Source organism: Rickettsiales bacterium Ac37b, from assembly GCA_000746585.2.
Classification (GTDB): domain Bacteria; phylum Pseudomonadota; class Alphaproteobacteria; order Rickettsiales; family Arcanibacteraceae; genus Ac37b.
Genome location: CP009217.2, coordinates 634,386 through 692,056, shown reverse-complemented (window position 1 = coordinate 692,056; position 57,671 = coordinate 634,386). Strand labels below are relative to the sequence as shown.

62 protein-coding genes and 1 rRNA gene (2 of these 63 cut by a window edge) are annotated in these 57,671 nt (G+C 30.9%); 47 read left to right on the top strand and 16 right to left on the bottom strand.

Annotated features, from left to right (window positions below):
• Positions 1–449, top strand: the end of a protein-coding gene (gene yidC, locus NOVO_03435; GenBank protein AIL65075.1) for a membrane protein insertase, YidC/Oxa1 family. Its footprint begins 1,243 nt before the window's first position; only the last 449 of its 1,692 coding nucleotides appear in the window; its start codon lies beyond the left edge, outside the window; the stop codon is at positions 447–449.
• A 182-nt stretch (positions 450–631) separates the two neighbouring features.
• On the opposite strand, the gene NOVO_03430 is transcribed toward yidC, so the two are convergent.
• Both NOVO_03430 and NOVO_03425 read right to left on the bottom strand, forming a co-directional pair.
• A complete protein-coding gene (locus NOVO_03430) occupies positions 632–2,044 on the bottom strand; it encodes a Transposase (protein ID AIL65074.1) in 1,413 nt (470 codons plus the stop codon).
• On the bottom strand, positions 2,019–2,555 hold the full coding sequence (locus NOVO_03425) for a hypothetical protein (protein ID AIL65073.1): 537 nt from the start codon (positions 2,553–2,555) through the stop codon (positions 2,019–2,021). The genes NOVO_03430 and NOVO_03425 overlap by 26 nt, the downstream gene beginning before the upstream one ends.
• 344 nt (positions 2,556–2,899) lie before the next feature.
• Between NOVO_03425 and NOVO_03420 the strand changes: the two genes are divergently transcribed.
• The 10 genes from NOVO_03420 to NOVO_03375 all read left to right on the top strand — a co-directional run bounded on the left by NOVO_03420 (position 2,900) and on the right by NOVO_03375 (position 12,648).
• A complete protein-coding gene (locus NOVO_03420) occupies positions 2,900–3,541 on the top strand; it encodes a hypothetical protein (protein AIL65072.1) in 642 nt (213 codons plus the stop codon).
• A gap of 271 nt (positions 3,542–3,812) precedes the next feature.
• The gene (gene ybeZ, locus NOVO_03415) at positions 3,813–4,757 is read left to right on the top strand and encodes a PhoH-like protein (protein AIL65071.1); all 945 of its coding nucleotides are present in this window, start codon (positions 3,813–3,815) and stop codon (positions 4,755–4,757) included.
• Positions 4,754–5,287 (top strand): putative rRNA maturation factor, encoded by a 534-nt coding sequence (locus tag NOVO_03410; protein ID AIL65070.1) that lies wholly within the window; start codon positions 4,754–4,756, stop codon positions 5,285–5,287. Before ybeZ ends, NOVO_03410 begins: the two co-directional genes overlap by 4 nt.
• Positions 5,288–5,297: 10 nt before the next feature.
• Complete coding sequence (gene tlyC, locus NOVO_03405) at positions 5,298–6,203, top strand: Hemolysin C (protein AIL65069.1); 906 nt, start codon at positions 5,298–5,300, stop codon at positions 6,201–6,203.
• Between the two features lie 313 nt (positions 6,204–6,516).
• A complete protein-coding gene (virB8_1, locus tag NOVO_03400; GenBank protein AIL65068.1) occupies positions 6,517–7,224 on the top strand; it encodes a Type IV secretion system protein virB8 in 708 nt (235 codons plus the stop codon).
• A 28-nt stretch (positions 7,225–7,252) separates the two neighbouring features.
• Complete coding sequence (gene virB9_1, locus NOVO_03395) at positions 7,253–7,660, top strand: Type IV secretion system protein virB9 (GenBank protein AIL65067.1); 408 nt, start codon at positions 7,253–7,255, stop codon at positions 7,658–7,660.
• Positions 7,661–7,680: 20 nt separating this feature from the next.
• Positions 7,681–8,934: a Type IV secretion system protein virB10 gene (gene virB10, locus NOVO_03390; protein ID AIL65066.1), complete on the top strand. Its 1,254-nt coding sequence runs from the start codon at positions 7,681–7,683 to the stop codon at positions 8,932–8,934.
• A gap of 9 nt (positions 8,935–8,943) precedes the next feature.
• Positions 8,944–9,954 carry a Type IV secretion system protein virB11 gene (gene virB11 / locus NOVO_03385; GenBank protein AIL65065.1) on the top strand — a complete coding sequence of 337 codons (1,011 nt, stop codon included), beginning with the start codon at positions 8,944–8,946 and terminating at the stop codon, positions 9,952–9,954.
• 13 nt (positions 9,955–9,967) lie between these two features.
• Positions 9,968–11,725, top strand: a complete 1,758-nt coding sequence (gene virD4, locus NOVO_03380; protein AIL65064.1) for a Type IV secretion system protein virD4 — start codon at positions 9,968–9,970, stop codon at positions 11,723–11,725.
• Positions 11,726–11,769: 44 nt separating this feature from the next.
• Positions 11,770–12,648, top strand: coding sequence for a hypothetical protein (locus NOVO_03375; GenBank protein ID AIL65063.1), 879 nt, complete (start codon positions 11,770–11,772; stop codon positions 12,646–12,648).
• 310 nt (positions 12,649–12,958) lie between these two features.
• Here NOVO_03375 and osmY read toward each other — a convergent pair whose 3' ends face one another.
• Together osmY and ribA are read right to left on the bottom strand one after the other, a co-directional pair.
• Entirely contained in the window at positions 12,959–13,555 is a 597-nt protein-coding gene (gene osmY / locus NOVO_03370) for an Osmotically-inducible protein Y precursor (GenBank protein AIL65062.1), read from the bottom strand.
• Between the two features lie 155 nt (positions 13,556–13,710).
• Positions 13,711–14,829, bottom strand: a complete 1,119-nt coding sequence (ribA, locus tag NOVO_03365) for a GTP cyclohydrolase-2 (protein ID AIL65061.1) — start codon at positions 14,827–14,829, stop codon at positions 13,711–13,713.
• Positions 14,830–14,841: 12 nt separating this feature from the next.
• Between ribA and NOVO_03360 the strand changes: the two genes are divergently transcribed.
• Positions 14,842–15,519, top strand: coding sequence for a Transcriptional regulatory protein (locus tag NOVO_03360; protein AIL65060.1), 678 nt, complete (start codon positions 14,842–14,844; stop codon positions 15,517–15,519).
• 48 nt (positions 15,520–15,567) lie between these two features.
• The gene (locus NOVO_03355; GenBank protein ID AIL65059.1) at positions 15,568–16,002 is read left to right on the top strand and encodes a hypothetical protein; all 435 of its coding nucleotides are present in this window, start codon (positions 15,568–15,570) and stop codon (positions 16,000–16,002) included.
• 367 nt (positions 16,003–16,369) lie between these two features.
• Here NOVO_03355 and rsh read toward each other — a convergent pair whose 3' ends face one another.
• Positions 16,370–18,520 carry a GTP pyrophosphokinase rsh gene (rsh, locus tag NOVO_03350; GenBank protein AIL65058.1) on the bottom strand — a complete coding sequence of 717 codons (2,151 nt, stop codon included), beginning with the start codon at positions 18,518–18,520 and terminating at the stop codon, positions 16,370–16,372.
• A 113-nt stretch (positions 18,521–18,633) separates the two neighbouring features.
• On the opposite strand from rsh, the gene NOVO_03345 reads away from it, so the two are divergent.
• The 4 genes from NOVO_03345 to artM all read left to right on the top strand — a co-directional run bounded on the left by NOVO_03345 (position 18,634) and on the right by artM (position 21,458).
• Complete coding sequence (locus NOVO_03345) at positions 18,634–19,224, top strand: 5-formyltetrahydrofolate cyclo-ligase family protein (protein AIL65057.1); 591 nt, start codon at positions 18,634–18,636, stop codon at positions 19,222–19,224.
• A 140-nt stretch (positions 19,225–19,364) separates the two neighbouring features.
• Positions 19,365–20,114 carry an Arginine-binding extracellular protein ArtP precursor gene (gene artP, locus NOVO_03340; protein AIL65056.1) on the top strand — a complete coding sequence of 250 codons (750 nt, stop codon included), beginning with the start codon at positions 19,365–19,367 and terminating at the stop codon, positions 20,112–20,114.
• Entirely contained in the window at positions 20,114–20,764 is a 651-nt protein-coding gene (artQ, locus tag NOVO_03335) for an Arginine transport system permease protein ArtQ (GenBank protein ID AIL65055.1), read from the top strand. Before artP ends, artQ begins: the two co-directional genes overlap by 1 nt.
• Complete coding sequence (gene artM / locus NOVO_03330; GenBank protein ID AIL65054.1) at positions 20,751–21,458, top strand: Arginine transport ATP-binding protein ArtM; 708 nt, start codon at positions 20,751–20,753, stop codon at positions 21,456–21,458. The genes artQ and artM overlap by 14 nt, the downstream gene beginning before the upstream one ends.
• 63 nt (positions 21,459–21,521) lie before the next feature.
• Here the strand turns inward: artM and NOVO_03325 are convergent, their stop codons facing one another.
• The gene (locus NOVO_03325; protein AIL65053.1) at positions 21,522–22,277 is read right to left on the bottom strand and encodes an Outer membrane protein W; all 756 of its coding nucleotides are present in this window, start codon (positions 22,275–22,277) and stop codon (positions 21,522–21,524) included.
• Positions 22,278–22,633: 356 nt separating this feature from the next.
• Here NOVO_03325 and NOVO_03320 point away from each other — a divergent pair, with 356 nt between their 5' ends.
• The 15 genes from NOVO_03320 (at position 22,634) to folE (ending at position 34,640) form a co-directional block, all read left to right on the top strand.
• Positions 22,634–23,179, top strand: coding sequence for a hypothetical protein (locus NOVO_03320; GenBank protein ID AIL65052.1), 546 nt, complete (start codon positions 22,634–22,636; stop codon positions 23,177–23,179).
• Positions 23,180–23,322: 143 nt separating this feature from the next.
• Positions 23,323–24,390 (top strand): NAD(P) transhydrogenase subunit alpha part 1, encoded by a 1,068-nt coding sequence (pntAA, locus tag NOVO_03315; GenBank protein ID AIL65051.1) that lies wholly within the window; start codon positions 23,323–23,325, stop codon positions 24,388–24,390.
• Complete coding sequence (locus tag NOVO_03310) at positions 24,383–24,787, top strand: NAD(P) transhydrogenase subunit alpha (protein AIL65050.1); 405 nt, start codon at positions 24,383–24,385, stop codon at positions 24,785–24,787. Before pntAA ends, NOVO_03310 begins: the two co-directional genes overlap by 8 nt.
• Positions 24,777–26,180, top strand: a complete 1,404-nt coding sequence (pntB, locus tag NOVO_03305) for an NAD(P) transhydrogenase subunit beta (GenBank protein AIL65049.1) — start codon at positions 24,777–24,779, stop codon at positions 26,178–26,180. The genes NOVO_03310 and pntB overlap by 11 nt, the downstream gene beginning before the upstream one ends.
• 299 nt (positions 26,181–26,479) lie before the next feature.
• Positions 26,480–27,109, top strand: a complete 630-nt coding sequence (locus NOVO_03300) for a hypothetical protein (GenBank protein ID AIL65048.1) — start codon at positions 26,480–26,482, stop codon at positions 27,107–27,109.
• A gap of 122 nt (positions 27,110–27,231) precedes the next feature.
• Positions 27,232–27,387: a hypothetical protein gene (locus tag NOVO_03295; GenBank protein AIL65047.1), complete on the top strand. Its 156-nt coding sequence runs from the start codon at positions 27,232–27,234 to the stop codon at positions 27,385–27,387.
• Between the two features lie 29 nt (positions 27,388–27,416).
• Positions 27,417–27,860, top strand: coding sequence for a hypothetical protein (locus NOVO_03290; protein ID AIL65046.1), 444 nt, complete (start codon positions 27,417–27,419; stop codon positions 27,858–27,860).
• 49 nt (positions 27,861–27,909) lie between these two features.
• Complete coding sequence (locus NOVO_03285; GenBank protein AIL65045.1) at positions 27,910–28,530, top strand: hypothetical protein; 621 nt, start codon at positions 27,910–27,912, stop codon at positions 28,528–28,530.
• Positions 28,531–28,533: 3 nt separating this feature from the next.
• The gene (gene bioC / locus NOVO_03280) at positions 28,534–29,325 is read left to right on the top strand and encodes a Malonyl-CoA O-methyltransferase BioC (protein ID AIL65044.1); all 792 of its coding nucleotides are present in this window, start codon (positions 28,534–28,536) and stop codon (positions 29,323–29,325) included.
• 13 nt (positions 29,326–29,338) lie between these two features.
• Entirely contained in the window at positions 29,339–30,004 is a 666-nt protein-coding gene (gene bioD / locus NOVO_03275) for an ATP-dependent dethiobiotin synthetase BioD (protein ID AIL65043.1), read from the top strand.
• The gene (gene ctaA, locus NOVO_03270) at positions 29,971–31,056 is read left to right on the top strand and encodes a Heme A synthase (GenBank protein ID AIL65042.1); all 1,086 of its coding nucleotides are present in this window, start codon (positions 29,971–29,973) and stop codon (positions 31,054–31,056) included. The genes bioD and ctaA overlap by 34 nt, the downstream gene beginning before the upstream one ends.
• Entirely contained in the window at positions 31,053–32,267 is a 1,215-nt protein-coding gene (gene hemA, locus NOVO_03265) for a 5-aminolevulinate synthase (GenBank protein AIL65041.1), read from the top strand. The genes ctaA and hemA overlap by 4 nt, the downstream gene beginning before the upstream one ends.
• Positions 32,268–32,292: 25 nt before the next feature.
• Complete coding sequence (locus tag NOVO_03260) at positions 32,293–32,676, top strand: Ribosomal silencing factor RsfS (protein ID AIL65040.1); 384 nt, start codon at positions 32,293–32,295, stop codon at positions 32,674–32,676.
• Positions 32,677–32,737: 61 nt separating this feature from the next.
• A complete protein-coding gene (locus NOVO_03255) occupies positions 32,738–34,069 on the top strand; it encodes a Cytochrome C and Quinol oxidase polypeptide I (protein AIL65039.1) in 1,332 nt (443 codons plus the stop codon).
• On the top strand, positions 34,059–34,640 hold the full coding sequence (gene folE / locus NOVO_03250; protein ID AIL65038.1) for a GTP cyclohydrolase 1: 582 nt from the start codon (positions 34,059–34,061) through the stop codon (positions 34,638–34,640). Before NOVO_03255 ends, folE begins: the two co-directional genes overlap by 11 nt.
• 188 nt (positions 34,641–34,828) lie before the next feature.
• On the opposite strand, the gene NOVO_03245 is transcribed toward folE, so the two are convergent.
• From NOVO_03245 to NOVO_03230, 4 genes are all read right to left on the bottom strand, one after another.
• Positions 34,829–35,008 carry a hypothetical protein gene (locus tag NOVO_03245; GenBank protein ID AIL65037.1) on the bottom strand — a complete coding sequence of 60 codons (180 nt, stop codon included), beginning with the start codon at positions 35,006–35,008 and terminating at the stop codon, positions 34,829–34,831.
• A gap of 160 nt (positions 35,009–35,168) precedes the next feature.
• Positions 35,169–35,933: a putative ABC transporter ATP-binding protein gene (locus NOVO_03240; GenBank protein AIL65036.1), complete on the bottom strand. Its 765-nt coding sequence runs from the start codon at positions 35,931–35,933 to the stop codon at positions 35,169–35,171.
• 1 nt (position 35,934) lies between these two features.
• Positions 35,935–36,708, bottom strand: coding sequence for a putative phospholipid ABC transporter permease protein mlaE (gene mlaE / locus NOVO_03235; GenBank protein AIL65035.1), 774 nt, complete (start codon positions 36,706–36,708; stop codon positions 35,935–35,937).
• 15 nt (positions 36,709–36,723) lie between these two features.
• Positions 36,724–38,061, bottom strand: a complete 1,338-nt coding sequence (locus tag NOVO_03230; protein ID AIL65034.1) for a Glycyl-glycine endopeptidase ALE-1 precursor — start codon at positions 38,059–38,061, stop codon at positions 36,724–36,726.
• A gap of 399 nt (positions 38,062–38,460) precedes the next feature.
• Here NOVO_03230 and NOVO_03225 point away from each other — a divergent pair.
• Positions 38,461–39,999 (top strand): 16S ribosomal RNA (locus tag NOVO_03225).
• Positions 40,000–41,441: 1,442 nt separating this feature from the next.
• On the opposite strand, the gene NOVO_03220 is transcribed toward NOVO_03225, so the two are convergent.
• The 3 genes from NOVO_03220 to NOVO_03210 all read right to left on the bottom strand — a co-directional run bounded on the left by NOVO_03220 (position 41,442) and on the right by NOVO_03210 (position 44,038).
• Positions 41,442–43,172 (bottom strand): hypothetical protein, encoded by a 1,731-nt coding sequence (locus NOVO_03220; protein ID AIL65033.1) that lies wholly within the window; start codon positions 43,170–43,172, stop codon positions 41,442–41,444.
• 12 nt (positions 43,173–43,184) lie between these two features.
• Positions 43,185–43,493: a hypothetical protein gene (locus tag NOVO_03215; protein ID AIL65032.1), complete on the bottom strand. Its 309-nt coding sequence runs from the start codon at positions 43,491–43,493 to the stop codon at positions 43,185–43,187.
• A 152-nt stretch (positions 43,494–43,645) separates the two neighbouring features.
• Positions 43,646–44,038: a Transposase gene (locus tag NOVO_03210; protein AIL65031.2), complete on the bottom strand. Its 393-nt coding sequence runs from the start codon at positions 44,036–44,038 to the stop codon at positions 43,646–43,648.
• 149 nt (positions 44,039–44,187) lie between these two features.
• On the opposite strand from NOVO_03210, the gene NOVO_03205 reads away from it, so the two are divergent.
• The 4 genes from NOVO_03205 to NOVO_03190 all read left to right on the top strand — a co-directional run bounded on the left by NOVO_03205 (position 44,188) and on the right by NOVO_03190 (position 47,006).
• The gene (locus NOVO_03205; protein ID AIL65030.1) at positions 44,188–45,108 is read left to right on the top strand and encodes a potassium transport protein Kup; all 921 of its coding nucleotides are present in this window, start codon (positions 44,188–44,190) and stop codon (positions 45,106–45,108) included.
• 266 nt (positions 45,109–45,374) lie between these two features.
• On the top strand, positions 45,375–45,707 hold the full coding sequence (locus NOVO_03200; protein ID AIL65029.1) for a hypothetical protein: 333 nt from the start codon (positions 45,375–45,377) through the stop codon (positions 45,705–45,707).
• Positions 45,708–46,204: 497 nt separating this feature from the next.
• Positions 46,205–46,426 carry a hypothetical protein gene (locus NOVO_03195; protein AIL65028.1) on the top strand — a complete coding sequence of 74 codons (222 nt, stop codon included), beginning with the start codon at positions 46,205–46,207 and terminating at the stop codon, positions 46,424–46,426.
• Complete coding sequence (locus NOVO_03190) at positions 46,407–47,006, top strand: hypothetical protein (protein AIL65027.1); 600 nt, start codon at positions 46,407–46,409, stop codon at positions 47,004–47,006. Before NOVO_03195 ends, NOVO_03190 begins: the two co-directional genes overlap by 20 nt.
• Before the next feature lie 216 nt (positions 47,007–47,222).
• Here NOVO_03190 and ftsA read toward each other — a convergent pair whose 3' ends face one another.
• From ftsA to ddlB, 3 genes are read right to left on the bottom strand one after another with little or no spacing between them, the layout of a single operon-like run.
• A complete protein-coding gene (ftsA, locus tag NOVO_03185) occupies positions 47,223–48,440 on the bottom strand; it encodes a Cell division protein FtsA (protein AIL65026.1) in 1,218 nt (405 codons plus the stop codon).
• 28 nt (positions 48,441–48,468) lie between these two features.
• Positions 48,469–49,266: a Cell division protein FtsQ gene (locus NOVO_03180; protein AIL65025.1), complete on the bottom strand. Its 798-nt coding sequence runs from the start codon at positions 49,264–49,266 to the stop codon at positions 48,469–48,471.
• Complete coding sequence (gene ddlB / locus NOVO_03175) at positions 49,247–50,212, bottom strand: D-alanine--D-alanine ligase B (protein AIL65024.1); 966 nt, start codon at positions 50,210–50,212, stop codon at positions 49,247–49,249. The genes NOVO_03180 and ddlB overlap by 20 nt, the downstream gene beginning before the upstream one ends.
• Before the next feature lie 314 nt (positions 50,213–50,526).
• Between ddlB and rpsB the strand changes: the two genes are divergently transcribed.
• The 10 genes from rpsB to NOVO_03125 all read left to right on the top strand — a co-directional run.
• On the top strand, positions 50,527–51,381 hold the full coding sequence (gene rpsB, locus NOVO_03170) for a Ribosomal protein S2 (GenBank protein ID AIL65023.1): 855 nt from the start codon (positions 50,527–50,529) through the stop codon (positions 51,379–51,381).
• Between the two features lie 46 nt (positions 51,382–51,427).
• Positions 51,428–52,354, top strand: a complete 927-nt coding sequence (tsf, locus tag NOVO_03165; GenBank protein ID AIL65022.1) for an Elongation factor Ts — start codon at positions 51,428–51,430, stop codon at positions 52,352–52,354.
• An 8-nt stretch (positions 52,355–52,362) separates the two neighbouring features.
• A complete protein-coding gene (gene pyrH / locus NOVO_03160) occupies positions 52,363–53,085 on the top strand; it encodes a Uridylate kinase (protein ID AIL65021.1) in 723 nt (240 codons plus the stop codon).
• Positions 53,078–53,638, top strand: coding sequence for a Ribosome-recycling factor (frr, locus tag NOVO_03155; protein AIL65020.1), 561 nt, complete (start codon positions 53,078–53,080; stop codon positions 53,636–53,638). Before pyrH ends, frr begins: the two co-directional genes overlap by 8 nt.
• A gap of 1 nt (position 53,639) precedes the next feature.
• Positions 53,640–54,218: a hypothetical protein gene (locus tag NOVO_03150; GenBank protein AIL65019.1), complete on the top strand. Its 579-nt coding sequence runs from the start codon at positions 53,640–53,642 to the stop codon at positions 54,216–54,218.
• A gap of 200 nt (positions 54,219–54,418) precedes the next feature.
• On the top strand, positions 54,419–55,258 hold the full coding sequence (ribF, locus tag NOVO_03145; GenBank protein ID AIL65018.1) for a Riboflavin biosynthesis protein ribF: 840 nt from the start codon (positions 54,419–54,421) through the stop codon (positions 55,256–55,258).
• Positions 55,255–55,749, top strand: coding sequence for a Lipoprotein signal peptidase (gene lspA, locus NOVO_03140; protein ID AIL65017.1), 495 nt, complete (start codon positions 55,255–55,257; stop codon positions 55,747–55,749). The genes ribF and lspA overlap by 4 nt, the downstream gene beginning before the upstream one ends.
• Entirely contained in the window at positions 55,733–56,371 is a 639-nt protein-coding gene (locus NOVO_03135) for a hypothetical protein (GenBank protein ID AIL65016.1), read from the top strand. Before lspA ends, NOVO_03135 begins: the two co-directional genes overlap by 17 nt.
• 317 nt (positions 56,372–56,688) lie before the next feature.
• A complete protein-coding gene (gene rsmA / locus NOVO_03130) occupies positions 56,689–57,519 on the top strand; it encodes a Ribosomal RNA small subunit methyltransferase A (GenBank protein ID AIL65015.1) in 831 nt (276 codons plus the stop codon).
• 88 nt (positions 57,520–57,607) lie between these two features.
• Positions 57,608–57,671, top strand: partial view of a putative Chemoreceptor glutamine deamidase CheD gene (locus tag NOVO_03125; GenBank protein AIL65014.1) — the beginning only. It continues 956 nt past the right edge of the window; the window shows 64 of its 1,020 coding nt (coding positions 1–64); the start codon lies at positions 57,608–57,610; its stop codon lies beyond the right edge, outside the window.

The following is a 57,671-nucleotide window of genomic DNA, read 5'->3' as shown; positions in this document are numbered from 1 at the left end:
AGGAAGTAATGGATCTATACAAACGTGAGGGAGTAAATCCATTATCGGGTTGTTTGCCTATTTTGATTCAAATTCCAGTTTTCTTTTCATTATACAAGGTATTATTTGTGACTTTAGAAATGCGTCAAGCTCCTTTTTTTGGATGGATACACGATTTATCGATGCCAGATCCAACTTCATTCTTTAATTTATTTGGACTAATTCCATGGTCCCCTCCAGGTATATTACATGTAGGTATATGGCCTATTATTATGGGTATTACTATGTATTTACAACAAAGGATGAATCCTGAGCCAACTGATCCAGTACAAGCACGAGTTATGAAGTTTTTACCAGTGATATTTACGTTTATGTTTGGTTCGTTACCTGCGGGTTTAATTATATACTGGGCTTGGAATAATGTTTTATCAATAGTTCAGCAATTTGCTATTAATATTAAAAAGTCATGATAGTCTTAATATTATGCACTATATTTTTTCAGCTTCCTGAGTAGATAGGAATGATAAGCTATAGTAAATTAAGCTGTATTTGGGACGAGGGTAGATAGAGCAAAGCCTACAAATAGTAGGAGAGCTTTGAGTTAACTGCGTCTGCAAGTTCAAATCAATTTACTATATTTACATTCTGATCCTTATAACATCCTAATCTTAAATTTTGTTCCATTATAGATATGATTCTTAATATAGGATAAAAATTGGCTAATTGAATCAATTTGATCATCATAATTGGTAATAGGAAAAGATAATAATTCATACTCCAATTCTGTTAACCACTTGCTCTCGAGAGGTAAAAATACACGCCCTAACTCAAACATTATTGAGCATGATGCAAAGCGTGTGATCTTATCTCCTACAGGTCTGATAGCCATTAAAGGTAATTTTCCCTCCCTCTTAAAATCTTGCAATAATGACTGACCACTTGCTTTATCTTCAATTAAAATTAACTCAGCTTTCCATCTTCCTGCTAAAGCTTCTACCAACTTTTTTAAATCAGGATACTCAACTCTAACACGACATATATCTATTAAATAATAGTTATTCTTATCTAGCATCCATGTACTACATACTGTATAGTTATTATTTCTACCGGCTTTAATTGCTGTATCCCAGCTCTGAATTATTTTGCCACCTATAGGAATTTCCTTATAACGTTTAATCCATTCAGCCTTAATCATATTACCCATAGTATTTATAGGCATTTGCTGATATTGGGCAGCAAAACTATATTCTCCTAATTCATTTTTAATTATATTTAATTGGATTTTATCTTCTCTTTTGGTATGTAATATTGATCCTTCTTCTCTTATTATATTTAATTTACCTACTGAAATATAAGTTTTTTGATGCGTAATAGCTGGTATTTTTAGATAATACCGTGAACAAGAGTTTTTCTTCAATAAATAACCAGCTAAATCGTTCTCATGGAATCTTTGCATCACAAGTACGATAGAACCTGTATTTTTATCATCTAAGCGACTAATAAATCCTTGTTCAAACCATTCTATAACTTTGTTACGCTGCTTGATCGAATTTATATGCATAAAATTATGAGGATCATCCACAATTAAGACGTTTCCACCTTCTCCAGTATTTGTACCATTAATAGAGGTTGCAAAACGAAATCCTCCATGATTTGTAGCAAATTTATATTTAGTATTCTGGTCATATCTTAAAATTGTTTCTGGAAATAACTCTCTATACCATTTAGAAAGCATTACTATTCTACAATCTAAAGAATGTTTATTGCTAAGTAATTGAGAATAACTAGCCACCATAATACGCTGAGTAGGATTATGGCCTAATAACCATGCAGGCCATGCTACACTGACACATAATGACTTCAAATAACGAGGTGGCATATTAATAACTAAACGCTTTATCTTACCTTGAGCTACTTCCTGCAATATCTCGGATATTAGCTCAATATGCCAATTATATAAAAATTTTGTTCCTGGATTGACAGTTATAAAACTTTTACCAATAAAGCTTGTGAAATCAGCTTTTAGTAACTCATAATATTTATGCCTGAGAATTTTGGTTTGCATAATCTATATTAGCAATTATACCAAAAAATTCTGCCAATTTTCCTAATCCATATTTTAAGACTTCTATTTCATTATATCTTTCCTCTGCTATTACCTTCAATTCATTAAAAGGCTGCTTAAGCGCATAAGAAAAACTGCGCGGAAATTGATTAAATAAACACAAATTAGTAACTACGCTAAATGCTTTACAGCTACGTAATATTAAAATTGCTTCTTGATATTCCAGATTTTTAATTTTTAACCATTCTTCATCATAATTATCTAAAGAACGTCCTTTAACATAACTATGATCATAAGCTTTGAGATGGAATATACTAAATCTTAATGTATAAAGCTTACGTAAGTAACCCCCTGCTTTATGCTCTATGTTACTTAAGATACCTTTAGCTAAGAAAATATCTAAGGGTTCCCTAGTTAAGCCAGCCTTATGTTTGATTGAAAGTTCTTTAGTAATGATATTAGAATTATCAGGATTCCGGCGAGGACGACCTCTTTTGCTTGTAAAACCCATTCCTGGTACCTCTAAATTGTAAAAATATCACATATACAAATTATATAATTAAAAATTGTAACTACGGAAGTACCTTTTTTTAAAAAAATTAAAGGTTTAGTTAAAGAAAAAAATATATAGTGGCATGTAATAGAAAGATTGCTATACCATAATTAAGCAAGGCTAGCTCAAAAATTTATTTTTAATTTTTTAATACAAATTATATAATATATCTTAAGATTCCTACTATATGCAATAAATTAATGTTTAATAAAAAATTAACTACTATTTCTTACTATTAAAATTATAATTATTAGCTATAAGGTATATAGCTGGATCATTGACAACTCAAGTAGGAGATAATAATGTCATTATCTAAAGTTTCTAAATTAAAAACTACACATAAGGTGAATACCAAAAGTACCACCTCTAAACATTCTACTCATCAATTAGATTCTCTAACAAAATCAGTTGTTAATTTCCTTGATGAACATCAACAATTAATTAAAAATCATTTAAAGCAATCTAGCAGCCATGATTCTCCTGTACAACAGTTAGCCAAACTAATTGTACATTTAATTACTAATGAACGTCTTTTAAAAGAAAAAATTAAAAACTCTAACGACACTTTATATGCTATTTTACAGAATGCTATTGCCAAGGTAAAAAAACCTACTTCAGGTTCTAAAACCACAAAAGCCAAAGCTTCAAAAACTACTAAGAAAAAAACTGTAGCAAAAAAGAAAGTTACAACTTCTAAAGCCAAAACTACTAAAGCTAAAATTAAAGCTAAAGTAGCTACAGTTAAAAAGAAAATAGCAACTGCTAAAGCTAAAGTTACCAAAACTAAAATCAAAGCCAAAGTAGCTACGGCTAAAAAGAAAATAACAGCTGCTAAAAACAAAACTGTATCTGCCAAGAAGAAGTCTCCTTTAGTGTCTAAAAAGAGTTCTTCTAAATTAAAAAGTTTACATTCTAATAAGTCAAAACTTCACAAAACAGCTTAAGAATGTATAAAAGAGTAGAAAAGGGGTATCTAATTAGAAAAATGTATTCGTAAGTATGAAAAGGTTGTTTATATGCCCCCTTTTTATTTAGAAATCAGACTAGATTTATTTATAATTTATTGTTATATTCATTAGTTATATATTATTTTACTAATTGGCTTTTAAAATGATCTTTCAAGCACTATATAATTGTATATCTATCAATCATAGAGTTTTAACTCTAAATGATTGACTGACATATATTACTGTATTTCAATATATTTCTTAATATATGGCTACATTTATAAATAATCATCTTGCTTATATAACTTTTGATAACAATAGTTTGCTGTCTGAATTATTTGGTACAGATGATAGCTATTTACGCTATATAGAGCAAAAGTTAAAAGTTACCATTACAGTTCGTGGTAATAAATTATCTATATCAGGTTTTGCTAAACAAACAGATTTTGCTAAATTCGTCCTAGAAACACTATATAAACAACTAAAGCAAACTAAAAGTCTTGATATAAAAGACTTTGAATCTACAATAGAATTAGCGCGCGCAAATCAAATGAACATATCTACTGACTCAATATATATAAAAACTCCTAAACGTGTGATATCACCTTATTCATATAATCAATCACAATATTTATGTGCTCTAAAAAATCAAGAAATAGTATTTGCAACAGGGCCTGCGGGTACTGGTAAAACTTATCTTGCAGTAGCTCATGCTGTTCATATGTTTCTTACTAAACAAGTAGAGCGTATTATACTAACTCGACCTGCAGTTGAAGCGGGTGAAAAACTAGGCTTTTTACCAGGTGATATAAAAGAGAAAATAGATCCATACTTACAGCCTCTATATGATGCTCTTTTAGATATGATTAATGCCGATCTGTTAGCAAAATATATGGATAATGGCGAAATAGAGTTAGCACCACTTGCATTTATGCGTGGACGTACCTTAAATAATGCTTATATAATATTAGATGAAGCGCAAAATACTACTACTATACAAATGAAAATGTTTCTAACAAGATTAGGAAAATATTCTCGTATGGTTATTACGGGTGATCCTTCTCAAGGGGACTTACTTGGCCAAAAATCTGGACTAGTAGATGCTATAAATAAATTATCATCTATACCAGAAATTGGTTTTATTCTACTTAATGAAAAAGATATTATAAGAAATCCTTTAATAATAAAAATTATACAGGCATATAATCAATGAATAATGCAGATAGTAATTTTTCCTTAAACATAGATATAAATGTTGATGAACCTGGATGGCATACCCATCTTTCAAATATTACAGATTTAATATATGATATATCATATAATACTTTTAATACTTTAAATTGTACAAAATACTTAAGGAACATAGAATTTTCTGTCACCCTTATAAATAATGAAGAAATACAATTATTGAACAATACTTATCGCCATCGTGATAAAGCTACAAATGTTTTATCATTTCCCGTACAAGATATTGACCCAGAAAATATTACCAATCTAGCACCTCATTATCTTAATTTTATATTGTTAGGCGATATTATAATGGCGCTAGAGGTTATTAATGAAGAAGCAATTACTCAAAATAAAACTTTTTCCAGCCATTTTAGTCATTTACTCGTACATGGTATATTACATTTAATGGGATATACTCATGATAATGATCAAACTGCTGAAAAAATGGAAAAATTAGAAATTGCTGTTTTATCTAATTTTGGTATACAATCACCCTATATGTGCAACAAGTAATATAATAATTATGTCAAACGAAAAAACCTCTATTTATAGTAGTAATATTAAGTTTAATTCTATTCTTTATAATATAAAAACTTTCTTTAAACATATTTGCGGCATACATTCTTCTTCTTCTCTTGAGGAGTCAGTTGCAGAGTTAATTGAAGAACATACCGCAGAAGGATATACTATAAGTCCTGAAGAAAAGGTTATTCTCCAGAATGTAGCACGCTTTGGAGAAATGAAAGTGAGTGATGTAATGATACCACGCACTGATATAGTGGCAGTAGAGGCACTCATTTCCCTGGAAGATTTAAAAAAAATCTTAATTCAGCAAGAACATACTCGTATGCCTGTATACCGCGAATCATTAGATCATGTAATTGGCTTTATTCATATAAAAGATCTTCTTCCTGTTTTAGTTAATGAAAAACCTTTTGTAATGGAAGATATAATAAGGCAATTATTGGTGGTCTCTCCATCGATGAAAGTTGTAGATTTACTAGTAAAAATGCGTCTATCTAGAGTACATATGGCATTAGTACTTGATGAATATGGTGGTATAGATGGGCTAGCCACTATCGAAGATTTAGTTGAAGAATTAGTGGGAGAAATCCAAGATGAGCATGATGATACTTACGAACCTGAATTAATTCTACTTGATGATAGCACAATCGAAGCTAGCGCAAGACTCGCTATAACAAAACTTGAAAAGCAATTTAATATAGAAATCGCTAGTAAAGATAGTGAAGATTTTGACACTATAGGTGGTTTATTACTATCATTAGTTGGTTCAGTACCTGCACAAGGAGAAAAAATTATGTATGCTCCAGCATCAATAGAATTTGAAATCTTAGAGAGCGATCTAAGGCGTATTAACAGGGTATTAGTACGTAAACAACACAACTTTGACCAAAATGAAAAAGATTAATTTTTAACTTTTTGTTCTCATTTTAGAGAATAATTATTAGCTAATGTAACTATATAAGATAATCATCTATAAAACTTTCAGAGTTTCATATTTTTTTCTTGTATAATAAACATTATTCAGGTTAACATATTTCTACCTAGTAAATTACTACTTTTATGCTAGAAACACTAAAAAATATAGTGTATATAATAATATAGGAATAAAGTTAGAGAAATAAAGTTATGTAATTAAAATTTTGTACACAGAAAATTAATGTTTTGTTTGTATAAAATATTATAGGTTTAATAAAACACAGTAATAATATGTGGTATACATGAAGTCTAAATCTAACGCTTTACTCAATAAGTTGTTCAAGAAAAAGAGTTCTGACGAGACAGATATAGTTACTGAGGCTAAAAATTGGTATTCTGATCGTTATGAATCAGTACTCGTACAAAGAAATATTCTGCTTTTATTACTTATTATTATACTATGTGCCTTAATAGTTAGCGTATTTACGGTGGGAACTATATCTGCAAGTAAATCTTTAGAACCTTTTGTTGTAGAAATTGAAGATAAATCCGGTATTACCAATGTAGTAAACCCCTTTTCACGTAAGGATCTAACTGTAGATAACGCTTTAAATACTTATTTTTTAATTACTTATATGCGTGCAAGAGAAACTTATGCTTCTAGTAATTATGAATATAACTATAGAACGATAGTAAGATTATATTCAACTCCAGGAGTGTATAATTCTTTTACTCGTAGCTTTCAGAATAATCCCAAAAATCCTATTACCACGTATGGTACTAATAATAGTACCAGCTTAAAAGTACGTTCTATACAATTTCTTAACCCAGGCAAAACTGCTCAAGTAAGATTTACTGTTGTAGAAAATGAAGGATCGAAAAATTCTTTTTATAAAATAGCAACAATAGACTTTGAATTTTCACAAATGGAAATGTCTATAGAAGACAGATTTATTAACCCTCTTGGTTTCCAAGTAACAAATTATGTGGTCAGTGATGAGCTTATATAAAACTATTTTTATAACTATATGTTTATTTATGGTAATATTTCCTAGAACGTATGGAGATGTGCCTCTTACTACTGATAATAGAATTAAAACTTATATTTATAATGAAAATGAGGTATTTCTGATGCTGGTTCATTATGGTTATCAATCTAGTATAGAATTTGGAATAGGAGAAGAGGTGGAAACAATTTCTGTTGGAGATTCTTATGCGTGGAAGATTACCCCTGTAGGAAGACGATTATTTGTAAAGCCTTTAGAAGAAAATATGCATACAAACATGACCGTTATAACTAATAAACGTACTTATCAATTTGATATTATGTCTAAACTACCAGACGAAAGTTTTGATAAAGATTTAGTATATGTAGTAAAGTTTTTCTATCCTTATCGTGCCGCGGGTAAGAGCGGTACTAATAATGATAGTAAATTATTTAATTAATACAACATAATAGTAATAATATGCGTGATAAAGATGAAAATGATTTTGAATTAGATCAAAGTTTAGATGAAAATAATACGCCAGAAATAGACTCTGAACTTTCAGCTGTTGCTTCTAATCCTAAAAAAAATGCCGCTACTTTAATAATTCTTATATTATGTGCTATAACACTAATATACTTTTTATTTTTTAAAGATAGTAATTTACCGCCTCCTGAAGCAAAACCTGATATTTCAAAAGAGATACCTACAACAAAGCCTACAGCGGATAATAATAATCTTAATATTCCTACTTTACCACAATTACCAGCTCCGCCACCTCTTGTTGCACCTACACCTCCTCCTCCACCTGCGCCTCCAGTTGCAACTTTACCGGCTCCTCCAGCTCCACCACCGCCTGCTCCTATTTCACCAGAAAAAGTAGCGGCAACTGTTCCAACTATTCCTATAGTAAGTAACAGCTCTAACGCACAAATGGATCAGCGTAAAAAATCTGGTATTATGCTTGGTGGAGGGGGGTCAAATAATGATAAACAAAAAGCTGATTCAATTATTTCAGCAAAAGATTCTTTTTTTACTCCTACTCGTACTACAGCTGATCAACAAAAAGCTACAAGACTTGGTGATCCTACCTTAGTTATTGCACAAGGTAAAATAATTGATGCTGTACTTGAAACAGCAATTAATACAGATTTAGTTGGTACTATTAGAGCTATCGTAAGTAGAGACATTTATGGTGAAGCAGGTAAAAACATATTAATACCAAAAGGATCAAGGCTCATTGGTTCATATACATCAGGCGCTAATGTAGGGCAAACGCGTGTTTCAATTAGGTGGTATAGATTAATTAGACCAGATGGTATTGATTTTATTATAGATCGTTCTTGGGCTACAGATGCTCTAGGTAGGGCAGGTATCGAAGGTATAGTGGATAATAAGTATTTTGAAATTGTTGGGAATGCATTACTTCTTAGTAGTATTAATATTGGAACTGCTGTTGCAGCACAAAAAATTACTAATGCTCAAGCAGTAAAACAGATATCTGTAACTCCAGCTACTGGTGCTACTACTACAGAACAAACTGGTTCGCCAAAGGATTATGCCGTACAAAGTGCTGTTAGTAATCTGAGCAATGTTGGACAGCAATTAACTCAAAACAACCTACAAACTACACCTACAATTTACGTAGATCAAGGGAGTAAAATCAAAGTTTTTGTGAATCAAGATTTAATATTTCCTGCTAATCTTGCAACTAATATTAAATATATAGAATAGTAAATATATATGTCTAATTTTGCAGCACTTGAAACATTTTTATATCCTTTCCAAGATTTATTTAATAGGGATGGTGTTGCAGAAATTTCTATCAATAGGCCCGGCGAAGTATGGGTAGAACAAAAAGGCGATATGTATTGTGAATCTATACCTAGCATAGATATAGATCATTTGAAATCCTTAGGTAGACTTATTGCGCAATCTACAGATCAAACTATTAGCGAAGAAACGCCCTTATTATCCGCTACTTTACCTAATGGCTTTCGTATACAAATTGTATTTCCTCCAGCTTGTGAACCTGGTACTGTTGCTATGTCTATAAGAAAAGGGGCCACAGTTCAGTATACTCTAGATACTTATGAAAAAATTGGTGCGTTTGATACTACTACAATTGAAGAAGTTATTGATGAAAGTACTGCTACTTTAATCAATCTATTAAAAGAAAAAAAAATTAAAGAATTTTTAAGTACAGCTGTCAAAACTAAAAAAAACTTAATTGTGAGCGGTGGTACCTCAACTGGTAAAACTACTTTTACTAATGCTCTATTACTTGAAATACCGAGCGACGAAAGATTAATAACTTGTGAAGATGCACGTGAAATCAATTTAAGTCAGCATAAGAATAGAATTCATCTTATTGCATCAAAAGGAGGACAAGGACGAGCTAAAGTCAGCATCCAAGATTTAATTGAAGCATGCTTACGTCTTAGACCTGATCGTATAATTGTAGGAGAATTGCGCGGTGCAGAAGCATTTAGCTTTTTAAGAGCAATTAATACTGGTCATCCTGGATCTATTTCTACTTTACACGCTGATACACCTAATATGGCACTTGAACAATTAAAATTAATGGTGATGCAAGCTGGACTTGGAATGCCTCCTGCAGAAATTAAAAACTATATAACGGCCGTAATTGATATTGTAGTACAACTCAAACGAGCTGCCAAAGGTAAACGTTATATATCAGAAGTGTATTTTAAAGGTATGAATGATTCAACAAATAGTTTAAAGGAAAGTTAATATAAGGTTTTTTATGAATACTATACGTAATTGGGTTATAATTAGTGTTTTAGTTTTGTGTACATTCCTATTATGTATTTACCTAGGAGGTATAATATTAACTATTTTATTAGATAGTGTTAGTAATGTTCAAACACGTTTTATAGCTAACGTAAACATAGTATGGTTTTACTTACACTATATTTGGCAATATAGAAATAGCCTTACTTTAGAATATAGCAATTATTTTGTAGTCAAAGTAATAGCTTCTACTTTAACGCCTTTTATAATTATTGTAGGAGCAGGTTACAATTACCGTGATAAACTGACCAAATGGCGTCCATATCAAGAAAAAGAATCTATTCATGGTGATGCTAAATGGGCTTCCGAAGAAGATATAAAACGTGCAGGTTTACGCTCTAAACAAGGAATGTTACTTGGTAAAGACAAGAACGGTTATTTCATTGCATCGGGCTATCAACATGCTTTATTATTTGCACCAACAGGTTCTGGAAAAGGTGTAGGTTTTGTTATACCTAATTTGCTTTTTTGGGAAGATTCAATTATTGTCCATGATATTAAATTAGAAAATTATACTCTAACTAGTGGCTGGCGTGCTAAAATGGGCCAAAAAGTATTTGTATGGGCTCCTGCTGATCCTGATGGTAAAACTCATTGTTATAATCCTATAGACTGGGTAAGTAGTAAACCAGGGCAAATGGTAGATGATGTACAAAAAATAGCTAACTTAATTATGCCAGAAAGGGAATTTTGGAATAATGAAGCACGCAGTTTGTTTGTTGGCGTGGTATTATATCTTTTAGCTGTACCGGATAAAATTAAATCTTTTGGTGAAGTAGTACGCACTATGCGCAGTGATGATGTGGTCTATAATCTAGCAGTAGTATTAGATACTATTGGTAAACATATTCACCCTGTAGCATATATGAACATAGCGGCCTTTTTACAAAAAGCTGATAAAGAAAGATCTGGTGTAATTTCTACTATGAACTCATCTCTAGAATTATGGGCTAACCCTTTAATCGATACAGCTACCGCCACCAGTGACTTTAATATTCAAAATTTTAAAAAAGATAAAACCACTATTTTTGTTGGCTTAACGCCTGATAACATAAAAAGGCTTGAACCATTAATGCAAGTATTCTATCAACAAGCTACAGAATTTTTAAGTAGAAAACTACCAGATAATAAAGAGGATCCATATGGCGTGATGTTTATGATGGATGAGTTCCCAACCCTCGGTAAAATGGAACAATTTAAGACTGGTATTGCTTATTTCCGTGGTTATAATGTTAGACTATTCCTCATTATTCAAGATACAGAACAATTAAAAGGTACTTATGAAGAAGCAGGTATGAATTCTTTCTTATCAAATTCAACATATCGTATAACATTTGCGGCTAATAATATGGAAACTGCTAATCTTATTTCACAATTATGTGGTAATAAGACTGTTGAGCAAGTATCACAAAATAAGCCTAAATTCATGGATCTAAACCCTGCATCTCGTTCGTTACATGTTTCAGAAGTACAAAGGGCTTTATTATTGCCTCAAGAAGTAATTTTATTACCACGTGACGAACAAATTGTATTAATTGAATCTTTCCCTCCAATTAAATCTAAAAAGATTAAATATTTTGATGATAGATTCTTTAAAAAAAGGTTATTACCTCCTATTAATGTACCTATACAAGAACCTTATGATATTAAAAAATCTAACAAAATTGATCAATCTACAGAAACATCTAGTAATAGCAATGTTGAAGATTAAAATATCTTAACAATCTTATATATAGAGAAACAAGATTTTTTAAAATGTTAAAGTTTGTTATAAAAAATATCTTTAAATGCCTATATCAAGCTGCATATAACACTATCAATGATGATGGGGTAGAACATGCTGGATATATGGCTTTTTTATTTTTACTTTCCTTATTTCCGTCCTTAGTATTCTTAATGGCCATAACTGGTATTATAGGCGCATCTGATATTGGTACACACTTTATTACCCTCCTCTTAGATAATTTACCGTTTAATGTAACTACTGCTATTCAACCCCGTATACAAGAAATATTATCTGGACCTCCACAAGGTATAGTATCATTAGCTTTTATTGGAGTATTGTGGACTTCTTCTTCATCAGTTGAAGGTTTAAGAACTATTCTAAATAGAGTGTATAGAGTGACTACCCCTCCACCATATATTTTGAGAAGATTGCTTAGTATAGTACAATTCTTAATTGTAATTACCGTAACTATTATCACTACCTTAATTTTAATTATATTACCAATTTTATTAAACAAGCTCTCTACTATCATTACCATAGATACTAAATTTTCGGATATGATTGACGTGGTAACTAATCTTATATCTTCCTTACAATATATTAGATATATAATCCTATATATTACCCTATTTATAATAGTGTATTCTTTATATTTTATGATACCTAATACAAAGTTAACTTCTATATATATTGCACCAGGAGCATTGTTAGTGGTAATATTATGGATTATTGGAGGTAATATATTTACTGCCTATTTGAAGCATTTTAAACAGGTTAGTGTAATTTATGGAGGCTTAGGTGGTATTATTATATCACTCTTGTTTTTCTATATCATAAATTTAATATTTATTTATGGAGCTGAATTTAATTATGTGTTTGGTCGTACAATAAACAATATACGTAAATAGATTATTTGACATATTTAGTTATAGTAAAGAAGTTGAATATTGATTACTTGGAGCGATAAGCGAAGCCTAAAATTAGTAGAAGAGCGAAGAGCTATGAATACGAAAATCTATAGTTTCTTGATTTGAATCATACTACCTTTTTCTGATCCCTTACATAACTTTTATAGCATATTTTAAACTTGTAATTAGTATATGCGTTCTTCTCCGCTAACCTAACAAAGAATATTTCGCTTATTATTCCTATCTGCTAAGGAAGCTGAAAAACTATATATAGATAACCTTTCACCATTATAGTAAATTCAATAAATAATTACTGACGTAATGGAGAATCTTTAAGTCGTACAAACGAAATTACTTTTTTAACATGGGGTATAGTACTAGCTATATATGTTACTTTATCTAATTCCTGCTGATTTTGTGCTATACCAAATAAATATGTAATTCCTTCAATAGTTTCAATATTATAATTTACAGAACGTATGTTTTTTTCTACTAATAACTTAGTCTTTAATTGTGTAGTAATCCAAGTGTCTAGGCTATACTCTTTAAGAGTAAGTTTATCATTTTGAGAAGAGATATTGATCTCATCCATCACTTCCTTTACACCTTCTTGTGACCAAACTATTTTCACAGCTTCCATTTTTGTTTTTGCATCAGGTACATAACCTGTTAATAGCACCCTTCCTTCATTAACTTTGACATCTACACCTATAAACATATGATCAAAATTCTTTTGTAAAAAATTAGATTTGATTCTTGTCCAAATCGTTGCATCATCTACTGTTTTACCAACAGTTTTTTCTTTTGATAATACTAAGCCAGTGGCTGCTGTTGCTCCTATCACAGCTGGTGCACAACCATTTAAAATATAAACCATAGCTAACAAATATACTATGTTATTATACATCTTTTTGCCTCCTAAGCTAACTTTTACTATATCATCAAAATTCACTTTAATCAGTATAAAACATCTTATTTACTAGAACAAGACTTCTATATATTTTAATTTAAATTAGAAAGAGTATTATTCGTTACTTCTATATAATGCCTACCGCTAATTTATTATAATTTATGTCCTAATTTTTCTGCTTTTGTTTTAAGGTATAAATTATTATATGGATTTTTCTTAGCCTTATGAGGCAAAACTTCTAATATTTCTATCCCGCCTTCTTTTAAACTCACGGCCTTTTGAGGATTATTACTTAATAATCTAACTTTTTTTACATTAAGTAAATTGAGTATTTGGCACGCGTATATAAAAGGTCTTTCATCATCATCAAATCCCCATGCTTCATTTGCCTCTACGGTATCCAAACCTTTGGATTGTAGTACATAAGTGCGTAATTTATTGATAAAACCTATACCTCGGCCTTCTTGCATAAGATATAATATAATTCCAGCATTTTCCTTATCTGAAGCCATATATTGTATTGCAGTTGTCAGTTGATCGCCGCAATCACACATTAAAGAAGTTAATAAATCACCTGTGTAACAAGAAGAATGTATCCTAACTAAAGGTGTAGGGCTTGTAGATAAATCTCCTATAATTAAAGCATAATGTTCTTTACCGCCAGTTGTGGCACGAAATGCTACAATCTCTGCATTAGGCGTATATTTAAGCTTTAAAGGAGCTCTACATATTTCCTGTAGTAAAGAAGCATTATTTTCTAAACAGTGCATAATTTCAGTATGGTCAATTATGGAGATTCTATTAGTATTCAACCATTTACTGAGATATTGATTATTACAATCAATATTTACTATAATTGCTGCTGGCAGTAATTCTGCTATTTTCATTAAATGTAATGATGCATTATATTCATTACTAGTTTGAGTAAAATTATATTCTTGAAAATTTAAACTAGTTTCACTTGTAGTTATCAGATTTATGCTATCAATATCATTTATATTTAGTATAATAGACACAGGATAAACAAACTTCTTAGAATTAGATAAATAGTTGGCTCGATTAGATGAAATAAGTAGTTGTAAATTATTAAATTCAAGTTTCTTTAATAATTTTATGTGGTTCGTATTAAAATATTCTGCTGAAATAACTAGTGATGTAAAATTATGCTCATGTTTTACAACGATTGCTAAAGAATTTTTGATATCAGCAATTGCTCTTTCTACATTTAGTACGGATAATTCTGAAAGTGAAAAATTTATATCGTTTAACATGGAATAAATTTTATGAATAATATAATGGAATCTGTTTTTATATACAGTAATAAACATTTTATTACTGAAATATTTGCACAAGTGCCTAATTACACAGTAATTAATCTGAAATCTTTACAACAATTAAAAGACATTCGTACAAATAATAAATTTTCGCTCATCATAGATAGTTCTTATGAAGAAGTCAATTGGAAAGACATTGAATCTGTTATTTTACAATTAAAGTTGATTATATTGCTATATGATACATCGGTGAATAATATACAATCATTATCCATACCTTTGAATATACCGATAATTTATATGGCTATGCCTTTTAAATTTTTTAAGTTAATTTCCTTGATTAATTATTATTCATCTACAACTCAAGAAAATATAAGATTAAGTAATAATTATAGTTTTTCTTATACCAATAAATTATTGATTAGGTTAAAAGGAGAGGCCAAATATAATGAAAATATTGATTTAACAGAAAAAGAAGCATCCTTGCTCAAATTTTTATATAATGCACAAGGTAGTCCTATAAGTAAAAATGAGATTTTAGAACGGATATGGGGATATTCTAGTATACTAGAAACACATACCTTAGAGACGCATATTTATAGATTAAGACAAAAATTAGGAGAAGATGCGTACATGATTTATACCTATGAAAACAAATATGGATTAAAAAGACATGATTTTTCTTAAATTTTGTATTATGCTTATATCCGAACATTAATTATATAGGAGTGTATTATGCAAAAAATTATTTTATCATTAATGCTATTGTTGTTTCCTCTAACTAGCTTTGCTGATAATACATCAAGTATTGGAATTACTAATATGTGGGCTACGCCTACTATAGGTACTGTAGACAATACAGCGGTTTATTTGGATATTACTAACAAAGGAACAGATGCAGATACGTTGTTATCAGCACAAACATCTATTGCGAGTAAATGTGAACTGCACAAAACAGTTAATACTGATGGTGTAATTACAATGACTGCTATAGATAAGCTTGTGATTCCGGCCAATACTATGGTGACTTTTGCTCCAAATGGTATGCATGTAATGTTAATGGGTCTAAGCCAGAAATTAGTTTTGGGTGATAAGTTATCACTTTCTTTAACATTTGAAAAAGCTGGAACTATTACAATTGATGTACCTGTGCAAGCAAGCGCTAGATAATTGATAAAGAGCTTGTATTGTATTTATTATAATACAAGCTTTTTTATTTGTAATAGGGACGTCGTCACTCGGTTAGCTTATGTAGTTATGTACACTTCGCGCCTCGTTTCTATCCCTATTACAAATTAATTCGCTATAGTTTTTTCAGCTTCCTTAGCAGATAGGAATGATGAGCAAAACCTACTTTTTGTTAGGTTAACGGAGAAGAACGCATATGCTAATTCAAATCAAGAAACTATATAGCTAATTTTTTTGCTAATATTATCAATCTTAGCTGCAAAAACTTACTTATATATCTTAAAATTACTTTCAAAATCTTATCTAAAAATACCTTGTTAACAGCCCCATATATTAGGTTTCTTTGCACCTAAACTTTGTATCGTTCAGCTGAATGTATACAATGTTTTCCACGCAAAGCAGAAATAAGATTTAATAAATGTTTTACTCCTAGCACTTCTACATCTAAGATGATTTCAAAAAAATCATTGGTACGATTAACAATTTTTAAGTTTATAATATTAGCATTTTCTTTGGCAATAGTGTTTGACATAGTGGCAAGTCCTCCTTGTTCATGAGCTAGTATTACTTTTATTCTACCAATATGAAGCATATCTGTAGAATCTTTATCCCATGCTATATCTAGCCATCTTTCAGGTGTAGAAGCAAAATTTTCTAACATTTCACAATCTATAGTATGAATTGTAATGCCCTTACCTGTATGAACTATTCCTATGATATTATCACCTGGTAAAGGATGACAGCATCCTGCAAAATGTATGGCCATACCTGGCATTAAGCCTTTGATAGGGACAATAGAATCTTGAGATTTGGCAATTTTTTTCTTACCAAATCTTAGGAAAGCAAATTTGCTCTTTAAACTATTTTGTTTTTTATCATTAGGAAAGAGTGCTTTAATTACATCATATCTATTAATTACACCTTCTCCCACCGACATCAATAAATCTTCTAGAGTTTTTTTCTTAAAAAATTCTACAGCAGGTTCCATAGTTTTTTCATTAAATTCCTTGCCCTGTCCGCGTAATATTTTAGTTATAATAATACGACCTAAGTTAATATATTCTTGTCGTTGTTTTGTTTTGATAAATCGTCTAATTTCCGAACGAGCCTTACCAGTCACCACAAATTTTTCCCAAGATGGAGAAGGTACTTGGGTTTTAGCACGAATAATTTCAACTTGATCGCCATTACTTAATAATGTACGTAATGGTACAATACGGCCATTTACTTTAGAACCTACGCATGTATTTCCTACATCTGAATGGATAGCATAGGCAAAATCCACGGGAGTTGCTCCTTTAGGAAGGGCAATGATATTACCTTTTGGTGTAAAAGCAAATACCTGATCATAATACATTTCAAGTTTTGTATGTTCTAAAAACTCTTCTGGATCTGAAGTATGTTCCAAAATTTCTAATAACTCACGTATCCATCGATATTGTTTACCGTCTATATTTTGTTGATAGTTTTGCTTATAACTCCAGTGAGCGGCTACGCCAAGCTCTGCTATTTCATGCATATAGTAAGTTCTAATCTGAATTTCTATTCTCTGCTTATCAGGACCTACTACCACTGTATGGATGGATTGATATCCATTAGCTTTAGGTGTACTAATAAAATCCTTAAAGCAATCTGGTACCATATGGTAATGCGAATGAATAATTCCTAGAATCTGATAACATTCAGAGGTTGTTTCAGCTAAGATACGGAATGCAACTATATCAGATAATTGTTCAAAAGATATATTTTTACGTTCCATTTTTTGCCAAATAGAGCAGGCAGTTTTTTCTCTACCTGAGACAGATGCCTTTATATTTTCCTTTGCAAGCATTTCACTAATTTGTACAATAATTTTATCAATTAAAATTTTACCTTCTTGGCGCAAGAAATTTAATCTATTAATTATTGAGTTACGTGCTTCTGGGTATAATTCTGCAAATGCTAAGTCTTGTAATTCGCTTTTAAAAGTCTGTATACCTATACGCTCTGCTAAAGGCGCATATATTTCCATAGTTTCATGTGAAATACGTAACCTACGTTCATGAGATTTGATAAATTTAATTGTTCTCATATTATGAACACGATCAGCAAGCTTTACAAGTAATACCCTTATGTCATCAGACATAGCTAATAATAGCTTGCGAAAATTCTCTGCTTGTCTAGTATGTTCAGATTGACATTCAATTTTTGTTAATTTTGTGACGCCATCAACTAATTTGGTAATTTCATTACCAAAATCCTTTTCAATATCTTCTAATGTTAATTCGGTATCTTCAACCGTATCATGCAATAATGCTGTAACAATTGTGGCAGTATCCATGGTCATAGTAGCCATAATATAAGCTACTTCTAGTGGATGCTGATAGTAAGGATCATTAGAATCACGTAACTGAGAACCATGTGATACAATTGCTAGTTCACAAGCATGCTTAATAGTGTTAACCTGTAAAGGTGATAAATAAGTTGAGACTTTATCTATTAATTTTTGTTGATCAACCATATAATACAAATAACTAAAGCAATAAAATAAAATATATATATATATTATACAGTGACTTTAAAAGTTATAATAGGGATTTTTATATAGATTATTAAATAATAAAATATTTACATATGATTGAGAAAAAAACTTTAAGAGCTCATTATATAAAATTGCGTTCTTTACATGCTATAAATAATCCAGAATTTTTACAAAAAATTTCTGAGAATTTTTTTAACATTTTAGAAAATTATCCTAAAAAAAGCATTATTGCAGGTTATTTAGCGATGCCAGGTGAGCTTAATTTATTACCATTACTTCAAAAAGCTGAACAACATGGTTATAGAATTGCTATGCCTGTTGTAATTAGTAAACATTCTCCCTTAAGTTTTTGTTTATGTGGTGCTAACCCTACAATCACTATAAGTAAATATTATAAAAACTTACCAGAGCCTATAGATGCTTACCCATATGTTATGCCTGATATTGTTATAACTCCTATGCTTGCATGTGATAGACAGGGCACAAGACTCGGTTATGGAGGAGGTTTGTATGATAGGACTTTAGCTTCTCTAAGAGGAAAATCTTCATCTTTGGTGGTAATTGGAATATGTAATCATAATTTTCTTGTGAATTCTGAACTTCCGCATAATCTATATGATCAATTTTTAGATATTATTATTACTGATAAAGAAATGATAACTACTAGAGCTAGGCAGCTGTAGAAGTAGTGATTGACTCATTTTTTAAATAATGTTAGAGTAACAACTGTTTTTTACTAATAAAGGAAGTTGTAATATCCGTATAAATTTGTTAATTATTTAGTAAAGCATAAATTCTCAGTATTTTTGTCTGTAACTTATATATGATAGTAATTACTATGTTATTCAAAATCTTATTAATTTGCCTATTACCTTTTTTAAATAGTTGTGAAGAGAAAAAAAATGATATAAAGCAAACTTTAATTATGGGTACTTCTGCTGATTACAAACCGTTTGCATTTATTCAAGATAATGAAATAGTGGGTTTTGAAGTAGATCTTGCTAAAGCCTTAGCTAAAGAATTAAATATTAATTTAGAAATAAAAGACATGGATTTTGCAGCATTAATACCTGCGCTCAATAGTACCCGTATTGATTTTGTTATGGCATCAATGACACCATCATCTGAACGTTTGAAACATATTGACTTTTCTAACCCTTATTATACAGGTTTTGTTACAATTTTAACAAGGAAAGATAATAGTATCAGTGATTTAGATGGTATTACTCAAGGCACTTTGGGTGTACAAATGGGAAGTGTATGGGAAACATTTGCTAATAAAAAAGCCTTTGAAAATCCGGATATAAAAGTATTTGTTGGGAATAAAATCCCACAGTTAATAGAAGAGCTAAAAGTTGGAAGGATAGATATTCTTATTCTTGAAGAAGAACAAGCACGAGAAATTGTTTTATTTAATCCAGAATTTACATATATAATCCTAAACAAAAGCGAAGATAGTATTGCTGTAGCTTTTACTAAAGGTTCCAATTTAGTACCCGAATTTAATAAAGCTCTTGAAACTTTAGAAAGAACAGGGGAATTATCAAGACTCAGAGCAAAATGGCTTAATTAATGCATTTAAGTTTTTCTGACATTTTCTATATTGTCAAAGGTATAGGCGTAACTTTGAGTTATGCCTCATGCTCGGTGATGTTTGGTATAATTATAGCCACAATTCTTACGATTTTTAGTTTTAGCCATTTAAAGTTACTAAAGTTATTTAGCAAATTTTATGTTTCTATATTTAGAGGTACGCCTTTATTGGTACAGCTTAGTATAGTTTATTTTGGTATTCCTAGTTTAACAGGATATAAAATGCCGACATTTTTGGCCGGAGTTATAGCATTCTCTTTAAATTCTGGTGCATATATTTCAGAGGTTATTAGAGCAGGGATAAATAGTATAGATAAAGGGCAATTTGAGGTTGCAAAAACTTTAGGTATACCATATCATCTTATGATGCGTGATATTATATTCCCTCAGGCTTTACGTAATATTTTACCGGCTTTAGTAAATGAATTGGTCGATATGCTTAAAGAATCTTCATTAATTTCAGTAATAGGAGAAGCAGATTTAATGCGCAGAGCACAAATCATTGCTTCACAAAATTATATCTATTTTTCGCCTTTAATCACAGCAGCTATATGTTATTACTGTGTTATAACTATATTAAGCCTTTTGGCAAAACAATTAGAAAAAATACTGCATAATGATCATCATTGATAAATTAACTAAATACTATAATAACTTATTAGTGCTCAATAATATTAGTTTACGTATAGCAAAGGGCGAGGTAATTGCCATTACAGGGCCATCTGGCAGTGGTAAATCTACTTTATTACGTTGCATTGCTAATCTTGATTTGCCATCTTCTGGTACTATTACAATTGATGGAATTTCTTCCTTAAATTCTAGTATCTATGAAAAAATAGGTATGGTATTTCAGCATTTTAATTTATTTCCACATATGGATGTAATGAATAATCTTATATATACTCTTGCATCAGTTAGAAAGATGTCTAAGGATATAGCTAAAGAAAAAGCTTATTCATTATTAAAACAAGTAGGTTTAACTGATAAAGCTTATGTTTATCCTGCTAATTTATCAGGAGGGCAAAAACAGCGCGTTGCTATTGCACGTACCTTAATGTTAAAACCTGAAGTTATTTTATTTGATGAACCTACTTCTGCGTTAGACCCAGAAAATGTCAAAGAAGTGCTTAATATAATCAAAAATTTGGCCTATACAGGTGTAACAATTCTAATTGTCACACATGAGTTATCTTTTGCAAGAGATACAGCCGAGCGTTTATTATTCTTTGATCATGGTAATATAATAGAGGATGGCATGCCAAAGGACATTTTCCAAAATCCTAATACGGAACGTGCTAGAACTTTTTTTAATAATGTAATGTAAGGCTAAATTGCTATGTAATAAATAAGAAGAGCCACGGCTTTAGAATATGGCTCTTCTATTAGTTTAGAATCTGTAGCCTATACCTAATGAAATTATTAAAGGGTCCATTTTCAATTTTGTATTAATAGGTATAATATTAGAAGGGCTACCACTACTTGGTACAGTAACAAAAGTTAATTTAGGCTTCATCATCATTTTTTTTACATCTATACCTAAAATTAAATTTTCCCCTACCCATCCATCAGCACCTACTTGAAAAACTGGGCCATGTGAATCACCAACTTTTGAACCATTTGAACCAGAACCAAATGTATAGTGATAACCTACACCTATGTACGGTATTAATTTGCCATAAGGAGCTATATGATATTGTAATATCGCTGCAAAAGGAATAAATTTACCAGTTGTAGATTGATAATAAGGCCAATTGTTTACAAAAGTAGGTGTTGTAGTTCCTGCAGGCGTTATATACTGCGGTCCATTACCTACAGCTTTGATTTTATTAGAAAAATACCCGCCACTTACCTCAGCTGCTATGTGGTCCGTAAAGAAATAAGCTGCGCTCCCAGTTCCTCCTACTACAGACCCTAAACTAACTTGGGAGGTGTAAGGCAATGATACAATGGATGTATGAGTAGGATCATAAAAGCTACCTGTGCTATCAGCATTTTGTTTTAAAGAAGTGAGCCTACCATCCATTTTGAACTTGGCTATTATACGGCCAGCAGATCCGTTATCGGCATAGGCAGTAAAATTAAAACAGCATTGTATAACAAAAATTATGGTATATAAAAATTTTTGTGTTAATCTCATACTCATACTCATACTCATACCCCAATAATTATTTAGTGACCAAGAATAACAAAATAATAAAATTGCTGCAAGTAATGTAGAGCATAATCTTGAGATAATAAATAAATAATTGTGATGAATTGTGTAAAAACCACGGGCTTTAATAAACAATTAATTAATTTATTTTTAATATAATAAATACTAAATAATAGACGATAAGATAAGGATAAGTATTAATTAAGATATTTATAAGTAAATAGATTTGAATTTGCGGACCCAGTTAGCTTAAAGCTCTCCTACTATTTGTAGGCTTCGCTTATTGCTTCTTGTCCCAAATACAACTTAATTTACCATAGTTGATAGAAAGTAAAGGATAAATGTTTATGGTAGGTACAGAGAAGATAAATATTTCTGCTGATTTAGCACGAGTGCTAAACAATAACCGTCAAACATTAAATTTACATCCAAGGTTTAGTATAATTGGAGTACAAATTGCTTTAAGAGATGAGTTTATTCAAGAAAGAAATATTAAGAAAGAAGTAGTAGTAGGCTTAATGGCTGGAATGATTGCATCTGTCTCTAATGCTGATAATGAAAGTAAATTAGATAATACAATGCTCTTAAAAGCAATACAAAAAGCAGCTGTAAAAATTGCTCAAGATTCCAATAATGCCTCATTAACCCAAGCACAAGCTATGACACTTGGAAAAGCATGGGTAGATAAAGGTACTCAAAAAGCATTATTAAGTAGTACTCGTACTTCTATTGAGCAGCTCACAGCTACCCTAATGCATGTTAAACATAATACGTCATTTGATAAAATTATTAACCCAGAATTGCAACAACAAATACACAAAGCTTTTCAAAAGAATACTGTATCATCTAGTAATAATCATACTATGACGCCTGATAAAGGTCGTTCATTATAACGATATTTAAAGTCAAGCCTTAAGTGGCCATAGCCTATTATGTTATGACATTAATCTATTACTTACAGGTATTACTTGAATTTCCTATTTATATATGATTTACTGCTCAAATATTTTTTAATTATATCCAGAGTTGTGGTTTCATGAAAGTTTCTGTTATTAAAGAGCGATATATAAGTGAAAAACGTATTGCTATTTATCCTGCAGTGGCTAAAAAAATCGTTAATTTAGGCTTAGAATTATGTTTAGAACGAGGTATAGGAAATAACTTATATATAGATGATCAAGAATTTACTAGGGCAGGGGCTTATATGTCTTCTGTGCCTTTAGAAATTTTAGCTGATACGAATATATTATTAAAAGTTAGATTTTCAGATGATAATATTCATAATGAATTAAATGAATTAAATTTACTTCCTGAAGGCGCAATAATAATAGGGTTATTAGATCCTTATAATAATCGGCATATTTTAGAGCATTTAGCAGAAAGAAATATAACAAGTTTTTCTTTAGAATTAGTTCCAAATATTATGAGAGCTCAGCCTGTGAATGCTGTAGTGATGCAGGCAGGGTTAGCAGGATATAGAGCAATGTTAGAAACTATTTATTTTAGGGAAAAAGTAGTAAATTTGATGATTACTGCTGTTGGAACTTTATTACCTCTCAAGATATTAATTATTGGTGCAAATCCTGCGGGGTTACAAGCGATAACAGTAGCAAAAAGATTAGGAGCAATAGTATGTGTTTCTGATGCAAGTAAGAAGCGTGAGTTGGTAGAAAGTTTGGGTGTAGAGTTTATTGATGCTGTATCAGATATTGCAGATTATGACATAATATTATGTACTATGAATATTTTTAATCAAGATACAAAAATTATACTTACAGAGAAAATGGTATCATCCATGAAGCCAGGCTCGGTTATAGGTGATTTTATGGGTAAAAATGGTGGTAATTGTATTTTGACCCAGAAGGATCAAGTAATTAATTATTGTGGAGTAAAAATTATTGGTTATAGTGATATAATACATCGAATGGCGTATGATGCCAGTAAGTTATACGCGGATAGTTTACTGCATTTTATATCGCTTATATATAATAATGTAACAAAAGATATAGAAGTTAATTATGCAGATGAAATAATTAATAATACTCTTTCAACGTATAAAGGGCAAATAGTGAATAAAAAGCTTAAGCAGATATATTATGGATAAAAAATCTATACTTGTTTTATATGATGATGCACAAAAATTAAATGAACAAATTGTAGCTCTTGCAGAAAAGGTAAAATTATTAGCGGATAATACTAATCATTTACCTAATAACGAGCTTTATATTTTTGCTATAACAATTTTTATATTAACGTGCTTTATTGGATATCAAATTGTCTATAGAGCTAGACCTGCTTTATATCAAGTATTGATTGTTATGTCATCTACTATGTCTGGTATAGCGATCATGAGTGTTTTTAGTATAGTTAGAGAAACTCAGTTGAATTTTTCTACCCTATTTAGCTTTTTTATGATGGTTGTATTATCAGCTACTATAGTGGCAGGATTAATTATAACATACCGCATGTTAAAAATATTTAGTAAAAAACATGATTTATAGTGAAAATATAGCATATCTAATTACTATTATTGGTTTTATTTTTTCTTTGCAATCTATGTCTTCTCTAAGGACGTATAAACGAGGTATTATATTTAATATTTTAGCGATTGTGATCTCGTTAATAGTTATAGTATATAATATAAATATATCAAATATTTATATTGTGTTATTAGCTTTAATTATAGGATGTGTTAGTGGTATAATAATATCAGTAAAAGTAAGTATGAATCAAATGCCTAAGTTGAACAACATACTTCATATGTTTATAGGATTATCAGAGCTATTAGTGATATATAGTATCTACTATCATCCTAGTATATATGGTATAGATTTTGCAGGAGAGCTAACACATTTAAATCTTATGTTTATCAGTATTAGTGTAGTATTTAGTGTCTTTACGGGGGTAGGATCTTTAAGTATTTTATTAACATCGCTAAATATAAAACCTCATGGTGCTAAGTATTTAAATAGAAAAGCATGGTGGAATTCATTGATATTAACAGTTTTAGTGCTGTTAGCTTGTTTGTTATCTTATTTTGGGAGTGGTATATATTTAAATCTGTTGGTTTTGATTGCAAGTTTATTTATAGCTTTAATTATATTATTCAATATTGATATAGAAACTCCTATTATAACTGCATTAATCAATGCATGTTCTGGGTGGTCTTTAACATGTATAGGGTTAATATTAGAAAACATTTTATTGATTACTATAGGTGCTATTATAGGAATAAGTGGTATGGTTATTGTTCGTGTAATAGCTAAATCTAGTAATTATAAGTTATTCAATATATTTTTTGTTAAAGAAAAGAATGGTGATAGAGAGTTTACTAAGTATAATTTAGCAGCTAATGTAATTAGTGCTGAAGATGCAGCATTTTTAATGAAAAATGTAAAATCTATTATTATTGTACCAGGATATGGTGTAGCGATTGCAGATGCACAAAATGTACTAAGAGAGTTAGCTGAACGATTAATGGATAGCAATATTAAAGTCAAGTTTGCTGTTCATAGATTGGCAGGACGTATGCCTGCTCATATGAATATTTTACTCGCGGAAGCGGGAATAGATCATAAGCAAATTTATGAATACGAAGATATTTACCAGAATTTTTCACAAACAGATATAGTACTAGTTGTAGGAGCTAATGATATTGTGAATCCTAAATTATATAATATTGGATATAATATATCTATGAGTGGTATAGAAAAAGCAGGAGCAGTCATTGTTATTAATAGAACATTGGGTAAAGGACATTCAAATATATATAATGAATTATTTGCCTTAAATAATGTTATGACAGTAAGTGGTGATGCTAAAGAAGTATTAACTAGTATAATTGATTTTTTATCTCCGCCAGGAGGTAATGTGATCAGAAAGTTAATATTCTAAAATTAAATTTCCTAACTCTTCTACTGTGCTGAATCTTAGATTCATTCAACATCCTTTCTTTAATTATACGATTTTTATATATGGTTTTTTAATTTTCCGTATCGAGTGTTTACCGCTATTTATTTTAAATTTTTACTTATATTTACTGACAAATAAGTAAAAATAGTGACAGAAATATTTCTAATTATTAGCGACATCAACATAATCTTAACATTTATATTGACGTAATTTAACGCTTATCCTAACGTTTCATTAAGTTATGAACGGTAGTGCATAACATAAATTATAGGGAGTCGCATATGTTCAATGATAATTGTAATGCAAAATCATTATTTTACATAGCTATAGATAGTGTTAGTAAAGCCATAGCAACTGATGGATTAGCAAATTTAGGGGTATCTTTATACGCTGGAATAGATAATAAAAGAACTGCTATTTCTATAGTTGCAGGTACGGCAGGATATATAATTAGAACAATATTTAGACAATGTGTAGATGAGGAATATGAAATAGATGTATTAGGGGTGACAATTAGGCCTTATCATATAGGAGGCATAGTAGGTGGAGCTATGAAGTATATGATCAAAAATCATAATATAGAATATATGACAAGAGATATAGCTTTAGGTGCATTTAATGGTTTTGGATGTGAAGTATCTTCTCATGATCTAAAGATGTATGGAATAATGAATTTAACTATATCTTTAAGCTCTCTTAAACTCATTGAAAGTGCTATAAGAGAAGATAAAGGGGAGGAGGTTATAAAAAATGTTATGGCTGGTACTGTGGCAGCGGTTGGTTTTCAATTTTATATGTTTATTAAAAATAATAGCTTACCTTATGTAGAAAGTTTTGCTGATAAAATATCTGAAATATATTCAGAAATGTATCTATTAGGTTTAAATATATCTTATGACGAATATATATAAAAAAATGTGAGTAGTAATTAAGAAAAGTTGACAGAAATTAACTGATAATTTATTATGATTACGCTTAAAAGATTAAGAAATGGGGGAGGGGATATTATAAATATATAAAAAAGGATATCTCCATGTCTGATAAAGTTTGTGATGTAAGCAATGTTATGAAGGTTTTTGGAACTAGTGTATATAAGACCTTAATTTTAGATAATGTGCCAAATAGAGTAGTTAGCCTGCTCACAAATAATCTCCTTAGAGAAGATGGCTTAATCTTGGAGGAATTATAGGAGGCGCACTTAAATACTCGGTTAGGGGGATGAATAATAACGCTAGTTTACTCGAAAAGATTGTATTAGGAGCGCTTAACAGTCTTGGGTATGAAATAATCACCGATGCTGATGTTGATATTCCTATTTATATGGCGCTTGCTATTTGTCTTGAAGCTAGCGAGCCAGCATTATCTCATATCTGGTTTGAACCACATGAGAATTTATACAAAGATGTTGTTGTAAGTGCAGGAGTTGGCGCGCTTGTAAGTGGAGCTGTTCTTGTATATATATCAACAGTTAGTTATGTTGGTGATATGATAAATAATGCATATGATGATATAAAACATAATATATCTCCTAGTTATATAGGTGATATGATGAATAGTTCATACAATTATATAATCAATAATGTATATCCAAGTTATATAGGATATGTAGCCAACTATGGATATATTATAGAAGAATATACAGGATGTAATTCTACTGTTTAAAGAATAAAAAATTGAAATTATGATGTTAAATATAGAAAAAGGATCAAATATGTCTAATAAAACTTGCGATTTAAGAAATATGATTAAAATTGTTGTAGATAGTACATATAAAGCGGTAATACTTGATGTTTTACCAACTAAAGTTGTGGCACGTTTCGATAGTAGTCCTGCTACAAATAATGTTTTAGTTTTTGTAGGGTCTACCGTAGGGTATACTATTAGAGGTTTGGCCAGAGAATGTGGAGATGAGTATTTTCCCTTTTCGAGTGGATATACACAATATTTTGGTGGATTTATAGGGGGTGCATTGAAATATTTAATTAAAGGGATAGGTAGCAGTACAAGTGTAGTAGAAAATATTGTATTAGGCGGTCTTAATAATTTTGGTTATGAATTAATGCAAGATGCTAATCTTAATAAGAATACTTCTATATTTTCTGCTGCTATACTAGAAATGAGTGAGCCAGTATTATCGCATATAATGTTTAAATCTCATGAGACATTACATAAAGATATAGTAGTTAGTGGTGGAGCTTCTTTACTTGTGAGTATAAGTGGATATGTGCATAATAAGACTTATAGTTATATCGATGCTACCCAGGATACGTTGTATAACCATGTCGTAGAATATGTAGGCCATAATAATACTATACATCATGATGATTTGTAAGGAATGTTACAAAAATCTCTTATAAAACAGAGTTTTGATAGATCAGCCTTTCAATATGATAGCTATGCAGGGCTACAGAAAGAAATAGCTAATGAATTATTAGCTATTTTCTTTAAGGGTGATAGATCTATTAATATGAAGCCGTTTAATATACTTGATTTAGGCTGCGGCACAGGATACCTATTGGAAAGGTTTATAGAGAGTGTAAACGTAGTAAATTTTACGCAGTTAGATTTATCTTTTAATATGTGTAAAGTTGCAGCTGAGAGGAATGGCGTGGTATCAACAGTAAATGGTGATATAGAACAATTACCATTTGATAAGGAGACTTTTGATATGGTAGTTTCATCTTCAACCTTTCAATGGCTTGAAGATATAAATATTGGTCTTAAAGAAGTGCTACGTGTCTTAAAACCTCGGGGTATAATTGCTTTTGCAACTTTTGGATATAATACATTAAAAGAATTGCGTCAAATTTTTGCATTAATAGATAATGGCAAGCATGTTAACGATTTTCTTCAAGGGGATATAATACAAAATATAATGCAAAATTTAGGGTTTACTGAATTTCAGGTAATAAAACGTACTAAAATTCAACATTTTGTAAATTTGTTAGAAATAATGCGTTATTTACGTAATTTAGGTGCAAGTTATAAAGGTAATAGTAAGCAGCAGGCTTTATTTAGTAAAGCCAAGTTAGATAAGTTAAATAGTTTGTATAAAAAAAATTTTAGTGATATACATGGCTTGATTACTAGTTGGGAAATATATTATTTTTTAGCATTAAAGCCATAATGAAGGATAAGAAATGCAGATTATTGCTATAGTTTCTCCTGGGACGAATGCAGGTAAAACTTTGGTTACAACAAGTTATGCATATAATCTCAGGAAAAAAGGTGCTAGTGTTAGAGTAATAAAACCAATAATAAGTGGCTTTGAAGAAAGCAATAATGATACTATAGAGATTATTAAAAGCCTTGGTTTATTAGTGACAGAAGAGAATATAGCAAGAGTTTCTCCCTGGAGATTTAAGGCACCGCTTTCACCTGATATTGCAGCATTAAAAGAAAATAAAGTAATTAATTTAACAGAAATTGTAGAATTTTGTGGTAATGATAAACAAAATAAAGCTATAGAATATCTAATAATTGAGATTGCTGGGGGCATATTAACTCCTATTAATGACAAAGAAACGATGCTAGATATAGTATCTACTCTTAATGCTGATATAATACTTGTAACCAATCATTATTTAGGTAGTATAAGCCATACATTAATGGCATATAATCTTATAAAATTACGTAATTTAGCTTTGAGAAAACTAATTATTAGCCAAAATGAGCAAAATAATTTAAGTGTAGATGATACAGTAAAGACTTTAAAAAATTTTATAAAAGTTCCTATAGTTACAATACCTTTTATTGATAAGCATGAAGAAAAATGGAAATGTATCAAAAATTTAGAAGAAATATAATAGATACGTCTTATGACGCTACCCAAAAACATATAGCTATGTGGTTGTTTTTGTGTGCCTTAATGATTTTATTGATGGTAGCTTTAGGTGGTATAACTCGTTTAACGCATTCTGGATTATCTATCGTAGAATGGAGGCCAATAACTGGCATTATACCTCCATTAAGCCTAGAGGATTGGATAGTAGAATTTAAAAAATATCAAGCTAGTTTAGAGTATAAATATATAAATTTTGGGATGACATTAGAAGAGTTTAAGCAGATTTTTTTGATAGAATATGTGCATCGTCTTATTGGTCGCATTACAGGGATAGTATTTATTTTGCCTTTAATATATTTTATAATTCGTAAAGAAGTTAATAAAGTATTAATTAATAAATTATTTTTAATATTAGTAATAGGATTGTTACAAGGAATCATAGGTTGGTATATGGTAAGAAGTGGTTTAGAAGACCATTATGATGTTAGTCAATATAGACTTGCCCTACATTTGATTACTGCTGTTATAATATATGGATTTATTATATGGATAGCATTAGATTGTTGGTATCAAGGTAAATTCTTGCATATTAGTACCAAGCTTATAGGCAGTAGTAAGCATGCTAATTTAAATGTGATATTAATTTTAATACAAATAGTATCTGGTGCATTTGTAGCAGGGACTAATGCTGGGCTAGTATATAATAATTTCCCTTTAATGGACGGTAGTTTAGTGCCTAGCGGATTGTTTAGGTTATCTCCTTGGTATCAAAATATTTTTGAGAATATTATTACAATACAATTTATTCATAGGGTGCTGGCAACGCTCATTGTGGCTAGTATTGTAATATTTTTTATTAAAAATTATAGAATTAATTTGAATAAAAGAGTAAATAGTATTATATTATGCTTACTTATAGTGCTGATTATACAAGTCTTTCTAGGGATTAGTACTTTAATATACCGTATTCCAACGGTTCTAGCGTTATTACATCAAATAGGAGCATTACTATTATTTTCAGTAGCATTGTATACTAGCTGGTTAATTAGAATGCAAGAAAGGTATCTTATATGAATTATAATGATTTATTTGCGAATGCTGTTAATATTATAAAAAATGAAGGGCGTTATAGGCGTTTTGTTGATTTAGCTCGGTATGTAGGGAATTTTGTTACAGCTAGAAATTATTCTGATCCAAGTAAAGAGGATGTAGTACTTTGGTGTATTAATGATTATTTAGGTATGGGACAGCATCCTAAGGTTTTACATGCGGCTATAGAAGCAACTAGTACTATGGGAGCTGGAAGTGGGGGCACTCGTAATATTGGTGGGACTAATCATCCTCTAGTATTGTTAGAACAAGAATTAGCTGATTTACATCAAAAAGATGCGGCATTAATTTTTACTTCAGGTTATGTAGCAAATGAAACTACTTTAGCCACCCTTACTAAAATATTAGATAATTGTATTATTTTTTCAGATGAAAGTAATCATGCTTCGATAATTAATGGAATAAAAAATAGTCGTGTTGAGAAGCATATTTTTAGGCATAATGATATTAATCATTTACGTAGTTTGCTTGAAAAGGTAGATATTGCTAGGACTAAAATCATTGTTTTTGAATCTATTTATTCTATGGATGGGGATCGTTCTCCTATTCAAGAAATATGCGATTTGGCTGAAGAGTTTAATGCAATGACTTATCTTGATGAAGTGCATACAGTGGGTATATATGGGAAGCATGGGGCTGGTATTGCAGAAGAAAAAGGTTTGATGGATCGTATTACAATTATACAAGGCACTTTAAGTAAGGCTTTTGGAGTTATGGGAGGGTATATAGCAGCGAGTGCACAAATTATAGATGCGGTGCGAAGTTATGCTCCGGGGTTTATTTTTACAACAGCATTACCGCCGGCGTTGGCATCTGCTGCTTTAGCAAGTGTAAGGCATTTAAAATCTAGTAATAATGAACGTGAAGAATTAAAGAAAAAAGTCCATATATTAAAGAAAATGCTTAAAGATGCATCTATTGACTTCTTGGATAATGACTCACATCTTATCCTGATTATGATTAATGATCCGTGGTTATGTAAGCAGGTCTCAGATGACTTATTAAATAAATTTAATATTTTTATTCAATATATTAATTATCCTACGGTACCAAAAGGTAGTGAAAGATTACGTATCACTGTTACACCGCTGCATACGGAAGAAATGATGCAGCAATTAGTTCATGCTTTAAAATCTGTATTTAGTAATTTAAATATTACGCAAATGGCTGCGTAATTGTATATAAGGTGGTAATTATCAAATGTTAAAACAAGCTGTAAATGGTGAATCGACTGACATTTATCCTATAAGTGCAGTGCAAGTGGATGTTCTAAAAAAAGAGATATTGGAATGTCTGGAAGAGAATCATGCTGAAAATATACAAATAATCAGCCTAGCTAATAAAAGTAATATAGCAGATTATATGATTGTGGCTACGGGCAGGATGTCAAAGCATACAGTAGCACTTGCTGATAAAATTATGTGTAAAATGAAGAATAGAGATGATATACCTTTTATATCATGCGAAGGCATTAGAACTGGTGATTGGGTGTTAGTAGATTTAGGTGATATCATAGTTCATATTTTTAAACCAGAAATAAGGGAAATATATAATTTAGAAAAAATGTGGTCTATAGTTTTGTAATACATCATTAAAATTCTCTCATATGAAGATAATCCATATATAAAATTTATGGTAGAACTATATGGATATAACTATTTCTAAGGCTATTAAAACAATACAAGAGTCTTACTTGGCTATAATATGGCTTGTACTTGGCATAGGAGCTATTGCTATTGCAGGTTTATTCTCTATTTTGTTGGTAATGTTTAGGATGCCTGGGATACAGTCTTTATTTAGACATGATTTTTTTTATCCTGCTTTAGTAGTTCATGTTGATTTATCCATTTTGGTGTGGTTACTTTCTGTAATTTCAATGTTATGGATTGTTGTTACTAATAAAAGGTTCTTTTTTGTCTCGGTGCATGCTCTAATTATTGCTTGTATAGGTACAATATGTATTGCTATTTCTCCTTTTTTTTCTGGCCAAGGGATTATGAATAATTATGTCCCTATTTTAAATAATTTTATATTTTCGGTTGGATTGGCATTATTTGTATGTGGAATATTTTTAGAGCTTGTCATAACATTATTTTCATTTAATAACAGAATGAAAAATGATCCTATTTTATTAATTATATACTCAATAGCTATTGTATGTTTACTTGCAGTGGTATCTGTTGTTATATCTTATTACACATTTACAAATAAAGCACCATATATAACTTTAGAGTATTTTTATGAAATGTTATTTTGGTCTGGGGGGCATATCTTACAGTTTGCATTTACTCAATTACTGCAACTGACTTGGTTATTCATTGTTGTTGATATGATAGCTTATATGCCTCAATATCTTATATATCCGTTTATTATTAATTTTGTGAGTGTAGTGCCATGTATATTTATACACCTTATTGATACTGACGATTGGCAATTCAAGCAATTTTTTACTGATCATATGATTATTTTTGGGGGTATTGGACCAACTATAATGATCATTATGCTTATGAGAATATTATATAACCATAGATATAAGATTAAAAATAATTACACCTTTATTGTTTTATGTATGTCGGTTATATTATTTTTATCGGGCGGTATTATTGGTCTACTTATAAAAGGTATCAATGTCACTATACCAGCTCATTATCATGGTTCAACTGTGAGTATAACTTTAGCCTGTATGGGTCTGGCATATATTGTATTAGCTAACAAAAATCAAAAATATAATTTTTTAAAATGGCATCCTTATTTACAAGGAATTGGACAGTTGATGCATATAGTAGGGCTTGCATGGTCTGGTGGATATGGTGTGTTACGTAAAAATCCAGGCAGTGTAGCTATAAAAGCTAAGATTGCTATGAGTATAATGGGTATAGGCGGAATGTTATCAATTATTGGCGGAATGATTTTTATTATAATAATGGGTAGGATCATATATAATCGAAGAAAGAAAGGTTATGTTTATGAGAAATAATACTCCCACTCGTGAGGAAGCTAAAGAAGCTGTACGTATTTTAATTAAATGGATAGGAGATAATCCTGATAGGGTAGAGTTACTAAATACTCCTGCGCGTGTAGTAGACTCAATGAAACAAATGTTTCCTGGCTATTTGATTAGACCGGAAGATGTATTTAATAATACTATGGAGATGGTAGAGGATTATAACGATATCATTTTGCTACGTAATATTAAATTTGTATCTTATTGTGAACACCATATATTGCCAATTATAGGAGTAGCAAATATAGCTTATTTGCCTGACAAGAAAATGGTTGGTATAGGTAAGCTTGCCAAAATAGTTGAAATATTTGCAAGTAGATTGCAAATACAAGAGAGGATGACAGTGCAGATTGCAGAAGCTATAGAAGATGTTTTGCTTCCTAAAGGTGTAGCAGTGACAGTTGAAGCAGCGCATTATTGTATGTGTAAAGAAAACAATATGCATCTGTTAGAAAGTAAGATGTATACTAGCCATATGAGAGGAATATTTAATACTGATCAAGGAATGAAAGATAAATTAAGAGATCTAAAATTTTATAGTTAAAACGTTTGAATTTGCATACATTGTTGCTCTTCGTGTCTATCTTCTGAGCAAGATGAAAATACTATAGTTCTAGTATAAATTAATTATAAATTCTCAGCATAGCTATTCATAGAATTACTATTTGTGGCAATGATTTCAGCTTATTTTTCTGCCATTTCAGGTATAATAGAAAAATCTAGTTGATCTAGTTATTGCTTTAAATGGCTTGTGTCACGATAATTAGATTTTGATTTTGCATAATCCACAATAATATTATATTGTTCATGAGATAAGTTCATTCCTCTACTTTTTAAATAATCGATATCATATGCTTCCCATTTATTTTTCACTTTATTAATTAAAGTAAAACCAACGCCAATAGTTGGCACGCCAAAACCATCATCATAGATTTTTAATTTTACATTTTCATGTTCTTTAGCAAAATTTCCATAAGTTTGTACGAGTTAAAACAGGTGAGTAGTGAAGAATCTATTCTATCTTTGGTTATAGCCTCTCTGCGGTTTTTGGGCTTAATTCTACAGCTATATACTACGTATAGCCTTCTATTTTTATAGGACCATTAGTACTTCCTGCAATAAATTGTGCTACATACGGATTATCAACAGAATCTATATTCTCAATAGATCCATCCCAAATAATTTTTCCATCAAAAATCATTGCAACACGATCAGCAATTATACGTGCACTATTTAGATCGTGAGTAATGGTAATAGTTGTAGCTCCTAATTCTTTAGAGCACTTAACAATAAGATTATTAATAACATTGGCCATAATAGGATCAAGGCCAGTGGTTGGCTCATCAAAAAAAATAATCTCAGGTTTATATGCAATAGCTCTTGCTAAAGCAACACGTTTTTGCATACCCCCTGAGAGTTCAGCGGGATATAATTCAGCTACTTGTTGATCTAAACCTACTAATTTTAACGTATTAATAGCTAAGTCTTTGGCCTCTTTGGATGTAGAATCTTGTAGTCCAAAAGCAATATTTTGCCATACGGTCATACTATCAAATAAAGCACCATTTTGAAATAACAAACCAAATTTTTTCATTAATTTATTACGTTCACCTGATGATAATCTGGTAGTTTCTTTACCATCTATCTCTATACTTCCTGTATCAGCATTAATGAGCCCAATAATGTTTTTGAGTAATACGGATTTTCCACTACCAGAGCCGCCTATTATAACTAAAGATTGTCCTGGTTGTACTGAAAGATTCACTCCACTTAGTACATTCTTTGAGCCAAATTTTTTATGTAGGTTTGAAATTTTTATTTTGGGAGTTTGAGTCATTTTATTTATCAAAAAATAAGCCAGTTATTATATAATTAAATATTAAAATTAGAATAGATGATAATACCACAGCATTAGTGGTTGCAGTGCCTACACCTTGAGCTCCACGCTTAGAATTATAGCCAGCATAACAGCTGATGACCGCAATTATAAAACCAAATATAGCAGCCTTTGTTAGACCAGATACCACATCAATAGCTTTTAAATATTGGAAAGTGTTTTTGAGATAAATAGCGGGGTTAAAACCTAACTTATGTACTGCCACAAGATATCCCCCCATTACTCCTATAATATCTGAAATTAATACTAAGCAAGGTAACATAATGACACTGGCAATAACTCTAGGGGTAACTAAATATTTTATAGGATCGGTGGATAAGCTTCTGAGAGCATCAATTTGCTCAGTAACGCGCATAGAAGCTATTTCTGCGGCCATAGAAGCTCCTATTCTACCGCTAACCATGAGCCCAGCAAGGACGGGGCCTAATTCTCTTGTAATAGATAGTACTACTACCGTTGCGATAGAGCTTTCTGCTGAGAATCGTGCAAATCCAGTGTAGCTTTGTAATGCAAGAACTGCTCCAGTAAAAACTGCTGTGAGTCCAACGACAGTTAAAGAATAATAGCCTATTTCAATCATTTGATGTGCTATCAGACGTAAGTGTAAAGGGCGTGTAAAAAGGCCAAATATGGCCGATAAAGTAAATTTAGTGATAGAACCTATGTTAGATAATAAGCGTATAAAACTTCGTCCAATTTTTGCACAGATGTTCATAATTATATAATATATCTAATTTTTCTCAAATAAAGTAGCTATAACTTGGCCTTGATCTGGTATAGATAAAATAAATCTATCCAACTTTTGCTTGAATTTCATAAATTTGCTTAAGTCTTTATTATCAAGTTTAGTACTATATACAAGCTTTAATTTTAGGGGATTAATATGTTGGTTATTATATAAAACTTCATAGTGTAAATGGGGGCCAGTAGCTCTACCGGTTGCGCCAACATACGCTATTACTTCGCCTTGTTTTACCTGTGAACCCTTGCGTAAATTTTTGGCAAAGCTACTAGCGTGTGCATATGCAGTAGCATATCCGTTACTATGCCTTATACGTACATAATTTCCGTAAGCACCTTTTCTGCCTATTTCTTCTATAATTCCATTACCTGCAGCAAAAATTGGTGTACCAATAGGTGCTGCAAAGTCAACGCCTTTATGCATTTTAGTATATCCCAAAATAGGGTGACGTCTAATACCAAACCCAGATGAGATTTTAATTACATTTAGAGGTGTTTTTAATAAATCCCTTTTGATATTGTTACCGTTTGCTGTATAAAAGTCAGTAATTCCTGCAGAATTAGTATATTTATATAAATCTAGTTTTTTATCGTGTAATATCAAAGAAGAATATATTATATTTCCATCATGTGAGTAATTACCCTTATCGTCATAATATTTTTCAAATATCACTTCTAATTCATTTCCTTTTTGGATATCGCGTTGAAAGTCTATATCATAGCTGTATGATTTTGTAAGTTCAGATAATGCATTTGCTGGTATACCTAGAGAAAGAGCTGTTGCTATAAAGCTATTATTAATAATACCTCTAACTCTTGTTAGGTGTTTTGTTAAGGGTATAACTATTTCTTGTACTGCAAAGCCTGTATTAGTTCTATATACTTCTATTTCTTTATTATAATCTGTTTTAATACGAAGGCTTTGTAAAACTGGTAACGGTTCTGCATCTATGCTATCTTGTTCTATGTAATTATAATATAGATTTAAAGACTGTCCTACAGAAAGCTTTTTAAGATTATATACCGTCTGAAGAGATTGTATAATTTGAGTTGTTTCAGAAACGCTAACATTATTACTTCTTAAAAGACTAGCTAGGGTATCACCTTTTTGAATAGACACGCTTATGATAGGATTTTCAGAGATAGTAGTTTGATTGCGATTGCTGTAGTCGTATATTAAATTCCATATGTGATTTAATTTTTCAGAATTAAATACGATATCTTGTTTAAAATTAAATACTACTGGTATAGTACATATAGAGATAGCTATGATTAAATATAATGATAAGATACGTGAATATAGATAACGTAAATTTTGAAATCTCATTGTGTATTGGTCCTTCCAAACAAAACTATAAGCATTTGATATAGTTAGCAAATACTCTTAAACTACATGAAACAATTGTTCATACATAATAACTAAATACCATAATTAATTTTATTATTTTTTGCAATCAAACTAGAGATAAAAGTATAAAAAACATCAATTTTAACATTGACAAGGCTCTATATGGCTTAAAAAAGCCACATTATAAGCTCAAAAAATTTTTTTTATTTTTTTTTGAAAAAGCTGTTGACTTATATCTAAATAGAATGTAAACATAGCGCTCTCGAATACAAACAAATTCTTAGAGAGATAAAAGAAAGAGTTTGTTGTTGTTTAAAATAGTAAAAATAGAAATGAAGGTAGTGAAGTGCTAGTAAGTTTTTTTTGGATCATAACTTGAGAGTTTGATCCTGGCTCAGAACGAACGCTGGCGGCACGCTTAACACATGCAAGTCGAACGGATTTTATAACTAGCTTGCTAGTTATAAAATTAGTGGCAAACGGGTGAGTAACACGTGGGAATCTACCCAGTAATACGGAATAACAGCTGGAAACAGCTGCTAATACCGTATATTCTCCTTGGAGGAAAGGAGTAATACTAAGTTTCAATACAAAAAGAGTCGATTGAAACTCAGTATTACTCCGTTACTGGATGAGCCCGCGTTGGATTAGGTAGTTGGTAGGGTAATGGCCTACCAAGCCGACGATCTATAGCTGGTCTGAGAGGATGGTCAGCCACACTGGGACTGAGACACGGCCCAGACTCCTACGGGAGGCAGCAGTGGGGAATATTGGACAATGGGCGAAAGCCTGATCCAGCGATGCCGCGTGAGTGATGAAGGCCTTAGGGTTGTAAAGCTCTTTCAGCAGGAAAGATAATGACGGTACCTGCAGAAGAAGCCCCGGCAAACTCCGTGCCAGCAGCCGCGGTAATACGGAGGGGGCTAGCGTTGTTCGGAATTACTGGGCGTAAAGAGCGCGTAGGCGGTTTGTAAAGTTGGAAGTGAAAGCCCGAGGCTTAACCTCGGAATTGCTTACAAAACTCACAAGCTAGAGAGCGACAGGGGATGGTGGAATTCCTAGTGTAGAGGTGGAATTCTTAGATATTAGGAGGAACACCGGTGGCGAAGGCGGCCATCTGGGTCGCATCTGACGCTGAGGCGCGAAAGCGTGGGGAGCAAACAGGATTAGATACCCTGGTAGTCCACGCTGTAAACGATGAGTGCTAGATATCAGAATGTTAATTTTGGTGTCGTAGCTAACGCATTAAGCACTCCGCCTGGGGAGTACGGCCGCAAGGCTAAAACTCAAAGGAATTGACGGGGGCCCGCACAAGCGGTGGAGCATGCGGTTTAATTCGATGCTACGCGAAAAACCTTACCAACCCTTGACATGGTGGTCGCGAGAACCAGAGATGGTTTTCTTCAGTTCGGCTGGACCACACACAGGTGTTGCATGGCTGTCGTCAGCTCGTGTCGTGAGATGTTGGGTTAAGTCCCGCAACGAGCGCAACCCTCATCCTTAGTTGCCAACAGGTAATGCTGGGAACTCTAAGGAAACTGCCGGTGATAAGCCGGAGGAAGGTGGGGACGATGTCAAGTCATCATGGCCCTTACGGGTTGGGCTACACGCGTGCTACAATGGTGGTGACAGAGGGAAGCTATAGAGCGATCTAATGCAAATCCCAAAAAGCCATCTCAGTTCGGATTGCACTCTGCAACTCGAGTGCATGAAGTTGGAATCGCTAGTAATCGCGGATCAGCATGCCGCGGTGAATACGTTCCCGGGCCTTGTACACACTGCCCGTCACGCCATGGGAGTTGATTTTACTCGAAGCCGGTAAGCTAACCGCAAGGAGGCAGCCGACCACAGTAAGGTCAGCGACTGGGGTGAAGTCGTAACAAGGTAGCCGTAGGGGAACCTGCGGCTGGATTACCTCCTTTCAAAGACTTTTGATAGTAAAGGCATTTTTTGTTTTTCTATCCAGTCATAATATAAGGTACTTCACTACCTCCATTTCTGTTTTTCTATTTTAAAATTATACAGTTTTTGTTTTATTTTCTGTATTTTAGTTTATTTTCCCATTTTAGTTTATTTTGCGTTGTATAAGTAACAAAGTCTGAGGATGTTGTTTTTATTTTAAGCAATGCCTTTCTTGCTTACAGTATTTTAAATTACTTTATGAATGTGGTTATTGATAATTAATTTATTAAATATTTGTTCTTATAATATTTTATATGAAATTTTTTCTAATGAAGTTATGTATAATAAATTAGAATAGATGAAACACCTAACTTTAATACTTATATAACATAGTAAAAAATTTAAATTTGCTACGGTCTTGCTCTTCACTCTCCAATTGTTCATACTACCGGATAAAAAAGTAGAAAGAATAAAAAAAGGCTAGTAAACCTAATATTTTTAACTATCACGACTAAAGCAGATTCTGTTACTAGCTCAGCTCCTATCTAACTATTTTAAAATGATAAATTCAAGAATAAATCCCTTTACAGGGATAATAAAATCACTAATTCTTTCTAGAGGCTGCAGATACAAGGATTTATCAGAAGAGATAGCTGGGAGAATTTTACTTGATTCAAAAATAAAATTAGTAAGTAGATTCTTAGAGAGAAATTACAGACCAGATGAGAATTTTCATTTATTACTAAAAAGTTATATTCCTAGTGGAAAATTACCATTATCCATAGATCGCACGACCTGGGAATTAAGAACATCCATTAGAAATATATTAGTACTCGGTATTTCATATAACAAAATATCAATTCCTGTATTATATAAAATAATTACCTATAAAAGTAGTTGTACAGAATATAGTACTCTTTTTTGGTCATATTACTGTCCTTTTGTTTTGTCATAACCATGCCCTCTTTTGTCATTACCGCGTAGGCGGTAATCTAATAATATAGGCAAACTCACTAGATACCCGTTTTCACGGGTATGACCAAGGGGGGCCTTTTTTTATTACTGCATCCTTTCTTGCTCATTATTTATATTTTTTGTCCGGTAGTATGACTATTTGTAGGAGAGCTTTGATACGATAATGTCCTGGATTCAAATCAATTTACTATATCTGCTAAGTAAGCTGAAAAAATTATATATATGTATTTAGCAATACAAAAATATATTGTTAAGTGTTATCATAATTTGTAATCCCTATAAAACATGTACTATCACATTTATCTTCTGATTTAAACACACTAAGATTGCCTAAATTTTTTTCTTCTGGACTTTGCTATTATATTTAAGATAAGGTATCTGTAGGACGTTTTCTTATAATATTACAGTTTTTCAAAGGCAAATATAAAAGTAACAAAAGTGTCCTATATATTGGGCTTCATACACCTATTTATATGGCTAACTTATAATTTTTGTAATATATCTTCACCTAAATTATGTTCTATAACTATTTTATCTAGGATTTTGGCATACCTCAAAGACTCTTCAGGATTAAGAGCAATTAAACTAATTGTTCTTGATAAAATATTATTATATCTATCCAATATATTATTAAAATATTTACAGGTCATTAATTTTTGCACTGCTTCTTTTTCAAAATAACAGGCTGTATTAAATGTGGCTTGATGTAACAAGCTTGAAAATCCAAGTAAAATATAGCTATCTTTTATACCCATAGAATATAATGAATATATACATCGCACTATGTTCTCATTATAACAATCTATACTATTTAGTTCATTATAATATTGTGCTATTAATTTAGCTTCTGAAAATTTGATAAAAAAACCAATGTCAACACTAGGGTAAATAAAAATTGGTGGTATATGATGTGTATAAAATTCAAACACATGCCATTTATTATGTTCTGTGTTGTAATCTTTAATTAAATTATAGCAGTTGGTATTATTATTAAATAATGTTAAATCTTTACCAAAATTTATAACCTCTATATCCTGAAACAACTCGTTATTAGTGTATCTTAATAAACCGACCTTATTTTGTTCTATAAGTTGCTCTATAGTCCTATTTCCAAAAAAGTCTGTATCTTTATCTATAATTAATTTATTAACTTTTTTACTAATTTCGTTTATATTTAATTTAACCGCTTGGTTTAGTAATTGAGTTAAATCGGTATAGTTTTGGTATAATATATCAGTTGTATAATTATACACTCTAAAATTAGGTTGTATAATAGCAGCTTTATTATACCCATCTAAAAATAAACATAGAGGTGAAATATTCTCTTGATCTCTAAAGGTTGCTAAAATTAATAAGCTAGACTCTATTGCATAAGTTTTGATAGATAAAGGATTATATAGAGCTATCTTATCAATTTTAGTAATATCTATTTGGTGTATATATTGTTCATTATATATCTCGTATAATGGAATTAAGGTTATGTTCCTGCTATCTATAAATGGTATTTTTGGTAATGAGTTGTGATTTTTAATTACTAAATGTTTTCCATGGTTGGTAAAATAATACTTAATTACTATAGTATAATTACTATATGCATTTTTTACATTGATATGTAAATCCACATTATCTTCTTTAAGATAAAATTGTGCATCTTCCTCTTGTATTATTAAAAAATCTAGAGCTTGATCATATGATGTATTATCAATTACTATACCATCATGCAAATGATTTTTCCCATAAATTATATAATAATCTGACCCTTCTTGTCCTTCAATATATGTATTATTCTTTATTAAGAATGTATCACTGATATTGGAACCATAATAAAAATTAAGAGATTTATCTATATTTTGTGTATTTATGGTAATTAATGTATTTAAATAATAATGTTTACTCTCTACCAAAGAATTTAATTTATTTCTTATAAAGTTAAGTGATGATATAATATTATTATCTTGTGCCAACAATTCGCCCTTAATATACCATTGTTGTTTATCAATGTGCCCAGGGATAGACGGAGATAGGGTAATATTTTCCATCTTTAACTGATAATTTTGAGTACCATTTGTTAAATAATTATGGAAAAGAATTTTATGCTTATAAAATTTTTCATTTAATACTATTTCCATATAATTACTTTTAGCAAAATATTTTATATCACTATTTGGCAAAATATTGAAAATAGATGCATTAAAATATACCGTTCCTTGCATATCTATAGTCAATTAAGTTGAGAATGGCATAGAGAAGCCATAATCAATAGCATCGCTAAGGTTATTAAAATTAGTAATGATAGGTTTGATTTTAGCTTTTAAATGAGCCCAATATTTTTCAATTGGGTTGAGATCAGGAGAGTAAGGTGGTAAGAATAAAAGTTTACAGCCTATATCTTCTATTAAATTCCTAGTTCTAGCTGACTTATGGAACGTTGCATTATCAAGTATTACAACTTGACCAAATCTTAGTTCGGGCACCAAACACTGACTAACCCACTCGTTAAAAACTTCTGTATTACATGTGCCCTTGAAACACATTGGCGCAATAATTTTCTTCCCAACCTTACCTGCAATAAAGCTTTCTCAATCATGTTTTTTACCTGAGATATCACCATAAACTTTACTTCCTCTGAGACTGTATCCCCAAGAATAGTACAAATAGCTATCAATTCCACTCTCATCAATATAAACTATATCTTCCGCTTTATAGTTTGCGATAGCTGCCAAAAATAATTGCCGTTTTGCTTCATCCCGTTCACGATAGAGTGTGGTCTTTTTTTTCGTGTGATCCCCAAAGTCTTGAATGCCAAACAGATAGCAGCTGTAGACACATTAAAAACCTTTGCAAAATCAGATAATAGCCAATTGCTGTTTTTAGACACCTCGTTTAATAATTTGATTGGATCAAGCTTCTTCCATGTCTTAGCTGCTCGTGTGGCTGCTAAATTCCCGGATTTCGATCTCGATAACCATCTATAAATTGTTCTTTCACCTATGCCAAAAATTCTTGCAGCTTCTTCTCTGGTATAACCTTTATTAACATAGTGAATTACTTTTTTACGTAAATCTAAGGAATATGCCATTGCTTCTACTGTTTTGGGTTTATGAGCTTTTTAATATATCATATATCATGTCTTTATCAACTTAATTTACTATAGTACTCGCAACATTTGCAAGTATTATTGCCTCCCAAGCTGTAATTTCAGGATGTTTTTCTTTATGTTGGCAGGCGATGCAACTCGGTTATTTACCTAGAATGAAAGTTATAAATACTTCGTATTACAATAAGGGACAAGTATATTTACCGACAGTAAATTATCTTTTATTTGGTTGTGTAATTTTAGTAATATTATTATTTAAAAATGTTAACAATTTATCGTCTATGTATGGTATGGCCATTACTCATATTATGTTTGTTACTACTGTCCTTGCTATCTTTTATTTCGCTTATGGAGAAAAATGGCATTGGATCAAATGTGTAATTTTTCTTGCGCCGTTATTCATCATAGATCTAATTTTTGTAGGAACAAGCTATGCAAAGTTTTTAGAAGGGGCTTGGTTCCCATTAATCATTGCTCTTATTATTTGCTGCATAATAATGGTTTGGATTAAGGGAAAGCGTATACTGTATGTTAAAAAACTAACCTTACAAGGAGATTTTATAAATATAATTAACAATGATATTGAAAAATATGGACATAGAATACCAGGTATTGCTATATTTATGAATAGTTCTTCTGACAAAGTACCAAATTCTTTGATAATGCACTTGAAGCACAATAAATTAATTCATGAACAAGTAATCTTTTTATCAATCATTAGCAATGATATTCCCAAGGTACGTAAAGAAGATGTACTGAATATATCTTCTTGGGGAGTTGGGTTTTATAATATAATTGTGAACTATGGATTTAGTGAGGTACCTAATATAGATAAAATTTTGCAGACTATCGAAGAAAAAATAAAAATTTCTCTTCAAGAAGCGTCTTTTTACTTAAGTAAAGGTATTCCTGTTGCTTCTAAGACAAGTCATCTTAAAATATGGCAAAAAATAATATTTATATTTTTATTTAAAAATGCTTCTAGTGCAGTAGATTTTTATAATCTGCCTTCTAACAGAGTAGTTGAGCTGGGGTTTAGATTTGAGATATAGGTTTCTGCTGTAAGTATATAGCAAAGGCAATTTTAAAATAGTACGAGGAGTGAGGTACTAAGCATAGAAAGCCTATGTAAGCATTGATCAACGAAGTAATATGGTGTTGGGCGGAAATCAATTATTAATAGCTATATAATTTCATTCGTACTTAAAAAAATAAAACTTTCTTCCAACGTTATTAAATAAATCATATATTGACTATCATTAATAGCTTCAATAAGTTTGTTATATTTTATTCTTAATTCACTCTAAATCATAGTAAAATGTATATTCAAACATTATTAAAATTTATTATTTTGGCATTCCTCAGCACCCACAATCAGGTGTTTGCTATAGAATTTAAAACAGAAAAAGAAAAAGGAGTTTGGATCAAAAACTTCTTTAAAGATCAAGAATTTGCTCCTATTGAATATACAATCCATGCAACTAAAGCAGAAAAAGCTTTTGCAAGGCAAATTTTAAAGGATTTTATTAACCAAAATAATATTGAACATCTTGAACCAATTGCAATGGGTTCGTCTATAGAGGACCCTCTAATTGCTAAATTTAATACAGCCTGCCCTGATAAAAAGCCTATTGATCTTCATCGAAAGTGAATCAGCGGTTCCGCTGAGCCATCTTCTATTATTACTGAAGAAGATTTAGAAGATGCAAAGGGTGAGTTTGCATTTTCCATAGATATATACAAATGTAAAAAAAATATCAAAATTTATCACTTTAATCTTTTTAATACCAAAGATAATAAGCAAGAATATGTGCTTTACTGTGAGGATTATAGAATGTCCAGGACTATGGGCAAAACCTAAGATATAAATTCTACAAAAGAAGCCTTTAATATTAGAGGAGCATATCTACATTTTAATTTAACTAAATGTCTATATAGCCAACAAATACATATAACTCATCCATTTTGGGGCACTACACTTACTGGCATTTTCAAATATCAAGATAAATATTATATTTACAGCGTAGAAGAAAGAATCTCATTGGGAGATATACATACAAATGAGAAAATAACAAATATTTGGATACAAAGAGAAGACGATTTAATTAATTCAAAATTTTATAGAATAGAAACAAAAGCGAGGCAAAAATGATTACTGAAGAATTTTATCAAACTTATGGAAATTTTGCTAAAGAGCATGAAAATGTAAAATTAAAAATCTATGATGATGGTTTTGGCGTGCCTACTATTGGCGCTGGTTTTGCTTTAATTAATAAGGTTAAAGAGGGGTGGGAAGCATATAATATCGATTATTTAAAAACTATAGGTATTAACTTATCTAATAAACAATATGAAATCATCTGTCATTGATATCATGGAAAAATATCAAGATTTAAAAGCAGAAGAAAAAGCAAGGTTACAGCAAGAATTTAATATTGAACAAGAAAAATTAAAAGAAACATTCCTTGCGTCTTTTAAGGAATGGAAGGATAAGCTATTAGATACTCAAGATAAAGAAACTTCAGCTAAAGTAACTAGCTTACAAGCTGCTGCAGATGCCGAATGTACTGCTCGCGAAACTGCATTAAAAAACACCCCATGCACGGCTGCAAATGGAGTGTTAACATCTGTACGTTGCTCTACACCTGATTTCTTTGGGAGGCAAGATTGCGTTCACCATTATGAATACACTATAAAAGTTGATTGCGATGATATTTATAATAAATACCAAAATTTACTTTCAGAACATAAAGCCTCACAAAAACTTTTAGCTGCTAAACAAATTTCAGAAAAGTTTGATCAAGAATCTGATTTTCTAGACCATAATACAGAAACTTTGAAAAACGAGTATAATGATAGGTTAGCTGCTATCATAGATGAATTAACTGCAGAAAAATACGCTGAAATCATTGCCACACATAGTAATTCTATGAATGATTACTATACCTAATAAAATAGTATCTCACTGTCAACTAACTCTTTCCAAATTCTATATATAGCTGCGGCAATTTAAATATTACTTCGTTAATCAATGCTTACGTTCTCAAAATACTTTACTAATAGTATAATAGAAAATTTATAGTTTTTATTATTAATGACTATGATAAAAAAATGATTGAAGTTTATACACCATTATGAAACCTATAGATAGTATATATATTAAATATTAAAGCCATTTAAGTAATTTTTGTATTAGATTTAATTTTGGCTGATTAAAGTGTTTTTGAGCATTAATATGTAATTGTTTTGCTGTAAATAATGCCATACCTATGGCAGTAGAAAAAGCAGGATTCTTATAATGTTCATTTAATCCTTCTATATATTTTGGCATAGCGAGTCTAATTTGACTACCTAAAATATGAGTGCTTAGTTCACGAAAACCTTCGAGTTGGCTTGTACCACCAGTTATTACTTTTTTTCTACTTGCAGTTTTATTATATAATCTAGTGTGGGCTAATTCTAAAATTTCTTCAACCCGTGGCCTAATAATATTAGATAAATCGCCGCGCCTTATATAATTAATATTATCAAGTTCTATATGATTAGGCTCTTGATTGATTTCAAGCATTTGATTTTCATCAAAAGACGTCGAAAGTGTAGTTCCATATAGAGTTTTAAGGCGCTCTGCAGTTGCAGTAGCTATACCTATACCTTGAGCGATATCAGTTGTAATATGTATTCCTCCTAAAGGTAAAGTATCAATATGTATAATATTGTTATCTTGGAAAGAAGTGATTGTAGTGGTAGAGCCTCCTATATCTATTAATGTAGCCCCTGTCTCTAATTCCTCGGGAGTTAAGCAGGATATAGATGATGCATAAGGAGAAGCTATAAAATTTTCTATATCAAGTTTGCATTGATTCATACAACTTGCCATATTCAGCACTAGGCTACGGGGTACAGCTATGATATATAATTTACATCCTAGTTGCTTACCATACATATCAAGAGGATTTTTAATACCGGCTTGATTATCAATTGTATAAGATATAGGAAAATAATGTATAATTTCACTATCTTTATCAGAATATTGCTCTAAGCATTGATAAATTACACGCTCTATATCCTTTTCGGTAATTTTGGAATGTATTATTGGTATAGTTGCGTTTATTAAACTAGTAAAAATTTTGCGACTTGAAATGCTAACTACTATTTTTTCAATTAATTCTCCTGCTAATTTTTCAGCTCCTTCAATGGTTAGTGCAATGTTATGTGCTGCTTCTCGTACATCTGTAATCAGTCCAGCTTTAAAACCTGCTGAACATTGAGAATTTGCTCCAATAATTTGTATATTTCCAGTAGCAATATTAACCTTACCTATGAAACACACAGTTTTTATGCTACCTATGTCTAATATTGCTATTAATTCTTCTTTGGTTTTCACAATTTATACTTAATTTTTAAATTAAACTCTATTTGATATATAATTTATCTGGTATTCTTAAATCAATGTTAGTAACTCCATTCACGAATAAATTTTTTTGTTTGTATAAATTAATGACATAATCCCATGCTTGTTCTGGTAATAATTCTGGCAATTTTATCTCAAGTCCAGTAGTAAATCTTATATTCCAACGTCTTTCTCCTATTCTAATTGCCGAAGAAATTTTAGCATAAAGCTCTTTATTAGTTCTTAACATATTCAGTAATGGTTTTACATATAATGGTGCATCATCACCAACAATAATAATAAAATTAGCAAAGTCTTTAATTTGTTTATCAGTTAATATATCTCCATTGTCATCAATTAAATATAAAATACCATCCGATTGCCACAAGGCTGCTGGCTTTTTTTCAATTATACTTATATATACCGAATCTGGCAATTGTCTGAATATAATGGCTTCGTCTATCCAGCCAATTTGTTCTAGATTGTATTTAATCCTCTTAATTGGAATAGCAAAAATATTATCACCTAATTTAAAATTTAAAGTAGATGTAATATTTTTAATAGGTGTATTTTGTTGTCCAGATAAATAGATATTTTGTACAGTTAGTCCTAATTTAGAAAAGATTTGTGTTGTTGTATTAGCAATAAGATTATGTAATAATAAGTAAGTGGTTACTATAATTATAATAAGAAAGACACTTACTATTATTGGATGTTTTAAAAATTTAATAGTTCTGACTTTAGTAAAAGAATGTCTCCTCCCAAATTGATTATATTTTTTAATGGGAGAAATGATGTTTTTATTGCTTAGTTTGTGCATAATCTAGTGCATCCTCTACCAAGAATTTGACTATATCAGAGTAGGTTATACCATGATAAGAAGCTATTTCTGGTACTATGGATAAAGGAGTCATTCCAGGGTGAGTATTAATTTCTAAAATATAAAATCCATCATCTCCTTCTTTGCTATTATAGCGAAATTCTACTCTACTTATACCACGACAACCTAAAGCATTATGAGCTTTTTCTGCGAGTGATAATACTTTTTGAGTAGCAACACTGCTTAAAGAAGCTGGGATAATATGTTCTGTGAGTCCATCAGTATATTTTGCTTGATAGTCATAGAATTTTCCTTTGGGTATAATTTCTAGTGCTCCTATGGCTTTATTGTTAATTATAGCTACCTGTATTTCTTGTCCTGGTATATATTGTTCAACTAATACTTCATCTCCATAGGGAAAATCATAATCCCTAATATTAAAGTTATCTTGCTCTAAAACTATATGTATACCTATACTAGAACCTTCACTAATGGGCTTTATTACATATGGACGTTTCATAGGTTCTATAGTTAAATTGCTGTGTTTATTAATAATTATATGTGGTGCTGCTTTAATACCGTGTTGTGCAAAAATATTAATAGATTGGAGTTTATTCATGCCTATGCTTGAGGCTAGAATTCCTGAATGAGTATAAGGTATATTCAAAATTTCTAATAATCCTGCTATACAGCCATTTTCCCCATATCCTCCGTGAAGGGCATTAAACACTACATCAGGTTTTAATTCTAAAAGCACTTGTGCAATATCTCGCCCCATATCTACAGGAGTAACTTTATAATGAAGTTTTTTTAAACTTTCAATAATACCTGTAGCAGAACTTAAAGAAATATCTCGCTCTGTGGATATTCCTCCCATTAATACTACAACATGTGTAGATGGGGTAGTTTGTGGTATAAAAGTGGAATAAATTACGCTCTTTATCATATTATATTTTAACCATTCTTGAGATGTATTTTATATTTCCATAATAAGCTATTAAAATATCTTACTGTCAATTGTTTTATAAAGTACTTATATAACCATATAACAAAACCTGTCTTTCAAAGAAGCAGTTAATATATCTTTGAATGTTTTGCATATAAAAAACTTGTCATCATCTTATTCTTCGTATATAAGAATTCTATAATAATCAATTGTAATGATTTCTAAATACACACGCAAGAAAAAAACCTTTAAGTGTTCATCTGGAATGGTGAATTAATGCTTGCGGAGGATTAACTTAATATAAAGGATAAAATATGTCTGAATTACCAACGTTTACTATTAGAGAATTACTTGAGTCAGCAGTGCATTATGGGCATAAAACTATGCGCTGGAATCCTAAAATGGTGCCATATATATATGGCGTTCAAAATGAGACTCATATTATAGATTTGCAAAAAACAGCTCCTTTATTATATAAAGCTTTGCAGGTAGTGTATGATGTTGTTAAAAATAATGGTAGAATATTATTTGTAGGTACAAAAAAGCAAGCTTCAGAATTAGTTGCTGAAGCGGCACGAAGATGTGGTCAGTATTATGTGAATCATCGTTGGCTAGGAGGAATGTTAACAAATTGGGGCACAGTCTCGCAATCAATAAAAACACTTATTGACATGGAAAATAAGTCTAAATCTGAAGCTTTTGCTAAATTTACTAAAAAAGAACAGTTAGATTTTGTAAGAAAATGTGATAAATTAGAGTGTTCTTTGGGTGGTATAAAAACCATGGGAGGTAAGCCAGATTTATTATTTGTGATAGATACGGTTAAAGAAAATTTAGCTATACAAGAAGCGGTAAAGCTTAACATACCGATTATAGCTATTATTGATACTAATTCTGATCCTGATAATATTACTTATCCTGTACCTGGTAATGATGATGCTACTAGGGCATTAAGAATGTATTGCAAATTAGTATCAGATGCGGCTTTAGCAGGTATACAAGCTTCCTTAACTGCTAGTGGTGCGGATTTGGGTGCATCAGAAGTGGTAGCTATGAATAAAGGTGATGGTAGTGAAGGGGAAGCACCGGTAAAGCAGGGTAGAACGAGGAAAAAGACTAACTTCGATAAAGCTAAAGATAATGTAAAAACAGAATCTATAGAAGAATAAGTTATTTATTGGATTTAGGATAAGAAAATATTAGAAGGAAATAGGTATGAGTGTTGATGTAAACCAAATAAAGAAATTACGTGAAGAGACTGGAGCAGGAATAGCAGATTGTAAAAAGGCACTTGCAGAGGTGTCAGGTGACTTTAAGGCTGCAGTGGATTGGTTAAGAACAAAAGGCTTGGCTGCGGCAGCTAAAAAATCAAGTAGAGTAGTTGCAGAAGGGTTGATTTGTGTTATTACAAAAGATCACAAAGGGTGTATAGTTGAATTAAATTCAGAAACCGATTTTGTAGCAAGAAATGAACAGTTTCATGAATTATTGGGTACTATTACTAATATCGCGTTAGATAATAATATTAATGATGTTGACCAATTAAAAAATGCCAAATATTTAGGTAATAACCAAACTATACAAGAAGTTATTGCTGATAATATACTGACTATTGGTGAGAATATGAATTTAAGGCGTGTGGCTATTGTAGAAGTAGGCCAAGGGGTGATAGGCCATTATATTCACAATACTATAACTCCTACCATGGGCTCTATTGGTGTAATAGTGACGATCGAATCAACAAGTAACAATGAAGAGTTAATTTCTTTAGCTGAACAACTAGCCATGCATATAGCAGCATCTAAGACTGAAGTGATTTCAATAAGTGAAGTAAATCCAAAAAATGTTGAGCAAGAAAAGAAAATTTTTATAGAACAAGCTAAAGACTCTGGTAAGCCTGCTAATATAATAGAAAAAATGATTGAAGGAAGAATACGTAAATATTATGAAGAAGTGGTGTTGTTAGAACAAATATTTGTTATAGATGGAAAAACAAAAATTAGTGATTTGCTTAAAAATACTGCAGAAAAAATAGGTGCGCCTGTAAAAATAGCATCGTTTGTTAAATTTGTATTAGGTGAAGGTATTGAGCGCGAAGAATCTAATTTCTCAGAAGAAGTTGCTAATATGACTAAGCAGTAAATATATATATGGTGTTATCTTATAAAAGGGTATTGCTCAAGATTTCAGGTGAGGCATTAATGGGGGGCCAAAAGTTTGGTCATGACCATAATGTTATTGATGAAATAAGCCAAGATATTAAAACAGTACACGATAAAGGTATAGAAATATGTTTAGTAGTTGGGGGTGGTAATATATATCGTGGTATATCAGCAGCAGCAGGAATGGAACGTGCTAGTGCTGATTATATTGGTATGTTAGCTACTGTTATGAATGCTTTAACTTTGCAAAATGTGCTTGAACAAAAGGGTGTGTCAACGCGTGTGTTATCTGCAATACCAATGACGACTATTTGTGAATCTTATATTAGAAGGCGGGCTGTACGTCATATGGAAAAAAACAGAGTTGTTATCTTTGCTGCTGGCACTGGTAACCCGTTTTTTACTACAGATACTGCAGCTGCTTTAAGGGCTGTTGAGATGGGATGTGATGCAATATTTAAAGGTACACAAGTTGATGGTGTATATTCCGCAGATCCTAAATATAATACTGAAGTAATACGTTATAGTCAGTTACATTATAAAGATGTACTAACCCAGGATTTAGCGGTAATGGATGCCTCTGCTATTGCCTTAGCTAAAGATAATAACATACCTATTATAGTATTTTCTATCAAGAACAAGGGTGCATTTTGTGAAGTTGTTGATGGTCATGGTGATTTTACAATAATTAATGGAGTAACTTGTGGATAAAACAAAGTTAAATGAAGATTTAAAGAAACGTATGGATGGTGCTTTAGGAGTACTTGATCATGAACTAAAAGGGTTAAGAACCGGCCGTGCTTCTATAAATTTACTGGATCCTGTGATTGTTGAAGCCTATGGTGATAAAATGCATTTAAGTCAGGTTGCTACTATTACTACTCCTGAGCCTAGGTTAATTGTAGCACAGGTATGGGATAAAGCTTTAGTAAAATCTGTAGAAAAGGCTATAAGTACAGCTAATTTAGGAGTAACAGTTTCGATAGATGGTCAGACTGTACGTGTTCCTATTCCAATGCTCAGTCAAGATCGAAGAGCGGAATTAGCCAAATTAGCTCATAAGTATGGAGAGCAGGCTAAAGTGTCAATACGGAACGTTAGGCGTGATGGTATGGAACTTTTAAAAAAAGCTGAAAAAGATAATGAAATTGCTAAAGATGAGCATCATAACTTAAGTGAAGTAGTGCAGAAAATTACTGATGAATATACCAAGAAAATAGACGAAATTATTGAAAATAAAGAAAAAGAAATAATGCAGTTTTAGTATGAGAAAATTTTTTATTTTAATAATATTACTTTGTACTGCTTGTGAGCATAAATTGCCGGCTCATAGGGAGATTAAGTTTCAAGATAATAATTTTGTTATGTTTAAAGCTAAAGAATTAGAAATTATATTCAATCATAACAAAAATTTAATACAAGATAATATTGGTGATAAAAGTTATGTAACTCTTAAAAAAGCTGTAGAAAAGTGGGTTCATGCTAGAATAAAAGTATCAGGTGAAGATATAAGAATTCTGAAGATTGTAGTCAAAGATGCCAAAATTATAAAGACTGAAATGTTAGACCAGGAAAGCGGCTTAAAAAGTTTACTGACTAAACCTATGGAGGTTTATAAAGCTGAGTTAGAAGTTGCATTAGAGTTTTATTTACCAGAAAGTTTATTTCCTAATAATGTTATGACAATTTCAGCGAATTGTACAAAAAGCCTACAAAAAGGTGCTTCTTTAGATGAAAGAGATCAATTGTTTTACGATATAGCACAACAATTAATTGCAGCTATTGATGTAGAATTTAATAAAAATGTTAATGTTTATCTAGGTGAACTCGTTACCTATTTTTAAAGTCAATCGTTAGATTTTAGATGAAAAATTTGTTTAGATAGAGTAAAAGAAGTTGAATATTGATTACTTGGAGCGATAAGCGAAGCCTAGAATTAGTAGGAGTGAAGAGCTGACTGAGTACGCAATTCACATGCTTTTACTGTAGTTGGTATAGATTAATAAAAAGTGTTTTATGTACTAAATTTAACATCATTTTGCTTATGCGTATAATTCGGCATTTTTCTGAACATGAAATTATAGAAAATTCTATACTAACCATAGGTAATTTTGATGGGGTGCATATAGGTCATCAAGAACTAATTAGAGAAGTATGTAGCCTTGCAAAAGAACATAACACGTCGAGTGTATTGATTACTTTTGAGCCTCATCCTGCTTCTGTCCTATCTTATCAAAAGAATTTTCGTATTGTATCTTTACGTAATAAGATATTGGCTCTAAAAAAGCTTGGTATAAATATATTGTATTTACAACATTTTACTAGAGACTTTGCAAAAATTTCGGCACAAGAGTTTATAGAAAATATATTAATAAAATATTTTAACCCTAAACATATAATTATAGGTTATGATTTTGTATTTGGTAATAATAGAGAGGGTAATGGTCAATTATTACAGCAATATGCTGAAAGCTATAATATAGGATTTACTCGATTCTATCCTGTAAAGATAGGTGATCAAAATGTAAGTTCTTCTTTAATTAGAAAATTGCTTGCAGAAGGTAGAATAAAAGAAGCTTCATGTTTGCTTGGATATGAATATTATATTACAGGGTTTGCTCTTAATAAAGGTAATATAAGTGACAAGTTCAAATTACCTGTTGCTGAGATGTATTTATATAATATATTATGTCCTAAATTGGGAATGTATAAGGCAACTGTAGAAATAAATAATAATTTATATGAAGCGTTAGTAAATATTAAGATGAGCAGAGAAGATAAAGCTACAGGATGTTTAGAAATATGTATATTAAATTGTAAATATGAATTGCATAATAGGCGTATTCAAGTAAAGTTATTAGAAAAAGTGGATGATGGAAGATGAATATTAGGGAAGCAAGTAAAAATTTAGTAATCAGTATTTTAGTTATTTGTGCAACTATTATAGCTGATCAAGTAAGTAAACAATATATTATAGATACATTAGTACATTCTAATGAAATTAAAGTTATTAGTTCTTTTTTAAATTTTGTATTAGTGAGGAATGAAGGAATAACTTTTGGCCTATTTAATAATGTAGTTAATGGTGCAATAATATTTTCTATGCTTGCTATAATAATAACAATTATGTTAATTATATGGCTACTAAAAGAAAAAAAATTACCTATAAGAATAGCGCTAGGTTTAGTAATTGGCGGGGCTGTAGGGAATATACTAGATAGGTTACGTTGTGGTGCAGTGATAGATTTTATTGATATACATGTTAGTAATTATCACTGGTATAGTTTTAACGTTGCTGATGCGGCTATATGTTTGGGAGTTTCTATACTAATATTTGATAATTTATGTGGAATAAAAAATGAAAAAAATAATTAAATATGTATCAATTACAAGTTTTATAGTATTATCAGCATGTGATGGTACTAGTTTAAGGGAAAAGTTTAACTTTTCTCGTAAGGGACCAGATGAATTTACTGTTTTATCTTATAAAGCTTTATCTATTCCTCCGAATTTTGAATTACCTGATCCAGATAATATAAATTCTAGAAATAATAATATTGTTCAAGATAATATTACTATTTCTCCTGCAGATGGAATAAAAGATTATAAAATAAACAACGAAATACTACCTAATACCGGAGAAGCTATTTTATTACAACAAGCTGGTGAAAAAGTGCGTCAAGAAGAAGATATAAGATCATTATTATTACAAGATACCGTAGTTAAGGAAAAGCCTAAAAAACCCAGCATATTAGATTTATTTTTTAAAAAAAACAAACAATGTTCTAAAGATATAGTAGTAAATCCTGAAGCTGATAAAAATGCTAGAGATTATAAAAATAAATCTATACAAGTATTACGCAAAGATGATTTAGATCACAGCAAAAAAACCGTATGTGATATAAAAAATGGCGTGGCAACAAATTGTGAAGGTAAGGTTATTAGTAAAGAATTTTCAATACCTTTATCACCTAAAAGTAGTAATACTGTAAAATAAACTGTAACTATTTTATAAATTTTATTTATATTGTAAAAAATATATGGTTAGATGAGTGGTCGTTAGTTTTAATGCTTAAACCTATAGGGCTATTAACAAAGCCTTTCTTAGCAATATTTTGATCTAATTTTATGCTATATTGCGTTTTTTGCTAATATTATCAATATTAGCTGCAAGAATTCACTTATATACCCTTGTTGATAGTTTTATATTTATATAAGATGAGTTCTTTAACAGTGATTCTTAGCCTTAATACCACAAGATAAGGCATGAAGATAAAAATTAATTACAAAAATACTTTAAAGTGAGATAATATCGTGGTTATTTTACCCACTACAAATGAAATAATTAAATTATATAACTTAAATCCCAATAAAAAGTTAGGGCAGAATTTTATTCTAGATCCAAATTTTAATAGTCGTATTGTTAAAGCGGCTGGCGAATTATCAAATTATGTGGTGTTAGAAATTGGCCCTGGCCCAGGAGGATTGACACGTGCTTTACTAGAAGCGAATGCTCTTAAAGTTGTTGCTGTAGAATATGATTTTAGGTGTATAGAAGCACTAAAACCATTACAAGAAAAATATGGTCATAGATTAGAAATATTTAATTTTGATGCTTTAAACATTACTGAAACAGAATTGGTTCCTAAAAATAGCAAGATTGTAGCAAATTTGCCGTATAATATTGCAACAGAGTTATTATTTAAATGGCTTGAGCAGAAAACTTTATTTTCTAGCATGACTTTAATGTTTCAAAAAGAAGTAGCAATGCGTATACAAGCTTCTCCAGGAAGTAAGTTATATGGAAGACTTTCAGTAATGAGCCAGTTTTACTGTGATGTAGAATACCAGTTTGATGTGCCACCGAGTTTGTTTTTTCCTCAGCCCAAAGTAACTTCTGGTATAATAAATTTAGTTCCTAAAAGACAGTTACCTGAAATTGATGCAAAACTATTGTCTTATATTTGTAAGGTAGTATTTGGACAAAGACGCAAAGTTTTAAGTAATAGTTTAAAGCAATTAACTAATAAACCTATCGAATTGTTACAGGAATGTAATATTAGTGCAAGTAAAAGGCCTGAAGAATTATCGTTGGAAGAATTTTGTACGCTTACTAGAGCATATCAAGATTTTAGAAACATTTAATTAAGTAAATATATTCAAATTTTCTTGAATTATAATAATAAATATAGTTATATATAATAATGTTGTATCATATTTAATGAGTTGAGCCATGCTTATTAATGGGAAATCAGTTAGAGATGATAATTTATTAGAAAGTTTGCAAGCGCTACCCT

Excerpts from the sequence above, each read along its gene's own strand:
- tsf (AIL65022.1), top strand. The coding sequence starts at position 51,428 with ATGAGTGTTGATGTAAACCAAATAAAGAAATTACGTGAAGAGACTGGA.
- virB10 (AIL65066.1), top strand. The coding sequence starts at position 7,681 with ATGCGTGATAAAGATGAAAATGATTTTGAATTAGATCAAAGTTTAGAT.
- NOVO_03180 (AIL65025.1), bottom strand. The coding sequence starts at position 49,266 with ATGCACAAACTAAGCAATAAAAACATCATTTCTCCCATTAAAAAATAT.
- NOVO_03210 (AIL65031.2), bottom strand. The coding sequence starts at position 44,038 with ATGGCATATTCCTTAGATTTACGTAAAAAAGTAATTCACTATGTTAAT.
- folE (AIL65038.1), top strand. The coding sequence starts at position 34,059 with ATGAGAAATAATACTCCCACTCGTGAGGAAGCTAAAGAAGCTGTACGT.
- lspA (AIL65017.1), top strand. The coding sequence starts at position 55,255 with ATGAATATTAGGGAAGCAAGTAAAAATTTAGTAATCAGTATTTTAGTT.
- virD4 (AIL65064.1), top strand. The coding sequence starts at position 9,968 with ATGAATACTATACGTAATTGGGTTATAATTAGTGTTTTAGTTTTGTGT.
- mlaE (AIL65035.1), bottom strand. The coding sequence starts at position 36,708 with ATGAACATCTGTGCAAAAATTGGACGAAGTTTTATACGCTTATTATCT.
- NOVO_03285 (AIL65045.1), top strand. The coding sequence starts at position 27,910 with ATGTCTAATAAAACTTGCGATTTAAGAAATATGATTAAAATTGTTGTA.
- NOVO_03205 (AIL65030.1), top strand. The coding sequence starts at position 44,188 with ATGCAACTCGGTTATTTACCTAGAATGAAAGTTATAAATACTTCGTAT.
- NOVO_03345 (AIL65057.1), top strand. The coding sequence starts at position 18,634 with ATGATTGAGAAAAAAACTTTAAGAGCTCATTATATAAAATTGCGTTCT.
- NOVO_03375 (AIL65063.1), top strand. The coding sequence starts at position 11,770 with ATGTTAAAGTTTGTTATAAAAAATATCTTTAAATGCCTATATCAAGCT.
- pyrH (AIL65021.1), top strand. The coding sequence starts at position 52,363 with ATGGTGTTATCTTATAAAAGGGTATTGCTCAAGATTTCAGGTGAGGCA.
- NOVO_03360 (AIL65060.1), top strand. The coding sequence starts at position 14,842 with ATGAATAATATAATGGAATCTGTTTTTATATACAGTAATAAACATTTT.
- NOVO_03220 (AIL65033.1), bottom strand. The coding sequence starts at position 43,172 with ATGCAAGGAACGGTATATTTTAATGCATCTATTTTCAATATTTTGCCA.
- ctaA (AIL65042.1), top strand. The coding sequence starts at position 29,971 with ATGGAAATGTATCAAAAATTTAGAAGAAATATAATAGATACGTCTTAT.
- NOVO_03420 (AIL65072.1), top strand. The coding sequence starts at position 2,900 with ATGTCATTATCTAAAGTTTCTAAATTAAAAACTACACATAAGGTGAAT.
- NOVO_03410 (AIL65070.1), top strand. The coding sequence starts at position 4,754 with ATGAATAATGCAGATAGTAATTTTTCCTTAAACATAGATATAAATGTT.
- NOVO_03260 (AIL65040.1), top strand. The coding sequence starts at position 32,293 with ATGTTAAAACAAGCTGTAAATGGTGAATCGACTGACATTTATCCTATA.
- virB8_1 (AIL65068.1), top strand. The coding sequence starts at position 6,517 with ATGAAGTCTAAATCTAACGCTTTACTCAATAAGTTGTTCAAGAAAAAG.
- NOVO_03300 (AIL65048.1), top strand. The coding sequence starts at position 26,480 with ATGTTCAATGATAATTGTAATGCAAAATCATTATTTTACATAGCTATA.
- virB11 (AIL65065.1), top strand. The coding sequence starts at position 8,944 with ATGTCTAATTTTGCAGCACTTGAAACATTTTTATATCCTTTCCAAGAT.
- bioC (AIL65044.1), top strand. The coding sequence starts at position 28,534 with ATGTTACAAAAATCTCTTATAAAACAGAGTTTTGATAGATCAGCCTTT.
- NOVO_03190 (AIL65027.1), top strand. The coding sequence starts at position 46,407 with ATGAAATCATCTGTCATTGATATCATGGAAAAATATCAAGATTTAAAA.
- NOVO_03425 (AIL65073.1), bottom strand. The coding sequence starts at position 2,555 with ATGGGTTTTACAAGCAAAAGAGGTCGTCCTCGCCGGAATCCTGATAAT.
- NOVO_03150 (AIL65019.1), top strand. The coding sequence starts at position 53,640 with ATGAGAAAATTTTTTATTTTAATAATATTACTTTGTACTGCTTGTGAG.
- rpsB (AIL65023.1), top strand. The coding sequence starts at position 50,527 with ATGTCTGAATTACCAACGTTTACTATTAGAGAATTACTTGAGTCAGCA.
- pntAA (AIL65051.1), top strand. The coding sequence starts at position 23,323 with ATGAAAGTTTCTGTTATTAAAGAGCGATATATAAGTGAAAAACGTATT.
- NOVO_03215 (AIL65032.1), bottom strand. The coding sequence starts at position 43,493 with ATGTGTTTCAAGGGCACATGTAATACAGAAGTTTTTAACGAGTGGGTT.
- ddlB (AIL65024.1), bottom strand. The coding sequence starts at position 50,212 with ATGATAAAGAGCGTAATTTATTCCACTTTTATACCACAAACTACCCCA.
- NOVO_03355 (AIL65059.1), top strand. The coding sequence starts at position 15,568 with ATGCAAAAAATTATTTTATCATTAATGCTATTGTTGTTTCCTCTAACT.
- artP (AIL65056.1), top strand. The coding sequence starts at position 19,365 with ATGATAGTAATTACTATGTTATTCAAAATCTTATTAATTTGCCTATTA.
- hemA (AIL65041.1), top strand. The coding sequence starts at position 31,053 with ATGAATTATAATGATTTATTTGCGAATGCTGTTAATATTATAAAAAAT.
- artQ (AIL65055.1), top strand. The coding sequence starts at position 20,114 with ATGCATTTAAGTTTTTCTGACATTTTCTATATTGTCAAAGGTATAGGC.
- bioD (AIL65043.1), top strand. The coding sequence starts at position 29,339 with ATGCAGATTATTGCTATAGTTTCTCCTGGGACGAATGCAGGTAAAACT.
- NOVO_03230 (AIL65034.1), bottom strand. The coding sequence starts at position 38,061 with ATGAGATTTCAAAATTTACGTTATCTATATTCACGTATCTTATCATTA.
- NOVO_03290 (AIL65046.1), top strand. The coding sequence starts at position 27,417 with ATGAATAATAACGCTAGTTTACTCGAAAAGATTGTATTAGGAGCGCTT.
- ybeZ (AIL65071.1), top strand. The coding sequence starts at position 3,813 with ATGGCTACATTTATAAATAATCATCTTGCTTATATAACTTTTGATAAC.
- NOVO_03310 (AIL65050.1), top strand. The coding sequence starts at position 24,383 with ATGGATAAAAAATCTATACTTGTTTTATATGATGATGCACAAAAATTA.
- ribA (AIL65061.1), bottom strand. The coding sequence starts at position 14,829 with ATGTTAAACGATATAAATTTTTCACTTTCAGAATTATCCGTACTAAAT.
- virB9_1 (AIL65067.1), top strand. The coding sequence starts at position 7,253 with ATGGTAATATTTCCTAGAACGTATGGAGATGTGCCTCTTACTACTGAT.
- NOVO_03200 (AIL65029.1), top strand. The coding sequence starts at position 45,375 with ATGTATATTCAAACATTATTAAAATTTATTATTTTGGCATTCCTCAGC.
- NOVO_03255 (AIL65039.1), top strand. The coding sequence starts at position 32,738 with ATGGATATAACTATTTCTAAGGCTATTAAAACAATACAAGAGTCTTAC.
- NOVO_03430 (AIL65074.1), bottom strand. The coding sequence starts at position 2,044 with ATGCAAACCAAAATTCTCAGGCATAAATATTATGAGTTACTAAAAGCT.
- NOVO_03135 (AIL65016.1), top strand. The coding sequence starts at position 55,733 with ATGAAAAAAATAATTAAATATGTATCAATTACAAGTTTTATAGTATTA.
- NOVO_03325 (AIL65053.1), bottom strand. The coding sequence starts at position 22,277 with ATGAGTATGAGATTAACACAAAAATTTTTATATACCATAATTTTTGTT.
- rsh (AIL65058.1), bottom strand. The coding sequence starts at position 18,520 with ATGGTTGATCAACAAAAATTAATAGATAAAGTCTCAACTTATTTATCA.
- NOVO_03240 (AIL65036.1), bottom strand. The coding sequence starts at position 35,933 with ATGACTCAAACTCCCAAAATAAAAATTTCAAACCTACATAAAAAATTT.
- artM (AIL65054.1), top strand. The coding sequence starts at position 20,751 with ATGATCATCATTGATAAATTAACTAAATACTATAATAACTTATTAGTG.
- NOVO_03195 (AIL65028.1), top strand. The coding sequence starts at position 46,205 with ATGATTACTGAAGAATTTTATCAAACTTATGGAAATTTTGCTAAAGAG.
- tlyC (AIL65069.1), top strand. The coding sequence starts at position 5,298 with ATGTCAAACGAAAAAACCTCTATTTATAGTAGTAATATTAAGTTTAAT.
- NOVO_03295 (AIL65047.1), top strand. The coding sequence starts at position 27,232 with ATGTCTGATAAAGTTTGTGATGTAAGCAATGTTATGAAGGTTTTTGGA.
- pntB (AIL65049.1), top strand. The coding sequence starts at position 24,777 with ATGATTTATAGTGAAAATATAGCATATCTAATTACTATTATTGGTTTT.
- NOVO_03320 (AIL65052.1), top strand. The coding sequence starts at position 22,634 with ATGGTAGGTACAGAGAAGATAAATATTTCTGCTGATTTAGCACGAGTG.
- osmY (AIL65062.1), bottom strand. The coding sequence starts at position 13,555 with ATGTATAATAACATAGTATATTTGTTAGCTATGGTTTATATTTTAAAT.
- ribF (AIL65018.1), top strand. The coding sequence starts at position 54,419 with ATGCGTATAATTCGGCATTTTTCTGAACATGAAATTATAGAAAATTCT.